Here is a 54,425-nt window from a genome sequence, read left to right as displayed (position 1 = left end):
CCTGGCCAAATTGCGCCACCTGATCGAGGCCGAGCAGCGGCTGCTGCGGGGCCGGAGCCTGGATCAGCTCTCGGCGGCGGATCTGCTGGAGCTCAAGCAACTGGGTTTCTCCGACCGCCAGATCGCCTGGGCATGCGGCAGCGAGGAGCTGAGCGTGCGCCGCTGCCGCCAGGGCCTCGGCGTCAACGTCCTGTTCAAGACCGTGGACACCTGCGCGGCGGAATTCGCCTCCACCACCCCCTACCACTACGCCACCTACGAGCGCCCCCTGGAGCAGCTGGCGGCCGACGGCTCCCTGGCCCCCCTGCCGCCGCAAGACGAGGTGCAGCCCGAAACCCGCCGCAAGGTGATGATCCTCGGCGGCGGGCCCAACCGCATCGGCCAGGGCATCGAGTTCGACTACTGCTGCTGCCACGCCTCCTTCGCCCTGCGGGCCGATGGTTTCGCCACCGTGATGGTGAACAGCAACCCAGAAACCGTCTCCACCGACTACGACACCTCCGACCGCCTCTACTTCGAGCCGCTCACCCTCGAGGACGTGCTCAACGTGATCGAGGCGGAGAAGCCCGAAGGGGTGATCGTGCAGTTCGGTGGCCAGACCCCGCTCAAGCTGGCCCTGCCGCTGCTGCGCTGGCTGGCTGGGCCGGAGGGGCAGGCCACCGGCACCAAGCTCTGGGGCACCTCACCGGAGTCGATCGATCAGGCCGAGGACCGGGAGCAATTCGAAGCGATTCTGCGTCAGCTGGACATCCGCCAACCCCGCAACGGTCTCGCCCGCAGCGAAGCGGAGGCCCGAGCCGTGGCTGATCGAGTGGGCTATCCGGTGGTGGTGCGCCCCAGCTACGTGCTCGGGGGTCGCGCCATGGAGGTGGTCTTCGATGAGGCGGAACTCAACCGCTACATGGTGGAGGCGGTGCAGGTGGAGCCCGACCACCCCGTCTTGATCGACAAATACCTCGAGAACGCCATCGAAGTGGATGTCGATGCCCTCGCTGATCGGCAGGGCTCGGTGGTGATCGGTGGCCTAATGGAGCACATCGAGCCCGCCGGCATCCACTCGGGCGATTCAGCCTGCGCCCTGCCGGCGGTGTCGCTCTCCAAGCAGGCCCTGGCCACGATCCGGCAGTGGACCAGAGCCCTGGCCCTGGCCCTGGATGTGAGCGGCCTGATCAACCTCCAGTTCGCCGTGCAGTCGCACCCAGAGGAGGGGGATCGGGTGTTCATCATCGAGGCCAATCCCCGCGCCTCGCGCACGGTGCCGTTCGTGGCCAAGGCCACAGGTGTGCCCCTGGCCAAGATCGCTAGCCTGCTGATGGCCGGCCACAGCCTCAGCGAACTGGGCCTGACCAGCGAGCCCACACCGCCCCTGCAGAACGTCAAGGAAGCGGTGCTGCCCTTCAAGCGCTTCCCCGGGTCCGACACCCTGCTGGGACCAGAGATGCGCTCCACCGGCGAGGTCATGGGCAGTGGCGCCAGCTTCGGCATGGCCTACGCCAAGGCCGAGATCGCCGCCGGCGAAGGCCTGCCCATCAGCGGCAGCGTCTTCCTCTCGACCCACGATCGTGACAAGCCTGCGCTGGTGCCCGTCGCCCAGCGCCTCTGCCAGCTGGGCCTGGCCCTGATCGCCACCAGTGGCACCGCGGCGGTGCTGCGGGAGGCGGGCCTGGAGGTGGAGTCGATCCTGAAGGTTCACGAAGGCCGCCCCAACATCGAGGACGCCATTCGCTCCGGCCGCATCCAGCTGATCGTGAACACGCCGATCGGCCGTCAGGCCACCCACGACGACAAGTACCTGCGCCGCGCCGCCCTCGACTACGCCGTCCCCACCGTGACCACCGTGGCCGGTGCCCGCGCGGCGGTGGAAGCGATCGCCACGCTCCAGAGCCAGGAACTCACCGTGGCCGCCCTCCAGGACATCCACCCCGGGGCTGCTCGTTAGGGTTGGGGGCCTCCGCCCCTGGATCCTTGACCGGTACCGCCACCCCCCCCATCAGCGCCAGCACCAGCGCCTCAATCACTCCGGGCAGCGACATCCGCGAGCTGTTCCGTGCCGCCTATGAGAACCGCTACACCTGGGAGCCGGGCTTCGGCGGCTACCGGGGCCGTTGCCTCTGGGAGCAGGGAGCACAGCGGGCGGAGGGCCAGTTCCATGTGGGCGCCGATCTCAAGGCCAGCGTGGAGGGCATCGAGGATGAGGAGATCACCAAGGCGGTCGGCTCCCAGCTCTGGGAGGTGTGCATCCACCGGGTGCGCCGCAGCTTCGAGCAGACCCATGGTGCCAACACATTCAACGCCGGCGACAGCGACGCCGTGGGCCTCGAGGTGATCGTGGGCGGCAAGAACGCCGGAGATCGCTACCGCATCAAGGATTCGGTGGTGACCATGGTGCACCGCCAGATCCACGGCACCGTGGTGACGATCTTCACCGGCAGCACCACCGACACCGGCGCCGGCTACCTCAGCCACACCTACAGCAGCCAATACAGCGATCCGGCCACGGGCGAGGCTCGCGGCGGCAAAAGCACCTTCACCGACACCTTCGTGCCCCTGGCGGGCGTGGGCCCCTGGGTGCTGAGCGAGCGGGTGATCAGCAGCGAGGATCCCGAAGCTTCCGGTGGCAGCAGCGTGCAGACCTTCCGCTTCGAGGCCCTCGAGCCGCTGCCCCAGGCTTCCCAGGAGACCCCCGCCTCCTGATCAAAACCACCTGACGAGCCGTTCTCTCAGACCCCGTCCGGCAGGGCGGGGATCTGCTTGAGTCGCTCGTTCAGTTGAAAGGCCATCGACTGGCGGCCCACCGCCAGCACCTTGAGGGTGTCCTCGTAGAGACGCAACTGGGCATCGGCCACCTGCATCCCTCGCACCAGTTCCTTGACGTCGTCGGGGAGAACGTTGAGTTCGTAGCGCTTGCCCTCGAAGGTGAGCACGGGGGGCTGGTTGGAAGAGGCCGTCAAAGGTCACCACTGTGTCGTCTGGGGCAGGTTAAGCCGCCCCCGGCGGGCCCTCGGCGGCTGGAGCGGCCAGCGCCGGACCTGCCGGGGGCAGCTTGGCCGGGGCGGGACGGCGAATGCGCTTGAAGAAGAACATCAGCAGCGGACCCACCTGGGCAGCCTCCACCATCTCCCAGCCCTCCTTGCCCAGCAGGTTCATGAAGAACTGCAGTTGCTCGGCAGGGTGGCGGGGGGTCTGGGAGGCGCCGTAGAACTCGGGAAATTCCCGGGCAATGAACTCCGGGCTGAGGATCCCCTGCAGCTTCTGGCTGGCGGCCTGGGGATCCGGCGGTTGGGGCGGGGAGGTGTTCTCCACATTGATGTGGATCACCCGGTACTCCCACTGGGGCATTTCAGCCATGGTCGCTCGAGCGTGGAAGGGAACGGCGGAACCTGGAGGGTGGCCTCAGGAGTGGTCTCAACGGTGGTCTCAACGGTGGCAGCTCAGGCCGCCACGCGGATCAGCTGACGGTCGCACAGCTCGCGGTAGCGGCCGGGACGTGCCATCAGCTGATCATGGCTGCCGCGCTCGATGATGCCGCCACCCTCGAGCACCAGGATCTGGTCGGCGCCCTGCACCGTGGAGAGGCGGTGGGCGATCACCAGCACGGTGCGGCCAGCCATGGCCTGCTTGAGGCCCTGCTGCACCGCCTCTTCCGCTTCGGCATCGAGGGCGCTGGTGGCCTCATCCAGCAGCAGCACGGCGGGATCACCGAGCACCGCTCGGGCGATGGCGATGCGCTGGAGCTGGCCGCCGGAGAAATTGCTGCCCCGCTCCTCGATGCGCGAGTGGTACCCCTCAGGCAGGGCCTCGATGAAACCGGCCGCATTGGCCAGGCGCGCCGCCTCAGCCACCTGCTCGTCGCTGGCGGGCCGCCCGAAACGGATCGCCTCAGCCACGCTGCCGGAGAACACCCGACTCTGCTGGGGCACCAGCGCAACGGCCCGGCGCAGGTCGGCGGCGCGCAGGCCCGCCAGATCCTGGCCATCCAGCAGCACCCGCCCGCTCTGGGCGGTGTTGAAGCGCAGCAACAGCGAAAACAGGGTGCTCTTGCCCGCTCCAGAGGGTCCCACCAGGGCCACCAGCTGGCCGGGCTGGGCGCAAAGATCGAGGTCGCGCAGCACCGGCTGGTCGGAGTCATAGCCAAACCAGACATGCTCCAGCCGCAGCTCTCCGCGCACCGCTCCCAGGGGCTGGGCGGTGGGGCTGTCGGGGATCTCCACCGGCTCGCGCTCGATCTCGCGCAGGCGATTCAAGGAGGCCTGCCCCTGCTGTAACTCGTTGTAATTGGTGGTGAGGTGGGAGATCGGATCGATCAGCATCAATAGCGCCGCTACGTAGGAGCTGAAGCCCTGGCTGTCGAGCCCTCCGGCCTGGATGCGGGCCGCTCCGATCAGCAGCACCGAGAGGATGCCGGCAGCCTCGATGAAGCCCACCACCGGATGCTGCAGGGCCAGCAGGCGCAGGGTGCGGTATTTGGCGCGCCGATGCAGATCGATCTCCTGCTCAAAGCGGTGCTGCAGCCAGTCCTCAGCGGCGAAGGCGCGCACCAGTGACAGTCCGCCGATGGCCTCCGCCAGCAGCCCCGCCAGCTCGCTCACCTGCTTCTGGCTGCGCTCGGCCGCGCCCATCACCCGGGCACCGAAGCCACTGACCATCAGCGCCACCAGCGGCGCCAGCAGCAGGGTCGCCAGGGACAGCTTCCAATCAAGGAACACCATGTAGCCGAACACCACAACCAGCTGCAGCAGGCTGGGGGTGGTGTCCTGGATCGTTTTATAAATCACCTCGCCGACCCGGTCGGCGTCTTCGGTGAGGCGGTAGGTGAGGTCGCCGGCCGAGAGCTTTTCCAGAGCCGAGAACTCCAGCCGCTGCAGCCGCGCGAACAGCTGGCTACGCAACGCCTGACTCACCTGCAGCGCCGGTGAGGCCAGCAGGGTGTCCTGACCGAACTGGGCCAGCTTCTGCACCAGAAATACCAGCAGGGCCAGGGAGATCGCCCGCAGCACCCGAGGGAAATCTCCCGAGCCGATGGCGGGGATCAGCTGGCCGGCCAGGGCCGCCAGCAGGGGCCAGCAGGCCACGAACACGAGCATGCACAGGCCGCCGGCCACCAGCCTGCGGCGGTGGGGCTTCAGCAGCGGCAGCAGCCCGCGAAAGCCGGCCGGTGGGGGTGCGAGCATCGAGGAACCTTATCAGCGCCGATCCGGCCCCCCTTCCCTTGCGGCTTGATCAATTCCTTAAGTACCAGGGCCTGGTGGCCACCGGCGGTGAAGCCAAGGTGCGGGTGCAGGCCGGTGAGGTGCGGGTCAACGGAGCGGTGGAGCGGCGCCGCGGCCGTCAGCTGCTGCCCGGAGACAGGGTGGAGCTGGGGCGGACAAGTGAGGTGGTCCCCACAGGCACCTAAGTTGTGGGGCAATTCTGGGCGAGGACAATCCTGTGCGTCAAGCCGTGATTGCAGGCAACTGGAAGATGCACATGACCTGCGCCGAGGCGCGGGCCTATGCCGCCGCCTTCCTGCCGCTGTTGGGGGAGCTTCCCGGCGATCGGGAGGTGGTGCTGGCCCCTCCGTTCACCGCCATCTCCGCCCTCAGTGAAGCCCTCGCGGGCAGCGCCGTGCGCATCGCCTCCCAGAACGTGCACTGGGACGACGTGGGGGCCTACACCGGCATGATCTCAGCTCCGATGCTGCTGGAGCACGGCGTCAGCCACACGATCGTGGGCCACAGCGAGCCGCGCAAGTACTACAGCGAAACTGACGAGCAGATCAACCTGCGGGCACGCACGGCCCAGAAGTCGGGGATGATCCCGATCCTGTGCGTGGGCGAGAGCGATTCCCAGCGGGAGGCCGGCGAGGCCGAGCGGGTGATCCGCCGCCAGGTGGACCAGGGTCTGGAAGGGCTCGACCCCACCCAGCTGGTGGTGGCCTACGAACCGATCTGGGCGATCGGTACCGGCAAGACCTGCGGCGCTGAAGAGGCCAACCGCCTCTGCGGCCTGATCCGGGGTTGGGTGGGCTACGACGACGTGATCATCCAGTACGGCGGCTCGGTCAAGGCGGAGAACATCGACCTGCTGATGGCCCAACCCGACATCGACGGCGTGCTGGTGGGCGGCGCTTCGCTGGATCCCGCGGGCTTTGCTCGCATCGCCCGCTATCAGGTGCCCGTGGCCGCCTGAGGCAGCCTCAGAACACCTCGATCGCTTCGCTGCTCAGAGACGCTTCCGGCAGAGACGGATCGAGGCCTGCAGCGGCAGGGACTCCAGGGGTGACGTCTTCCATGCCATTCACCTGCACGCGCACGCTGCGGGCACGGCGGGCCGATTCTCCGCAGCTGCGGGGGGTGGGAAAGAGCTTGCCAGGGTTAGCGCGGCCTTCGGGATCAAAGGCGTTGCGCACCAGCTGCATCGTGCCCAGATCCTCCGGGGAGAACATCCAATCCATGTAGCAGCGCTTGTCGGCGCCTACGCCGTGCTCGCCGGTGATGCTGCCGCCGGCGTCGATGCAGAGGCGCAGGATATCGGCGCCGAGGGCCTGCACCCTCTCCTGCACATCCACGTCGCTGGCGTTGTAGAGGATCAGCGGGTGGAGATTGCCGTCGCCGGCATGGAAGACGTTGGCCACCGGCAAGCCATAGCGGCGGCTGAGCTCCTCGATCGCCGCCAGCACCCGTGGCAGGGCGCTGCGGGGCACCACCCCATCCTGGACGTAGTAGGTGGGAGTGATCCGGCCCACCGCCGCGAAGGCTGACTTGCGGCCCTTCCAGAGCAGGGCGCGATCAGCCTCCGATTCAGCCCGGCGAAGGGAGCGGGCACCGGCCAGGTGGCAGAGCTCCATGGCGCGCTCCGCCGCGGCACTCACCTCCTCCAGGCGGCCGTCGAGCTCGATCAGCAGCACCGCCGCCGCGTCGCGTGGATACTCATCGCAGCCGAAGAGGTCATCGACGGCGTTGATCGTGAAGTTGTCCATGATCTCCATCCCCGCCGGCAGCACCCCGGCTTCGGTGACCAGGCGCACCGCCTCCCCGGCCGCCTCCATCGAGGGGAAGTCCGCCAGCAGCACCTGAACCGTCTGGGGCTGGGGCAGCAGTCGCAGGGTGATGGCGGTGGCGATGCCGAGGGTGCCCTCACTGCCGATGAAGACCCCGCGCAGGTCAAGGCCGGGCATTTCCGCCAGGCTTCCGCCCAGGCGGGTGATGCGGCCATCGGGGAGCACCACCTCCAGCTCCAGCACGTGGTTGCTGGTGACGCCGTACTTGAGGCAATGCACCCCACCGGCGTTCTCGGCCACGTTGCCGCCGATGCTGCAGACCACCTGGCTGGAGGGGTCGGGAGCGTAATAGAAGCCATCGCCGGCCACGGCGCGGGTGACCCAACTGTTGATCACCCCCGGTTGCACGGTGATGCGCTGGTTCTCCAGATCCAGGGCCAGCACCGAGCGCATGCGGCTGGTCACCACCAGCAGCGACTCCTGCTCCGCCACGGCACCCCCGGACAGACCGGTGCCGCTGCCCCGCGCCACGAAGGGCACTCCCTCGTCCTGGCAGAGGCGCAGCACAGCGGCCACCTGGTCGGTCGTTTCGGGCAGCACCACCAGGGGGGGCTCATGGCGATGCAGGGTCAGACCATCGCTGTCGTAGGTGAGCAGCTCCGGGCGACGGGCCACAACCGCCCTCGCGGGCAGCAACTGACGCAGTCGCCGCTCGATCCGCCCCCAGGGCAGGGTCAGGGCAGGCGGCTCGGCCAAGGGGTCAGCCAATCACAACAGGCAGCTCCGTGACGATAGCGAGCGTGGCGAGTGCGCACCTGCTTGGAGCCCGGGGGTGGGAAAAGTCGTTGCGAAATCTTGCGCCAATGGCAGGATCTGCGCGCGCTGAAGGGGAAATCCGCCGGACCTGGGGCCTTCGGCGGAGGGAGCGGCAGCGTGTTGGGCGAGGATGCACCATGGTCTGGTGGTGCCAGGGCAGTTCTCAGGTTCGCCCTCAGCCCCTCACCCCCCTTCAACGTTCGCGGATCACGCCTTGACTTCGGCCCCTGTTTCGGTTCCTGCCCTGAACACCTCCCGTTCCCAGGACCTCTTCAGAGCCGCCCAGACCTTGATGCCCGGTGGGGTCAGCTCACCGGTGCGGGCCTTCCGTTCCGTGGGCGGTGATCCGATCGTCTTCGACCGGGTCAAGGGCGCCTACGCCTGGGACGTGGACGGCAACCGCTACATCGATTACATCGGCAGCTGGGGGCCGGCGATCTGTGGTCACGCCCGGCCCGAAGTGATCGCGGCCCTGCATGAGGCCCTCGACAAGGGCACCAGCTTCGGTGCCCCCTGCGCCCTGGAGAACACCCTGGCGGAGATGGTGATCGAGGCGGTCCCCAGCGTCGAGATGGTCCGCTTCGTGAATTCCGGCACCGAAGCCTGCATGTCGGTGCTGCGGCTGATGCGGGCCTTCACCGGTCGCGACAAGCTGATCAAGTTCGAGGGCTGCTACCACGGCCACGCCGACATGTTCCTGGTGAAGGCCGGCTCGGGAGTGGCCACGCTCGGACTACCGGATTCTCCCGGGGTGCCGCGCACAACCACCGCCAACACCCTCACCGCCCCCTACAACGACCTGGAAGCGGTGAAGCAGCTCTTCGCCGACAACCCTGGCGAAATCGCCGGCGTGATCCTGGAGCCGGTGGTGGGCAACGCCGGCTTCATCACCCCCGAGCCGGGCTTCCTTGAGGGTCTGCGGGAACTCACCACGGAGCACGGCGCCCTGCTCACCTTCGATGAGGTGATGACCGGCTTCCGCATCAGCTACGGAGGCGCCCAGGCCCGCTTCGGCATCACCCCCGACCTCACCACCCTGGGCAAGGTGATCGGTGGCGGCCTGCCCGTGGGCGCCTACGGCGGCAGGGCCGAGATCATGGCGATGGTGGCCCCGGCCGGGCCCATGTACCAGGCCGGCACCCTCAGCGGCAATCCCCTGGCGATGACCGCCGGCATCAAAACCCTGGAGCTGCTGAAGCAGCCCGGCAGCTACGAGCGGCTTGAGGCGATCACCAAGCGTCTCAGCGACGGCATCCTGGCGGCGGGTCGCGAGGCCGGCCTGCCCATCTGCGGGGGCTCCATCAGCGCCATGTTCGGCTTCTTCTTCTGTGAAGGGCCCGTGCGCAACTTCGAGGAGGCCAAGGCCACCGACAGTGAACGCTTCGGCCGCCTGCACCGGGCCATGCTCGAGCGCGGCATCTACCTGGCCCCCAGCGCCTTCGAGGCCGGGTTCACGTCCCTGGCCCACAGCGACGCCGACATCGACGCCACCCTCAGGGCCTTCCGCGACTGTTTCGCCGCCATCGCCTGATGCAGCTGGGCAGGCGCTCACGGATCACGGCCTCCCTGGGAGCGGGGGCCGCAGTGGCCCTTCTAGCCGCTCTTGTGGGCTGCGGTCCCAGCGCTGATGACCAACCGCTGCAGTTCAAGGGCGGCGTCCCGGTGGGGGCGGTGCTCTCGCTCACCAGCAATGCCAATGCCTACGGGCAGGACCAGCAGATCGGGCTCAAACTGGCGCAGAGCTGGTTCCGCCAGCGCCAGACAGCCAACCCCCAGGGCGCCCTGAAGCTGAACCTGCGCCTGGAGGACGGCGGCGGCGATGAGGCCACCGCCAGCCAGGCCTTCAACCTGCTGATCGATGCCGGCATGGTGGCCCTGATCGGCCCCACCCTCTCCCAGCAGGCCTTCGCCGCCGACCCGATCGCCCAGCGCCGCGGCGTGCCGGTGGTGGCCCCCTCCAACACCGCCACCGGGATTCCCCAGATCGGTCACTTCATCAGCCGGGTTTCTGCCCCCAGCACCGAGATTGCGCCGCTGTCGATCGCCAAGGCCCTTCAGCTGACCCCTTCGATCCGGCGGGCGGCGGTGTTCTATGCCCAGGACGACGCCTACAGCACGTCAGAGACCGCCATCTTCCAGAAGGCTCTCACCGACAAGGGGCTCAAGCCCGTGACGGTACAGCGCACCCAGCTCAATGACCAGGACTTTCAAAACCAGATCACGGCCGCCCTGCGCGAGACCCCCGATCTGGTGGTGATCTCGGCCCAGGCCGTGGATGGCGGCAACCTGATCCGTCAGCTGCGGGAGCTGGGCTACAGGGGCGCGATCGTGGTGGGCAACGGCATGAACACGCCGAACATCTATCCGATCTGTCAGGCCTACTGCGACGCCATCCTGATCGCCCAGGCCTACAGCCCCGAGCTCGACACCCCCGTGAACCGCGAGTTCGTGGCTCTGTATCAAAAGGCCAAAGGCGGAGCGATCCCCCCCCAGCTCACGGCCCAGGCCTTCACAGCCTTCCAGGTGGTGGGCGAAGCCCTGCAAAGGCTGAACCAACGCCAGCCACTGGCCCAGCTTTCCCTGCAAGAGGCGCGCAAGGCGCTGATGGCCGAACTGCTGGGCGGCCGCTACGACACTCCCCTGGGCCCCATCAGCTTCAGCCCCGATGGAGAGGTGGTGCAGCAGCAGTTCCACGTGGCCCAGGTGCGGATGCAACCGGGTGGGCGCAGCGGCCGTTTCGCGCTGCTGCCCTGAACCTGACGTGGTTCATCTCCTGCAGATTCTGATCAACGGACTGGCCTCAGGGGCGGTCTATGCCCTCTTCGCCCTCGGTTACACCCTGGTGTTCTCGGTGCTGGGGGTGATCAACTTCGCCCATGGAGCGGTGTTCACGATCGGCGGTTACCTCACCTACCTGCTGATCGGTGGCGCCGTGGGGGCCAATGGGCTGCTGGCGGGATGGCAACTGCCCATGGCCCTGCCGTTCTGGCTGGCCCTGTCCGTCGCCGGAGCCGGCTCCGCCCTGGTGGGGCTGGCGGTGGAGGCGGTGGCGTTCCGCCCCCTGCGCCAACGCAACGCCGAACCGTTGCTTTACCTGATCTCCAGCCTGGGGGCCGGGGTGGTGCTGGTGAACCTGGTGCAGCTGCTGATGGGGGCCGAGAGCTACTCGATTCCCGCCTCCACTCTGGCGGCCCTGCCGCCGGCCCTGAGCCTGGGCGGCGCCCAGATCCGCAGCGTGCAGCTGCTGCTGCTGCTGGTGGCCGCCCTGGTGCTGGTGCTGCTCACCCTCTGGCTGGAGCGCAGCCGCAGCGGCAAGGCCCTGCAGGCGGTGGCGGAGGATCCGATCACCGCCCGCCTGCTGGGCATTGATTCCGGCGCCATGATCCGCCTGGCCTTCGCGCTCAGCGGCTTCCTGGCGGGGGTGGCCGGTGGACTGGTGGGGCTCAGCGTGAGCATCGCCGGCCCCTACTTCGGCATCGGCTACGGGCTCAAGGGTCTGGGGGTGCTGGTACTGGGGGGGCTGGGCAGCGTGCCCGGGGCGGTGCTCGGTGGCCTGATCGTGGGGCTGGCCGAAGCGCTGGTGCCGCCGGATCTCTCCGGCTACAAGGACGGGGTGGCCTTCGCGATCCTCTTTCTGGTGCTGCTGCTGCGCCCCCAGGGACTGCTCGGCAAACCGCTGGCCAACAAGGTGTGAGCGATCTCTCCCTGCTGGTGCAGATGGGCTTCGGCGCCCTGTTGGCCCTCTCCGTCTATTTGCCGCTGCGCTGCGGTCAGCTCTCACTGGCCACCCCGGGCTTCTATGTGATCGGCGGTTATGTGGCGGCCCTGCTCTCCACCCGTTGGCCCGCCCTGGCGGGCGATGGCGCCGGCTACCCCCTCACCTCCCTGGCCCTGGAGCTGCTGCTGGCGGCCCTGGTGGCGGCGGCTGTGGCCCTGGCGATCGGGCGACCCGTGCTGCAGCTGCGCGGCATCTACCTGGCCATTGCCACCATTGCCCTGGTGGAGATCCTCAGGGTGCTGAACCTGAACCTGGAGTGGAGCGGCGGCGCCGTGGGGATCTTCGGCATTCCCCAGCCCTTCGCCGGCCCCGGGGGCTATGCCCTGGCCACCGGTCTGCTGCTGGCCCTGGTCTGCTGGCTCTGCGCCCGGCTGGAGTCCATGCGCCTGGGGCGGGCGATGGCGGCCATCCGCGATGACGAACTGGCGGCCCGCTGCATGGGCATCCCCACCGCCGACGTGAAACTCACCGCCTTCGTGCTCAGCGCTGTGATCGCCGCCCTCACCGGCGTGCTGGCCGCCCACTTTCTCAACACCTGGAATGCCCGTCAGGGCAGCTTCGACACCAGTGTCACCAGCCTGGCCTTTGTGGTGTTCGGGGGCTCGCGCCTCTGGCTGGGGCCGGTGCTGGGGGGGCTGGTGATCACCGCCCTGCCCGAACTGCTGCGGCCGGTGGGCGATCTGCGCCTGATCCTCTACGGCCTGGTGATCCTGGTGGGGCCGATCTTCTTTCCCCAGGGACTGATCACCCCGGAGCGCTTCGCCAGGCTGCGGAAGCTGCTGCGCCGATCCTGATGCCAGCCGCCCCCCTGCTGGTGTTGGAGGAGGTGAGCTGCCGCTTCGGCGGCCTGCTGGCCCTTGATCGGGTGTCGCTGCAGGTGCAGCCAGGGGAGATCTTCGGGCTGATCGGCCCCAACGGAGCCGGCAAGACCACCCTGTTCAACCTGATCTCTGGGCTGGGCAGGCCCACGGGGGGGTCGATCCGCTGGGGGGATGGGGCGATTGACGGCCTGCCCCCCGATCGGATCAACCGGCTGGGGATCGGCCGCACCTTCCAGAACCTGCGCCTGTTCCAGCGGCTGAGCTGCCTGGAGAACGTGCTGATCGGCCTGCATCAGCGGGCACGCTCCCCCCTGCTGGCCTCCCTGCTGGGGGGACGTTCGTTTCGTCAGCGCCAGGGGGAGTTGCGGCAGCAGGCCCTGGAGCTGCTGGATCTGCTGGATCTGGGTGCCTCGGCCCAGCTGCCGGCCGGCAGCCTGGCCTATGGGTCACAACGGCGGCTGGAGATCGCCCGCGCCCTGGCCACCGACCCGCGCCTGCTGCTGCTGGATGAACCGGCCGCCGGTATGAACCCGATCGAGAAGGAGGAACTCTCGGCCCTGATCCGCAGACTGCGCTCCCGTTTTGATCTCACCGTCCTAGTGATTGAGCACCATGTGCCGCTGATGATGCAGCTCTGCGACCGTCTGGCGGTCTTGAATTTCGGCCGGCGAATCGCCCTGGGCAGCCCTGAGAGCGTGCGCCACGACCCGGCGGTGATCGAGGCCTATCTCGGGGTGAGCCCATGAGCGTCAGCCTCAGCAGCCCTGGCCCACCGTTGCTGGCCCTGCGGGGGATCTCGGTGCGCTACGGAGCGATCAGCGCCCTCAGCGGGGTTGACCTGGAGATCCACGAGGGGGAACTGTTGGCCCTGCTGGGCTCCAACGGCGCCGGCAAGAGCACCACCCTGCGGGCGATTTCGCGTCTGGTGAAGCCCCAGCTGGGGCGGATCGAGTGGCAGGGCCGCTCCCTGACCAAGACCGCCACCGAGGGAACGGTGCGGCTCGGCATCGCCCACTGCCCGGAGGGGCGGCGGGTGCTGGCCCGCCAGACCGTGGCGGTAAACCTGGAGCTCGGGGCCTATCTGCGCCGTGACCGCCGCGGGATCGAGCAGGATCTGCAGCGCTGCTACGAGCGCTTCCCCCGCCTGCGGGAGCGCCAGTCGCAGCCGGCCGGCAGCCTCTCGGGCGGTGAGCAGCAGATGCTGGCGATCGCCCGCTCGCTGATGGGGCGTCCACGGCTGCTGCTGCTGGATGAACCCAGCCTGGGGCTGGCGCCGAGGCTGGTGGCCGAAGTGATGGCGATCCTGCAGCAGCTGCATCGCGAGGGGCTGACGATCCTGCTGGTGGAGCAGAACGCCCAGGCGGCCCTGGCGATCGCCGATCGGGGGGTGGTGCTCCAGGCGGGCAGCGTCAGCCTCAGCGGCAGCGCCACTGAGCTGCTGGCCCATGACGACCTCCGCAGCAGCTACCTGGGGGCAGAGGATGCCGCTCCATGAGTGGCGCCTTCATCGTCATCACCCCAGCATCAGCCCCCCCTCCTGGCTCAGACTCTCCTGGGTGCTGCGCAGGTCGTAGAGCAGGTCCTCGAGGCTGAGCCGGGCCAGCTCCCGCTCCAGGGCCAGCTGCAGGCGCCGCTCCAGGGCGACGGCCACCTGGGCTCCCGCCGGCTCAGCCGCCTGGGACGCCCCCGCCGCGGCCGCCGGCTGGGAGGGGTCCGCCTCCACCGCCCGCAGCACCGCCAGCAGGGGAATGGCGGCGGCGGCGCACTGAAGCCGATAGCCGCCATGGCGACCCCGACGGGCGTCCACCAGCCCAGCGCGGCGCAGCTGCAGCAACAGCTGCTCCAGCATCGGCTCGGGAATCGCCTGGCTGGCGGCCAGATCGGGCCCCGAGCGCCAGCGCCCGGGCTCCAGGGCCAGTTCCAGCAACGCCTGGATCGCCTGCAGGCCCCGGCGCTTGAGCATCACCGCCCCAGGGAGTGCATCGGCCTAGGCGCCGCGGGCGGCCAGGCGCTCCAGCACGTGCTCCAGGGTGTAGCCGAACAGCGCCGGATCGGGATCGCTGGCGTCGATGTCGGCAAGGCCCAGCTCCGCCCAGCGGCGGTCCACCGCAGCCTCCTGCTCCGCCGTGCGCCGCAGCGGTTCGCCCCAGTCGTGGCGTTTCTCGGGGCCAATCTTGGTGGTGGCGTCGATCGCCAGACGACCGCCGAGCCCCAGCCGCTCACTGGCGAAATCAAGGGTGTCGAAGGGGGTGTCCTCGAGCACGAACAGATCCCGCTGGGGATCCACCTGGGCGCTGATCGCCCAGATCACCTGGCGTGGATCGCGGATGCTGATCGTCTTGTCGACCACCACCACAAATTTGGTGTAGGTGAACTGGGGAAGAGCACTCCAGAAGGCCATCGCCGCCCGCTTGGCCTGGCCCGGATAGGCCTTGTCGATGGCGATCACCGCCAGCTTGTAGCTGAGGCCCTCCATCGGCAGGAAGAAATCAACGATCTCCGGCACCTGCTGGCGAAGAATCGGCGTGTACATGCGGTTGAGGGCGATGGCCAGCATCGCCTCCTCCTTGGGAGGCCTGCCGCTGAAGGTGGTGAGGAAGACCGGATCGCGCCGCTGGGTGACGCAGTGGAAGCGCACCAGGGGGGAGTCTTCAAGGCCGCCATAGAAGCCCATGTGATCGCCGAAGGGGCCATCGGGGAGCACCTCCCCCGGCGCGATCGTGCCCTCCAGCACCACCTCGCTGTGGCTGGGCACCTCCAGGTTGAGCGTTTTGCACTTCGCCAGGCGCACTCCCTCTCCGGCATAGATGCCGGCGAACAGCCACTCGGAGAGCTGCACGGGAATCGGGGTGGCGGCGGCCATCACCAGCAGGGGGTGCACGCCGATCGCCACCGCCACCTCCAGGGGCTTGCCCAGGGCGGCGGCTTTGCGCAGGTGGCGGGCGCCACCGCGCACGCTCAGCCAGTGCACGGTCATGGTGTTCACCGACTGGCGCTGCAGGCGATAAACGCCCACGTTGGGCACCCCTGTGTCCGGGTCCTTGGTGATCACCAGGCCCAGGGTGACCACGCCGCCGGCGTCACCGGGCCAGGGGCGCAGCAGCGGCAGGGCATCGAGGTTCACCTGATCCCCTTTGAACACCTGCTGGTGGCAGGGGGGCAGCAGGTCGAGGTCGGGGCGGGCCTTGACCACATCCCAGAGCACGCCGCCGAAACGGACCGCCTCGCGCAGGCCCTTGGGGGGGCGGGGTTGCTGCAGCAAGGCCAGGCGCTCCCCAAGGTCTTCCAGCTGCTCGGCCCGCTCCAGGCCCATGCTCCAGACCACCCGCTCCACCGTGCCCAGCAGGTTGACTGCCACCGGCATCGAACTGCCGATCACGTTCTCGAACAGGAGGCCAGGTCCACCGCGGGCCAGTACCCGGTCGGCGATGGTCGCCAGCTCCAGGTCGGGATCCACCGGCACGGTGATTCGCCGCAGCTGGCCGCGCTGTTCCAGCAGCGCCAGAAAACCGCGCAGGTCTCGGGTGGTGCTCCGCGGCAACACTGCCTGCATTCGGTTCAGATCCGTTGCTGCCTACTGTGGCGCACCCTCCCCGCCCGCCGCGCCGTGCTGATCCACACCTTCCACACCTCCGAATGCGTGCCGGAGGCGGAGCGTGCCGAAGGCGGCAGCCCGGATGCGGCGGTGGTGATCGATGTGCTGCGGGCCACCACCACCATGGCCTGGGCCCTGGAGAACGGCGCCGAGGCGATCCAGGCCTTCGCCGACCTCGAAACCCTCAAGACCAGTGCCGCCGCCTGGCCGGCCGAGCAGCGTCTCACCGCCGGTGAGCGTGGCGGGGCCCGGGTGGAGGGCTTCGATCTGGGCAACTCGCCTCTGGGGGTGACCCCGGAGCTGGTGGCGGGCAAGCGCATCTTCATGAGCACCACCAATGGCACCCGCTCCCTCGACCGGGTGCGGGATCTGCCCTTGCTGCTCACCGCCTGTCTGCCGAACCGCAGCGCCGTGGCGAAGCGGTTGATCGAGCGGGGTGTGCAGAACGTCTGGATCGTGGGCAGCGGCTGGGAGGGGGCCTATTCGCTGGAGGACAGCCTGGCGGCGGGCGCCGTCGGCGCCGCCCTGATGGAGTTGGCCCCTGCCGCGGGAATCAGTGTGGCGGCCGGCAACGATGAGATGGTGGCAGCCCTGGCCCTCTGGCAGCAATGGCGGCACGACCCCGAGGCCTGCCTGCGCACCGCCAGCCATGGCCAGCGCCTGGAGCGGCTGGGCAACCACGACGCCGATTTCCACTGCTGCGCTGCCCTCGACACCCTCACAATCGTGCCGATGCAGGCCGAGCCCGGGGTGCTCAAGGCCAGCTGAGGCCAGCCCAAAAGGGGGCCGTGACGGCCAGCCCCCCCGGCGGACCTCCCCCTAAAGTTCCGCCGACCTGGCACTTCCTTCTGGTGACGAGCTTTCTGGCTGCCGCAGCGCAACTCACCAGCACCCCCGATCCGGACGCCAACTTCGCCGCCGCCGAGGAGCAGATCGAGCTGGCCGCCCGCCGTGGGGCCGAGCTGGTGGGCCTGCCCGAGAATTTCGCCTTCATGGGCGACGACAGCCGCCGCCTGGAGCTGGCCCCCAGCTTGGCGGACCGCTGCAGCCGCTTCCTGGTCACCATGGCGCGGCGCTATCAGGTGACCCTGCTGGGGGGTGGTTTCCCCGTGCCCGCCGGCGAGCGGGTCACCTACAACCGCGCGGAGCTGGTGGGGCGCGACGGCCAGCTACTGGCCCGCTACGACAAAATCCACCTTTTCGATGTCGATCTGCCCGACGGCAACACCTATCGGGAATCGGAGACCGTTCAATCCGGCACGGCGCTGCCGCCGGTGGTCGATGCCCCGGGCCTCTGCCGGATCGGCCTTTCGATCTGCTACGACGTGCGCTTCCCGGAGCTCTACCGTCACCTGGCCGGCGCCGGCGCCGAGTTGATCATGATCCCGGCGGCCTTCACCGCCTTCACCGGCAAGGACCACTGGCAGGTGCTGCTGCAGGCGAGGGCGATCGAGAACACCGCCTACGTGCTGGCTCCGGCCCAGACCGGCCTGCACTACGGCCGCCGCCAGAGCCACGGCCATGCCCTGGTGATTGATCCCTGGGGAACCGTGCTCGCTGATGCCGGCGTTGGTGTGGGGCTTGCGATGGCCCCCGTCGACCCTGACCATGGCCAGCGGGTCCGCGCCCAGATGCCGAGCCTCAACCACCGTCACCCGTCGCTGTTCTGATCCTGAGGAAGCCACGCCTAACCCGTCTCGGCCCACTGAGCACCCTTGTTCTGGGCGCGGCTCTGCAGGGCGCCCTGCTGCTGGCCGCCCTGCCGGCACGGGCCGCCAGTGCCCTGGCGGCCTGGCGCATCAACAGTGAGGGGGTGCTGGAGCTACGCACCGCCCCGTCGATTTCCCTGCAGGCCTTTTTTGAGGCGGGCCAGGGCAACGCCGGGCCCAGGGTCTGGATCGATCTGCCGGGAGCTCCCGGCCGCACCCGCAGCATCCGTGGCAATGGCATCCTGCGCGAGGTGCGCATCGGCAAGCCCGATTCCGAAACCACCCGACTGGTGTTGGAGTTCCAGCCCGGCACCCAGCTCGATCCCAGGCGCCTGAGGCTGGTGGGCACCTCACGGGACCGCTGGAAGCTGGAGTTCGAGGGTCTTCCCACTCGCAGCCTGCGCACGCTCGGTGAAGGGGATATCAATGCCGCCTCGGTCCCCTGGCGCTCCAATCCAGGTTTCACCCCCGGCATCAACCGCACGCCTTTCTCCACCGCCGGCCTTCCGGATGTGCCCCGCGGGCGCTTTCGGGTGGTGATCGATCCAGGCCATGGCGGCCCGGACCCAGGCGCGGTGGGCATCGGCGGCCTGCGCGAAACCGATGTGGTGCTCGACATCAGCCTCCAGGTGGCGCGATTGCTCCAGGCCAAGGGGGTTCAGGTGATCTTGACGCGCACCTCGGAAATCGATGTGGATCTGCCGCCGCGGGTGTCCCTGGCCAACAGCAGTCGCGCTGATGCCTTCCTCAGCATCCATGCCAATGCCCTGAGCATGGCCCGGCCTGATGTCAACGGCATCGAGACCTTCTACTTCCAGAGCTCCCTTTCGCGGGCTCTGGCGGCGGCCGTCCAGTCGGAGGTAGTGGCGGTGTCACCGGGCAGTCCGGACCGGGGGGTGCGCACCGGGCGCTTCTTCGTGATCCGCCGCACGGTGATGCCCGCCGCCCTGGTGGAGACCGGCTTCGTCACCGGCGACATCGACTCCCCCCGCCTGGCCACCGCGTCCCACCGGCAGCGAGTGGCCCAGGCGATCACGAGCGGTATCCTCCGGTATCTGGCAGGGGGCTGATGGAGCAGCGGATCGGCCTGCTGGACAGCGGCTTGGGCGGGCTCACGGTGCTGCGCCGGATGCTTGAGCATCACCCCGAGATCCCCTTTGTGTACTTAGGCGACACCGCCCGGGTGCCCTATGGCCATCGCTCCCCCAACGAGATCCGCCGCATCGCCGCGGAGGTGGTGGGCTGGTTGCGGCGGCAGCAGGTGGATGCGGTGCTGATGGCCTGCAACACCACCAACGCCCTGGCCTTCGACATCGCCGAGGCCGAGGCCGGCAGCGGCCTACCTGTCTTCGGGCTGATCGACTGCGTCGCCAGCCAGCTGAGCTGCACGCGGGTGGGCGTGCTCGCCACCCCCGCCACGGCCTCCAGCGGCGCCTACGGCCGGGCCCTGCGCCTGGTTGATCCCTCCTGTCAGGTGATCGAAATCGGTTGTCCCGCCTTCGTGCCGTTGATCGAAGCCGGTGATTTCAGCGATCCACGCCTGCGCGCCGCGGCGATCGCCTACCTCGAGCCGCTGCTGGCCGAGCGGGTGGAGGCGATCGTGCTGGGCTGCACCCACTACCCCCTGCTGGAGGACCTGCTGAGGGAGCTGCTGCCCCCCGAGGTGCTGCTGGTGGATCCGGCCCAGGCGGCGGTGGCCCAGCTGGGCCAGCGGCTGGGCAAGGCACCCCTGCACCAGGCCCGTTCCTGCGGCCTGCACCCCCGGGAGGTGCCGGTGGAGCGGGGCCGGTTCTGCGTCACAGGTGATGCCGAGGCCTTTGCCCTGGCCGCGGCCCCCTGGCTGGGCTGGCAACCCCAGGTGGAGCGGGTCTGCCTGCGTTCGTCGGTGGGAGCCTTCTAGGATCGCGGCACAAGGCGGGTGACATGGCCACCGTTGCAGAGCTGCTCCAGCCGGTCGAGAACGACCTCGAAACCCTGCTGAGCGATCTGCGCTCTTTGATTGGAGCTGGGCATCCAATTCTCCAGGCTGCCGCTGAGCACCTGTTCAGCGCCGGCGGCAAGCGCATCCGCCCCGGCATCGTGCTGCTACTATCTCGCGCCCTCTCCCCGGACGGCGAGCTCTCTAGTCGCCACCGGCGCCTGGCGGAGATCACCGAGATGATCCATACCGCCTCGCTCGTCCACGATGACGTGGTGGATGAGGCCTCCACCCGCCGTGGGGTGGACACGGTGCACAGTCGCTTCAACAACCGCCTGGCGGTGCTCGCCGGTGATTTTCTCTTTGCCCAGGCCAGCTGGCACCTGGCCAACCTCGACGATCTCGCCGTGGTCAAGCTGCTCTCGCGCGTGATCATGGATCTGGCCGATGGCGAGGTGCGCCAAGGCCTCTACCGCTACGACACCGGCCAGAGCTTCGAGACCTACCTCGACAAGAGCTACTGCAAAACAGCCTCCCTGATCGCCAACAGCGCCAAGGCCTCGGGTGTGCTCAGCGGCCTCGACAACGATCGCCTCGAAGACCTCTACCACTTCGGCCGCCAGCTCGGCCTCGCCTTCCAGGTGGTCGATGACATCCTCGATTTCACCGGCAGCGACCAGCAGCTGGGCAAACCCGCCGCCAGCGACCTCGCCACCGGCTATCTCACCGCACCTGTGCTCTATGCCCTGGAGGAGCGTCCGGCCCTGGCGGGGCTGATCGAGCGGGAACTCTGTGAACCCGATGATCTGGCGCAAGCGCTGGCACTGGTGCGGGGCTGCGAGGCGATCCCCCGCTCCAGGTCCCTGGCTGAAGGGTTTGCGCGCGAAGCCGGTGAATCCTTGCAGTGGCTCAACCCCTCCGACTCCCGCACGGCCCTGCTGAGCCTGCCCGAGTTCGTGCTCAGCCGGCTCTACTGACTCCGGCTCGACTTACTCCGAAGCCTCGGCCGGCCCTCGCTGGGCTGATTGAACACCAGCAGCAGGCCACCCATGATCGCCAGGTTCTTCATCAGCTGAATGCGATCAGCGGTATCGCCCAGAGTGCTGTGGAAGATCAAGCTGGTGGGCACCAGAAAGATCAGCAGCAGCACCGCGCCGAGGCGCTGACGCCAGCCCAGGATCAGCAACGCCGATCCCACGGCCAGCAGGCCCATGGCCAGCACCAGCAGCAGCGGGGCCAGGGGAAGTCCTTTGGCGGCGATCGTGTCGGCCACCGCGGCAAAATTCGTGAGCTTGCCCACCAGGGCATGAACGAACACCAGCGCCAGCAGCCCACGGGCCAACCCATCCAGCCAGGGGAGGGAGCGGGAGCGTTGAGCTGAGCGGGAGAGGCGCAGCTGGGGCCTGGAGCTCCTCATCGAGAACGGTGCATCGGCCTGCAGTCTGGTGGATTCAGACGGATGATCACCGCGAGTCCACAGCATCAGGGGCGTCTGACGACACCGGAGCTTCCCTCCATGATGGAAGCGTTCCTTTGAGTGCAGTCCCAGCGTGAGTGAGCGCGCCACCCAGCCAGGGGAGCCCGGCGAACCGGCCACCACAGCCGACTCGGGCTCCAGTGAGCGGCTACCGGTCCTGGTGAGCCTTGGACGGACCCTTGCTGAGGCCCGCCAGGCCCAGGGCATCCCTGTGGGCGTGCTGGCGGAGCAGAACTACCTCTCCACCGACCGGCTGAATGCCCTGGAATCAGGTGATCACACACGGCTGCCGGAGCGGATCTACCTGATCGCCCAGGCCCGACGGGTGGCCACCAGCCTCGGCCTCGACGCCGACCAGCTGACCGAGCCGCTGCTGGACATTCACCTGCCCGGAGTGGCCCGCACGGCCGCCCCCAGCGCGGTCCCCGTGGCCAGGGTGAGCCTGGCGGCTCCGGCCATGGCCCCCCGTGAGCCGGGCACGGTTCCCTTCATTCAGCCAACCCCAAAGCCCCGACGCGGCGGGAAGACCTGGCTGGTGGCGGGGGCTGCCGGGGTGCTGGCGCTGGCGGGGGGCCTGGCCTTCGGCTGGAAACAGAGCCCACCGGCTGCCAGCAACCTGGCGAGCCCACCCGTAGCGGCAGGGACCAGCGAAGCCCCCAGCCCCGGCAAGCAACCCGCTGCGCCCACCAAACCCGCCAAACCCAGCCAGGGGAGCCTTCAGCTCAGCAGCCGGGAACCCAGCTGGCTGGAGGTGCGCAACGGCGAGGGCAAGGAGCTGTTCCGTGGTCTGTTCAGTGGCACCAGCACCTTTGCTCTGGCGACGGGTCTGCAGGTGATGGCGGGCCGCCCGGATCTGATTACGGTGACCACCGCCTCAGGTCAGGCCCAGCCCCTGGGCACCATCGAGCAGATCCGCTGGCAGCGCTTCTCCAGCAGCGGGGAGAGCCAACCGACCACCAGCAGCACGAGCCGCTGAAGCAACCGCAGGGAGAATGGCGTTTGCCCCCTGGAGCCGAGCGATCGAGCGCGTTTGCGAACCTGAGCTGATGGAGGGGGCCGAGCAGGCCCTGGCCTACGCCGAAGCTGATTTCAGTGCCACCGACCAGGCCATGGTGGAGCGCATCGCCTGCTGCTTCGGTGCCCAGCTGGGGGAGCGCATCGTCGATCTGGGTTGCGGGCCGGGCAACATCACCTTCCGCCTGGCCGATCACCATCCCTCCAGCTTGGTGGTGGGGGTGGATGGCTCGGGGGCGATGCTGGCGATCGCCTTGGCCCGCCTCGATCAGCTGCGGCTGCGACACCTTCAGCAGGGTGAACGGCCCCGCGCATCCGTGAGCTTCCAGCAGGCCCGGCTCCCCTGCCCTCAGCTGCAGGGGGGCTACAGCGCCGTTGTGAGCAACAGCCTGCTGCATCACCTCCATGATCCCCAGGTGCTCTGGAGCACGGTGCGGCAGATGGCGGCCCCCGGGGCTGCGATCTGCATCAGGGATCTGCGGCGTCCCGCCGATCAGATCGCCCTGGAGCGGCTGGTGGCCACCCATGCCGCCGGTGCCCCGCCCGTGCTGCAGCACGACTACCGCCAGTCGCTGCGGGCTGCCTTCACGGTGGAGGAGGTGGAGGCCCAGCTGGTTGAGGCCGGCCTGAGCCAGCTGGATGTGGGAGCCGTGGAGGATCGCTATCTGGAGATCATCGGCCGGCATCCGATCTGAAGCCGCCGCCGCTGAGCCTGTCTGTGGATCCACACGGGCGGAGCTTCAGGCCACTCCTTCCCTGGCCGCACCGCTGTTCACTCCGAAGCCGTTGCGCCGTACTGTTATCGCCCTGCAGGTCCAGCAGCCTCAGAGCGCTCTGCTGTTCGCCCTGACGGCTGTGATCCCGGCCCTGATGGCCCCGGGAGCCGCCATCGCCGAGGAGCAGGAGACCACGAACCACCAGCCCCCTCCCCCTGGAACGCCACTGTGGAGGTCTATGGCTTCCTGCCCCTGCGCACCACGGTCAGCACCTCCGTCAGGGGTCTCACGGCCGATCTGGATCTGGACCAGGTGCTGCGTCCGCTGACCATGGCCGCCGATGTGCGGGGTCAGGAAGGCAGAACGTCCCCTGATGGGATCCGGCGGCTGGACTCCTCGCTCAACAACATCCAGGGCATCAACAACCTGGCCGCCCGCTACCGCTTCGGTGACCGGGAAGAGGCCATCGCCAAGGCCGGCAGCTTCAGTGTGATCCCCTATGCCGGCGTGCGCTTCGTCGACATGCGCTACGACCTGGACGTTCAGTTCGAGGGGCCAAGGCTGACGCCTCGCGTTCCAGTCCTGGCGCTACGTGCACCTGGGCGGCACGAATGACCAGTCCCCCGAAAATGCCTACAGCTATAACTAGAACGGCGTGGAGTTGGGGGCGAAATTCTTTTTCAGCCTCCGGCCATGGCCTGGCTGACCCTGGCGCTGTATGTCCTGCTGAAGGGGCTCAACGCCACGGCCCTGAAAGGGCTACAGAACTTCGGAGCGGCCCATCCGATCGGCGGTGAGAATCCGATCAGCTTCTGCAACGTTTTCTTTGTGGCCCAGCTGATTGTTGGCCTCATGGCGCTACTACCCGGCCGCCGGCAACTGCCCGTGCTGCTGAAGCAACTGAACGGGGGTGATCAACGCCTGCTGGCGCTCGACACCCTGCTGGGACTGCTGTTGGGGCCGGTGGCCTTCTACTTCGTCTTGGAATCCCTCACGGTGATCAGCCAAAACCTGCTCTTTGCCCTGGTGCTGCCCTTCTCGGCTGTGCTGGCCCAGCTGGAAATGGCTGGCCTGGGCGATCGGATGGATCAACTGTCGGGGGTGATCTGGGCGCTGCTGGGGGTGCTGGGCACCAGGATGGGCACCGCCGTCGGTGGGGCATGACATGAGCAAACGCAATGCAGGAACCTGGGCTTCCCTGGCGCTGGCCCTAGGGGGCCTGCTAGCGATGGCAGCCAACCCACTGCTGGCCCAGACCCGGCCGGCGGGGGAGCCTGCGGTGGCGCAGCGGCGACCACCCTCGCCCCTGGAGGGCAGTGCCTGGCTACTGGAATCGATCCCGGGACGCAGAGCGGTGGTTCCGCCCACTCCGACCCTGCGCCTGGAGCAGGGTCGCGTCAGCGGCAGCGACGGCTGCAACCGTTACTCCGCCACGGTTCAGGTGCGGGACACGATCTTTCGGGTGAGCGAACAGGGTCCCTCCACCCAGATGGCCTGTCCTGATCAGCAGATGCGCCAGGCAGAAGCCTTCAGGGCAGCCCTGACGGCGGCCAGGGGCTACGCCCTGCGCAACGGCCAGTTGGAGCTGATGGCCGCCAATGGCAAGCCCGTGGCCCGCTTCCGGCCCCAGCCCCAGGAGATCGCCGGCGCCCTCTGGATCGTCACCGGGCTGAACAACGGCAAGCAGGCGGTGGTGAGCACCTTGACCGGTACCACCCTCAGCCTGGAGCTCAGCTCCAGGGGCCGCCTGGCTGGAGCGGCTGGCTGCAACCGTTACAACGCCTCGGCGGTGGTGGGCCAGGGAACGATCCAGGTGAGTCCGCCGGCGGCAACCCGCAGGATCTGCGTGCGGCCCCGGGGCGTGATGGAGCAGGAGATTCAGTTCCTGAGCGCCCTTGAATCCGCCAGCCAGTGGCAGATCGAAGCGAACCGGCTGGAGTTGCGCCGGCCCGATGGGGCCCTGGCGATCACCCTGCGCCGCGCCGACGGCCGATGAGCCACAGAGCCGCCGCCGTGGGTCTGTGGCTGGGGCTCATTGGCCTGCTTCTCGCGGGTTCGGCCCCCAGCTCTGTGGCGACAGCCATCACCACAGCAGCCTTGATACAGCTGGGGGGGCCACCCCTGGCGCCCGGTCGGAGCAGCGGCCAGGTGGGCGTGCCCCTGGAGCGGGCCAGCGGCGGAGACACACCCGTGCTCAGCCTCCAGAGCAGCGGCGGTCCGGTGCGGTTGCTGCTCGACACCGGCGCCTCCACAACCCTGGTGACCCCCGAGCTGGTGCGCCGCCTGGCGCTCCAGAGCCGGCTGGTGGACCCCAGAACCTTCGCGCTCGCCGGTGCCGGTGCGGCCTGCCCCGAGCTGAAGCCTCGGCGGGTGCAGCTGCCCGACCTGGAGATCAGCGCGGCGGGCAATCGCTTCCAGATCAGGGGCATGGAGGCGCTGGTGCTGCCGGTGGCCGAGCTGCCAGAGGGGGTTGATGGGGTGCTGGGTGCCCCGCAGCTGCGGCAGCAGCCACTCTGGATCGACCCCCTGGGCCAGCGCCTCAGCCTGGGTCCGCTGGCCCTCGTCGATGCCGATCGCTTGCGCCGGGCAGCCCCCACCGGCGCCACCACCCTGCCGCTGCTCTGGCGCGAAGGGGTGCCGCTGATGCCCATGGCCACGCCCGCGGTGTCGGCCCTCGCCCTGGCCGACACCGGCGCCGAGGGGCTGTTCATCACAGCGGGACTGGCTACGAAGCTGCGGCCCCTGGCACCAGCCAGGGCTGTGCGGCTGGCGGGGTTCTGCGGCGAGCAGAGCGCCAGCCTCCAGAGCCTCTCCGGCCTGGCCCTGCCGGGGGGTGATCCAGGCCAGCGAGTCGAGGCCATCGTGACCGCCAACCCGATCTTCGAGAGCCTGCGGGTGGAGGCGATCGTGGGGCAGGAGTTGTTGCGCCGAAGGGCCCAGCTCTGGCGGCTGGATGCGCAGCCTGCAACGCTGAGCCTCTGGCCATAGCACCGCTCTGATGCCACAAGGAGTTCCGTTCACCTCCCGCCTGAGCCGTGCCCGCCACCGACTGGGGAGGCTGATGGGCAAGCTGCTGCAGCGCTCGGGGAGCCTCAATGGCCAGCCGCTGAACAAGGCCAGCCTGCTGGTGATCGTGCTGGTGGATCTGCTGCTGCTGCTCAACATCTTCAGCGGCATGGCCGCCATCGCCCAGTGGCCCCTGAGCCCTCAGCAGGCCTTCCCCTGTCAGGCCGAGTGGAGCCTCTACCGCGATGGCAACACGGATCAGCGTCAGCAGAACCTGGCGATCCTGCGCCGGGCCCTTCCCCGCCGCTCACCGGGGGAGAGCAAGGCATCAGCCCCTGAACCGGGATTCAGCGCCCGGGCCATCGCGGACGGCCGCGACCACCTCGGCCAGGTGGCGCCCCTCTGCCTGGAGTTCGCGGGCCATCAGGACCGCATCGCCGCCCAGCCTCAGCTGCGCCAGCGGCAGAGGGAGCTGGATGCGGCCGAAAGCGAGATCACCGCCCTGGAGCAGGGCAACGCCTCCATCCGCTCCCAGTACGACTCCAGCCTGCTGGAGCAGATCGCCAGTCAGCCGGCCTCAAAGACCATCCAGAAGGTGCCGGCCTCCCAGGCCCGGCGTGAGATCGAGGCCAACGACGCCCGCATTGCCAGCCTGCGCGATGAAGTGGTCACGCTTGGTCAGGGCCTGCTGGAGGCCCGTGACAGCCAGGCGTTCCTGGCGTTTCTGAACCGCAGCAGCAGCTATGCGGCGATGGAGCGGGGCTTCGCGCGGGCCCAGTTCTGGGCCCCCAGCCAGCGCCTGCTGCTGCAGGGCCTCTTCCTGGCGCCCCTGGTGCTGCTGAGCCTGCTGATCCATCGCCACGCCCTGCGCAGGGGGCACGGCCTGCTGGCGCTGGTGAGCTGGCACCTGCTGGTGATTTCCCTGATCCCGCTGCTGCTGAAGCTGGCTGAAGCGGCCCAGGTGGGGGTGATCTTCGAGCTGCTGCTGGCGGCGGTGCGGGCCCTGGCGGGCAACCTGCGCTTCCTGGTGAATTACCTCTACCTGTTGGCGGTGCCAGTGGTGGGTTTCGCCCTGATCAAGCTGCTGCAGGCGCTGTTGTTCAACCCCAGGCTGCAGGCGGCGGAGCGGGCCCAGCGCAGCCGCTGCCTGCACTGCGCGCGCAAGCTGCCCAACGGCGACCGCCACTGCCCCCACTGCGGCTACGCCCAGTTCCGCACCTGCGTCCACTGCCACGAGCCCACCCGCCGGCACCTGCCGTACTGCAGCCACTGCGGCGCCGCCCAGCTGGAGGTGGCGCCAGCCACCCTGAGCCCCCGGCCGTGAGATCGGGCTCTCCCCATGGGCGGCGATCAGGTCCCTGGCCCCGTGCTCGGCGGCCGCTCCTGCTGCTGCTGACCCTGGTGGTGTCGCTGCTGCTGCCGCTGCTGCTGGCTCCTTCCTTGGCCGGCCCTCCCGCCCCTGGCAGCAGTTACGCCCTGGCCCAGGCCGCCCCCTTCAACCGGCCCAGCCACTACCCGCTGGCCCAGCGCCCCGATCCGCGCCTGTATCAGCCCCACGCCGACTGGATCGGGCGGTTGATCCTGCCCAGCGCCGCTGAAACCGACCGGGATCCCGGCGACTGGGTGTGGGTCGAGATCGAGCACGCACCCACGACAGCCGTGGCGCTCCAGGGGCAGGTGCTGCGCCTGGGCTGGGCCCAGCGGCCTGTCCTGCAGGAGCTGGTGGAGCGGGTGAGCACCGATGTGCGCTTCGCGCCGGAGGCCCGGGCGATCGAGGCCCAGGGCAACGTGCTGCCAAGGCGGCTGGATGGGCGTCGGCGGGTGGGCCCACTGCAATCGCTGGCGGGGGCGCGCCCCAACGACGATCTGATCGTGCAGCTGGAGGAGGTGGAGCTGGAGCCGGCGGCGGATGGCCCCAGCCGGCTAAGCATCGGCCGACCACCGCTGCAGATCAGCGGCCGCTACGTGGGTCTGGGGCGGATTCTTGGGCCCGTTGCCAGCCAGCCGGAGCGCTTCCGCGTGCAGCACTGGAGCCCGGAGCGGGGGGACTTCAGCGGCCCCGAGGATGTGGTGCGGGTGCCCCAGCAGCCCCGCGATCGCTACGGCCGCTGGATCTCCACGCCGCGAGGGCTGAGCTCCAATCCCGTGGGGGCCCAGGGTTGGTACCTCTATGGCGCACCTGATGCCGAAGGGCTGTTCACGGTCCAGGCCATCCGGCCCAGGGCCCTGCACCTGCTGAGCCCCGATGCCGTGCTGCCCACCACCCGAGAGGGACTCCCTTACATCCTGCGCGGCAACTGGGCCAACACCCCCAGGCAGCGGGGGCGGATCAGGCGGGTGTTGCTGGGCGAAAACTGGCAGGCCGGGGATAGGGCCCTGCTGATCCACAGCTTCGGTGGCATCGGTGGGCCGGGGGGTGAACGGATCAGCGGCTTCACCGTGACCGGCCACTTCGCCTTCGGGGAAGCGCGGGTGGTGAACGATGCCATCACCGGCGAGCCCCGCTTCGACCTGCGCTACCACCAGATCTATGCCAACAACCCCAATGGGATCGTCTCGGGGACCCAAGACTGGACGGCCTTCAGCGGTGATCTCCAGCGGGGCTGGCTGGGCTCGCGGCCCATCTCCGATGTGTTGATCAAACTGCGCCCCTTCGACGACCTGACGGTGGCCGGCCAACCTCTGTCGTTGCTGCAGGAGCTGGCGAACCAGGCGGAGGTGCTGATGGCCCGCTACCGCAGTGGCGACGGCAGCGGCGTCTCCACGGTGACCCCGTCCACCTCCTGCGTGCAGGATTCGAGCCAGGCGCTGTTCATCGCCATCGATCGCCTGCGCCGCCGCACGGCCAACGAACCCGAGCTGCGCCGCTGGATCAAAGCCCACCCCCAGGAGAACTCCAGCCAGGCCTTCCGCCAGCTGGCGGGTCTCTCCTCTTCCCTTGATGAGCTGCTCAGCCCCTTCGGCATGGTGCGCTCCGATTGGCGCCACAACGCGGCGGTGGTGGCGGGTGGGAGCTTCGTGCGCGGTGAAACGGGCGTGGATGCGCTGCTGAGCTGGCGCTCGATGCTGCCCCGCCGCGCCCACGACGACATGGCACGGGTGTTTCTGCAGCACGGCGCCAGCCTCTGGTTCCTGCGCAGCAACCAGCTGGCCGGAGGCGACACCAGCCTTGAACCGCTAGCCCCCACCCTGTTGCTGGGTCAGATTCCGATCCTCTCCACCCTGCTACGGCGCCTCAGCGATGCCCTGTTCGCGCCCCTGGGAGCAGCCAGCCTGGGGAGCGCTCTGGCGGTTGTGGCGGCCTACGCGGCGCTGGCCCTGCCGCTGGGCTGGGGCTCGGGTTTTCTGAGCCCCTGGAGGCTGGAAGCACTGGGGCCGTCGCTGCGGGCCGTGCCGGGCCTGCTGCTGATGCCGGCCCTGGGGGAGGAACTTCTGTTCCGCGTAGCCCTGCTGCCCCACCCGCTTGAGGGGGAATCCCTGGCCGGTTCAGCCGCCTGGGGAGCCCTGAGCGTGGGTCTGTTCGTGCTGTACCACCCTGTGGCGGCCCGCTGCTGGTACCCGGCGGGGCGAGGGGTGTTCGGCGACGGCCGCTTCCTGGTTCAATGCACCTTGCTGGGGGCGGCCTGCGTGCTGAGCTACGGGCTGAGCGGCTCCCTCTGGCCGCCGGTGCTGCTGCATGGGCTGGCTGTAACGCTCTGGCTCTGGGGCCTGGGGGGCAGAGCGAGGATGCAAGAGCAGCCGCAGCTTTCGCCGTGACCCTCGATCGCTTCAAGCAGGCCCTTGCGGCTCTGATGGAGAAGGCTCCGTCGGACCCCCTGGAACGTGATGAGTTCTTCGAAGTCACCCCCCTGCCCGCCGAAGACGGACCGTTCGAGGTGGTGGTGGTGGATGAGGAGACGTCAATCTTTGCGGTGCTCTACCTGGATCGGCTTTTTGCCGATGAGGAGAGCGAAGGGCAGCGGGAGGTGGAAGCCCTGGTGCCCAACTACCTCAGGTCACACTTCCAGCTTGAGCAGGGGGAGTGGGCCTCCACAGCCCCCTTTGATCTGGGCTGGAGAAGCCGCGACTTCCTCTGGTTCCAGGAGTTCACGGTGCCGGGACTGAGCCCGGCCTGCCGCTACGACTGAGAGTCAGCGGCGCCCGTTGACGATCACCGGGGTGCCACCGCCGACTGTTCCCGGCAGGGCCGGCACCACGGAGGTCTGGCCGTCCCACTTGTCGAGGAAGAGCTTGAAGAGCACCTGATCATCAAGGCTGGAGTTGAGAATCTGGTAGCGCTTGGCCTCCTGTTCGGCGATCTTCACTTCGGTCTGGGCGCGCAGCAGCCGCTGATCGGCGATCTGCTTCTGCTCAATCGCTGCACGGTATTCCTCAGCGATCTGCAGGCCGGTGAGGTCAAGCCCCTGCACCTGCACGTAATCGAATTTGATCAGTTCCTGGGCCACTTTGTCCTGAACGAGCTCGGAGATGCTGTTCCATTCAGTGGCGATCGTAACCAGCTCGTATTGGGAGAACACCGACTTGAGTGCTTTGAGCAGTGACGGCTGAATGATGCGCGGATAGATCTGCTGGTTGTCTGTGGCGATCGTTTCGTAGATCCGTCCTGCTTCCTTCGGCTTGATGGCATATTTGACCGTGGCCGTCGCCTCGATCACCTGCAGATCCTTGGTGAGCGTGGAGAACTGCTCAGGACGCACCTGGGTGCGCACATCAAACAACGAAGTGGCCTGAATCAGCGGCACCTTGACGTTAGGACCGGGGCTGCGCTGGCCACCCGTGACGCGCCCCAGGGTGGTGACCACAGCCACGTTTCCGGCCGGGACGATGAAGATCGTCTGGGTGAGCAAGATCAGCAGGGCCACAGCCGCCGCCGCGATCAGCTGAAAACCAGCTCCGGGTCCATCGCCACCGGCCGGGCGCATCGAACTCTGCATCAACAAAGGCATCCAGGGGCCCAGACCCTAGGGCCACCACCACGCCCCCTGACCTGGCCAGAACGCCATCCGCCCCTGGTCCTGACAAAAGAACGGATGCATCGCCTGATGCGACCGAGGGCGAAGACAAGGAGCACTCCATCCACTCAGGGGAGAATCGCGCACAATTTATTGAGTCAATTCCCTACTGATCCAGCACTTAAAAGCCATTCAGGTGGCGATATTCAGCTCAAAAGTCTTCAACATTCATGACATACTTTAAGCAGTCTGCAGCAACTGCCTGGTTGGCATCGCTCAACCGCAGACTACACCAAAGGGAGCCCATCTACGTTGACTGACTTCAACAATGGCTAGCCTTTGGCTGAGCTCCATGTAGGTGCGTGTTTTATGAGTACCCAGCTGGGTGATTTTGTTGCCGTTTTCACAGCAGTGCTTTTCGCGATCTTCACACTGCTGACCCCACTGAGAGCTACGGCTGTCGCCTCAGACCTCATTTCCATCCCCATCGCAATCGGAACCATGTCAAACAATTTAGACGCTTCTGCCAAAGACGCAGAGGGGAAACTGGAATCGGCCTATGGCGAACTCACGGGCGACGCTGGACATCAGATCAAAGGAAAGGCCAAGCAAGTGCAGGCGTCGGCCATGCATACCGCAGACAATCTCAAGCAGGGCGCCAAAACAGTAGCCAAGAGCATCAGCAAGGCGGCAGACAACCTGACCGATGATCTGAGCTGAAGATCACAGCCGTCCCCACCTCATGGCAGGGACGGCTGCTGACTACCGGACACTATTGACAGATACAGAGAATCTAGAATCAGAGCCGTATAGCCATATCGCGATATCTTTCCACAGACGCGGACTAAATGATGCTGGGATTCATCGCGACTGCATTGGTCATACTCTGGTTGCTTGGCCTGCTGACCAGCTAAACACTGGGCGGTTTGATTCACATCTTACTGGTCCTCGCAGTGATTACGATCCTGCTCCGCTTGATTCAAGGGCGTGGCATCTGAACACCTCCGGCCGGCCATGGGGCCTGCAACAACCTCTCAACCTTGGCGACCTGCAGGTGAGCGAGTGAAGCAGACTATCAGCTCCTGAAGGTTGTCCTTGCCGTGGAACCTGAGCCGTTGATCGATCACCCTGAAGGCGGGCGTTTCCGTGAACTGTTCCGCTCCAGCCATCGTGTAAGCACAGCAGCAGGGCAAGGCCGTTGCGCACTCACCCACATTTATTTCAAGTTGCGGGCTGGTGAACGAAGCCTGTTTCATCAGGTGGCCTCCGACGAGGTCTGGAACCTCTACCAGGGCTGCGGTCTCCGTCTTTACAGCTGGGACGGAACCAGCACCTCCCCTAGCTGTGTCACGCTCTCAGCCGAGACACGCACGTTCTGCCACGTGATCCCAGCTGGCCTCTGGCAAGCCGCTGAACCGATCAGCGATGAGGTCTTGGTGGGATGCACGGTGGCCCCTGGCTTCGAGTTCGGTGATTTCCAGCTGCTGAGCCCTGATTCAGCGCAAGCTGAGGAGCTCATCAACCGGGATGCGGCGATGGTCAGATTTGTTCCCCACTGAATCTCAAGACCTCCAGATCACACCGAGGCGTTCATGCTGATCGGAACCTCACTGCTGATGGATTGGATCTTGGCTTGGTGCCTGGGCCACCGCTTGGAACAGGTGCCTCAACGATGACGACCATGAAGGATCACGGATCCTTGATCCAGGCTCGCGCCCTGAAGCTGCAGGCGAGCGTGACCATCACCAACACAGGCAACGTGGAGGCGGCGGAGGTGGTCCAGCTGTACCCGGAGCCACCCGCTCGGAAGGTGGAGCGTCCAGCTCGGACCCTGGTGGCGTTTCAGCGCCTGCTTCTGACCGCCGGTGAAGCCCGCCGCATCACCCTGGCCATCCAGCTACGCGCCTGCGCCACCTTCGATCCGGCCCAGGATGGCTTCGTGACCGAAGAAGGCTTGCACCGGCTGGTGGTGGCCAGGCTCGCCTTGCGGATGCCCCCCGGCAGGGCATCGCCGGCATCAGGAATCCAGGGCTTCCAGATCCGGATCCCCAGCCATCGCTCGTAGATCCGCAGTGGCGCCCCACCCAGGTGGTCAGGCTGATACGGATCACGCCGGCCAAGCAGCCGATCTGACAGCTGATCGGCGAGCGTCCCGATCACGACCGACCAGGGCAGCCACAGGCTGACTGAGGCGGCCACCGCACCCAAACCGCTGAGCGAAGCCATCAGCGCGTGCTGAAGGTGCGACCCTTCCAACGCACCTGGCCCCGCTTGAGGTTGAGGATCGCCATCAGGAACACCCCAAGGAAAAACAGCACCGGGATGGGGAACAGCAGGTTGATCCAGGCGAAGCGCCCCACGGGCCGGGTGATCACCAGCAGCTGAAGCACATACGCCGCGTAGACCAGCGCATTACTCAGCACGGCATGGTCCTGACCCTGATCCTGGGCGATCAGCTGCACCGCCAGTGGTTCAGCCCCTCGCCGCTGCAGCTCGCGGCCGGAAGCCGGGTGCTGATGATCGAAGACCTCGCGGTGGCCTCTACCTACCAGTACCACCAGCTGCGCCTGCTGCACACCTTCGTGGCGATGCGCAGCTTCCGCGATGCCCTGGTCGAGCGGGGGCTGGCGGTGCGCTATTTCGAACTGCCTGCTTCGGCGGGTGTTTCGTTCTGGGAGCGGCTGGCGGCGGAGCTGGGCGAAGGCCGGGAGCTGCAGGTGGCGGAGATCGCCGACCGCAGCTTCGAGCAGAGTCTGAATCGCTTCTGCCGGGAGCACCTGGTCCGGCTGACCGTTCTGCCCTCGCCCGCCTTCCTTGAATCCATCGCCGAGAGTCGGGCCTGGTTCGAAGGACGTCGCCGCCCCTTCATGAAGACCTTCTACGAGCGGCAGCGCCGGCGCCTGGGGCTGCTGCTCGAAGCCGACGGCACCCCCAGCGGTGGCCGCTGGAGCTTCGACGCCGAAAACCGCCGCCGACTGCCGAAGGGCTATCAGGAGCCGCCCCTGCCGGCTGTGACGGCCAGCCCCCATGAACCGGCGGTGCGGCAGCTGATCACCACCCACTTCGCCGCCCACCCCGGAGTGCTGGGGGAACTCTGGATTCCTTTCGATCACGCCGGGGCCGACGCCTGGCTGCAGCGGTTCCTCCAGGACCGTCTCGACGGATTCGGCCCCTACGAGGACGCTCTGAGTGCGCGCCTGGGCACCCTGCACCATTCCCTGCTCTCTCCCCTGCTCAACATCGGTCTGCTCTGTCCAGCTGGAGTGATCGAGGCCACCCTGGTCCACGTGCAGCAACGGCAGAACGGTGAACAGCCGGTGCCGATCGCCTCGCTGGAGGGGTTCCTGCGCCAGGTGATCGGCTGGCGTGAGTTCGTGCGCGGCATCGATCGCGTGCATGGCGAACGCCAGACCAGCAGCAACTTCTGGAACCACCAGCGCCGGCTCGCGCCCTGCTGGTCCGACGGCAGCACCGGCCTGCCACCGCTGGATGCGGCGATCGAGCGGCTGGAGCGCACGGGCTACAACCACCACATCGAACGGCTGATGGTGATCAGCAACCTGATGCTGCTCTGCGAGATCCACCCAGCGGAAGTGCAGCGCTGGTTCATGGAGCGCTACCTGGATTCCTATGAGTGGGTAATGGGTCCGAACGTCTACGGCATGGGCCAGATGAGCGATGGCGGCCTTTTTGCCACCAAGCCCTACATCTGCGGCTCCAACTACATCCTCAAGATGAGCGATTTCAAGAAGGGGCCCTGGTGCGAGATCTGGGACGGCCTCTACTGGCGCTTCATCGACGGCCACCGCGCCTTCTTCCAGGCCAACCCCCGCCTCTCGATGATGGTGCACCTGCTGGATCGGATGGACCCCGTTCGCCGCGGTGGCCTGTTCGTCGCGGCGGAGACGTTCCTGGAGGGCGCCACGATGGTCCTGCCTTGACCGTCGCGTTGCTTGTGCCCAGCTCCGATCTAATGAACGCCGGTCCATCGGCCACCGATCCAGCCGGCAGTGAGGCACGACCGCCTGCACCCGCTGTCCTGCTCGAGCGGCTGGCGGGGGTGGCCGGGATGGGGCATGGTCAGCGCCGACTCGTGCTGCTGCTCAGCCAGCTGGGGGATTTCGACAGCCTCGAATACGCCCAGGCCCTGGTCCCGTTCCTGCCGCAGCTGGAGTCTGCCGGCATCGCCGTGCTGTCGATCGGCATCGGCGACGAGGCGGGCCGCCAACGCTTCTGCGCCTTCACGGGGTTTCCACTCGACTACCTCGGGGTGGATGCCGAACCCCAGCTGCATCGGGCCCTGGGGCTCTACGAGGGCCTCCGGCAGATCGGCGGGCCGTGGCCGAACCTGCTGCTGATGTGCGCCGGCATCGGTTCACCCGGCACCCTGGCTGAGGTACTGCGTGGCTACACGGGCGATCGCAGCGCTCCGCAGCGGATCGCCGACGAGGAGACCATCCAGGCGGGACCCCTGCCACCGATCAAGGGGTCGTTCTTCGCCAGGGCGGGCGGAACCGGGTTCCAGCGTCCCTTCGAGCTGGCCACGGTTCGCCTGCGCAACATGAGCGAAGTGCTGGGCCACTGGCGCACCTACGTGCCGCGCGACGACTTCCTCACCCAGCGGGGCGGGACCTTCCTGCTCGAGGCCGACGACACGCTGCTTTACAGCTACCGGGACCTCGGCATCCTCGGCTTCTCGGCGACCATGGCAAGGCCACTCAGCTTCCTGGATCCATTTCTCAGTTGATGGTTCTGCTCAACGGTCCGGCCTCGCCTGTGCTGATGACCATCGACCTGTTGCACCTGCCTGGCGCACACAGGAACGGCGAAGTCATCGTGCACGTCGACTCAGCCGACGTGATTCAAGCTGGTGATGTAACGATGGGGCCTGTCCAGAAAAGCCAGTCCACCTCAGCCTGCGTTTCAGCATGGTCCACGCCGTCTGATCGTATGGAACATTCGAACCTGGCAGGGTCTGAATCATCCCAATCCCACCATTTTAGCGAAGGTGGTGCACGCACTACTGCCAGAAGGGCATGATGATCTGGACTCTCTGACTTGATCTACACCACAAGTACGGCATGTAACGGTAAAATATCGCTTCTGATGGACACGACTTCTGACGATGACACGGCATGAGCCCGATCATGGCCAAGTCGGTGGGGCGGGACAAGTTGATCGGCCGATCGAACTGGAACACGGATTTTATCGTCGATAAGCTCTTCACCGGCTTCAAGTTTTTCTTCACCGCCAACTCCTCCGACGCCGGCGCCCTCGGGTTCAGCTATCGCATCTCCGTCCAGGACTGCCTCCCCTAAAGGTGAAGACCCTGGATCTGCCGCCCGACCCCTCAGCCGCCCTGGTGGGCTTCATGGTCAACAGCCAGAGCCTGGGCAAGGCTTCCTTCACCGGTCTCGATGGCCGCTGATCGCTGATCAGCTGAGATCAGCCGGAATCAGCTCAGATACCAGGCCAGCACAGCTCCCAGCTGGCCGACGATTCCTTTGCCTGTGAGCCACTCGCCGAGGATGGCGGCGCTGAACCCAAGCATCGCCACGCGGCCGTTGAGCAGCTCCACCCCAGCCAGGGCGGTGGTGTTCCAGGGGCGGTTGGTGGTGAGCCCTTCGCCGAATTTCTCCACCGGCTCGTAGCGGAAGTTGTCGCTGCTCATAGCTGGTGGCTCATCGGTGACGCGTTGGAACTGATCGTTTTCGCCAGTGCAGATGCTGGCGAAAGGCAGCCTATGGGTTGGCCGCGGACGCCGCCGGCCTCAGCAGGCCTGCAACAGCAGCAGCAGGCGATTGTCCTCAGGATCAGCGATCCAGGCCTCGGCGCCGAAGGAGTCGAGCCGGGGGGGCTCCCGGGCCGTGGCCCCCAGAGCCAGGGCCTGCGCCACCCAGGCCTGCAGCTGCTGCAGGCAATCCTCGGCGGAGGCGGAGCTGGAGCGTTGCAGGCAGAGGGCCAGGCGACCTGGGCTGCGGGGCTGCGGCCGCTGCGATGACGGGGCATAGATCTCGAGGCGGCCGCCGCCGGGCCAGGCCAGCCTCCAGTGGCTGGAGCCAAGGCCCTGCCGGGCTTCGCTGCCGAGCAGGGCGGCGTAGAACCCGGCCAGGCGATCGGGCTGATCGGCCGCCAGCACCAGGGTGGTGTGGGTCTGGGCGGTGGACATGCCGGTCATGGTGTCTGGGGGGGCCACTCTGGGCGGGCAGAGGCAGCATGGGGACACAGCGGAGTGATCCAGCCATGGCCCCATCCCTCACCCGACGTCAGCTGCTCGGCCTCGGGGGCCTGGCCCTGGGGGGGGCGGCCCTGGGCAGATGGCAGCGGGCTCAGGCGGCCCCAGCGGCGGCGCTGGCCGCGGGCACGGTCGCAGGCGCAGGCGCAGGCGCAGGCGGTCTGAGGCTTCCGGACCGCGGCGACCGGCGGCTGGTGTTGATCAGTGATCTCAATGCCAGCTACGGCTCCACCAGCTACATCCCCGAGGTGGGCCAGGGGATCGCGCTGATCCCCTCCCTGCACCCGGATCTGGTGGTCTGCGCCGGCGACATGGTGGCCGGCCAGAAGACCAGCCTGAGCACCGCCCAGCTGCAGGCCATGTGGGCCGGCTTCGATCGCCAGGTGCTCAGGCCCCTGCGCCGCGCGGGCCTGCCTTTCGCTCCAGCGATGGGCAACCACGACGCCTCCAGCAGCAGGGCGGGCGGCGGCTATGTCTTCGAACGGGAGCGGCAGGAAGCCAGCCGCTACTGGCGCCGCCAGCAGGCTGACCTCGGCCTCAGCTTCGTCGACGCCTCCGGCTTTCCCTTCTTCTATTCCGTGCTGCAGGACGAGATGTTTCTGCTGGTGCTCGATGCCTCCTCCGCTCAGATCCCAGCGGACCAGCTGCGCTGGGCCGAGCGAAGCCTGGCGAGCGCTGGGGCCCAGGGCGCCCAGCGGCGTCTGGTGGTGGGCCACCTGCCGCTGCTGGGGGTGGCCCAGGGGCGCGACACCGCCGGCAATGTGCTGGCCCAGAGCCAGGAGCTGCGTCAACTGCTGGAGCGCCAGAGGGTGGAGGCCTACATCAGCGGCCACCAGCACGCCTACTACCCCGGACGGCTTGGCCAACTCGATCTTATCCAGCTGGGTGCCCTCGGCAGCGGACCCCGGAAGCTGCTGGGGCAAAGCGCGGCACCGTTCCAGACCCTCACCGTGCTGGATTACGACTGGAGCAGCGGCCGTCGCCGGGACAGCACGGTCAACATGCGCAGCAAACAACTGCTGGATCCAGCAGGGCTGCCGCAGAGCCTTAGCGACAGCCGCGGCCGCACCCAGGTGCGCCGCTCCGCCGTTACAAGAGGTTGATGCGGTAGAGCACCTCTTCGAGGGCATCGGCCGCCAGCACCCCGACCTGGCGCTGGGGATGTTCCGGGGTGCAGCAGCTGGCCAGGGGCGTCAGCAGCGTGGAGGGTCGGGCGTGGCAGAACTGCACCACGCTCAGCCGCTCCTGGATGGAATCGGGCGGCGCCACCACCCGGTGCAGGCCGGCGGGGATCTGGCCGTTGCTGAGCCTCTCCAGCATCAGGCCGCTGTTGATGATCACCTGGCCCTCGGGCGGCAGCGCCGGCACCCAGCTGCCGTCCACCTCCACCTCCAGGCCGGCGCCGGTGGCCCTGGGCAGGGCGGTGATCAGGTTGATGTCGCCGTGGGCGGCGGCCCAGAGGTGGCCGGGGCCAGGGGCCGCCGCCATGGGCGGGTAGCGGATGGCGCGGCTGAGGGTGGGGGCCTCGCTGACCATCTCCTCAAAGAACCCCTCGGCCGCCCCCAGGCCCAGGGCGATCACCCGCAGGACGCGCCGCTGCAGATCAGCCAGCGCCGCATGGAAGCTCAGCAGCACCTCGGTGATGCCGGGCACCACCGCTTCGGGCAGCAGCGGCTCGGGGTAGAGCAGCGGAAAGCGGCGGCGCAGGGGGTGGGCGGCCGGGATCGGCGACGACCAATTGAGCATCTCCTTCCAGTCGGCCCTCTCGCTGCCGGCGGCGGTTTCCACCAGCAGGCCGGTGTAGCCCGTCTGGCCGGAGGCCCCGGTGGCCGTGAAGCGACCTTTGCTCTCGGCCTCGAGGGCAAAGAAGCGCGCCAGCAGCGCGTAGGCCGAATCGAGCAGATCAGTGGAGAGATCGCTGCTGGTGTAAAGGAAGCCGGTGGCCAGGCTGCGCCTCACCCCATCCACTACCGCCCGTCGGCGCCGTTCGTCACCCCGCTCGAAGGCCAGCAGATCGACATCGAGGATCGAGGGCTCCATCGGCGCAAGCTACGCCTCACCGCTCGGATCCTGCAGGAACAGCTCGGCGCTGGAAGCCACGGCCGGCGCGGCCTCGCCGCGGCTGAAGGCCAGCCAGCGGAAATCGCCGAGGGCGGCGGGATCCACCAGGCGCAGCAGGGCCTCGCGCCGGGCCAGCCGATCGGCCAACGGGCCCGGCTGCTGTAGGCCGTGCAGGCGCTGGGCCAGCCCCAGGGCCAGCAGGGCTTCCCCCTGGCGGCGCTGGCCCAGGAAGCTCCAGCCCGCCGCCTCGGCGGCCTCCAGCACGCTCTCGATGCAGAGGTGGGCGGTGAGGTCCCACTGGCCGGGCTCCTGCAGCGGATCGGCGCTGGCCCGCTGGGCGCGGTAGGCCATCAAGGTGCCATTGCTGCGCTGGGGGGCGTAGTAGCGCCAGGCCTCGTGGGCGTAGTCGATCACCAGCAGGCGGCCGTGTGCCACAGCGGCGGCGCAGGCCGCCAGCCAGGGGGCCAGCCCGGGGTGGAGTTCGCTGCACCAGCCCTCGGGGCGCCGTGGATGGAGGGGCAGCAGCCCGAGGGGCTCCAGTCGCGCCTGATCCTCCGGCTCCAGAAGTTCGCCGGGCTCCAGCCGCAACGCCCCCTGCTGGAGCGTCACCTGCTGGCGGCGCCAGTGCTCCCCACAGCGCTCAATCCGCTCCACCGCCAGGGCATCGAGCACCTCATGGGCCAGCACCACACCGTTGAGCGGAGCGGCGGCCATCTCCTCAAAGCTGCTCCAGCGCAGCGGCAGCGGGCAGCCCTGGAGGCGCTGGCGCTGGCGAGCCGCCATGCCGGCGTTGGGCTCCACCAGCACCAGCTCCAGCCGCTGGGCCAGCCGGGGCCAGCCGGCGGCCAGGTCCTCGGCCAGCTGGGCCGCCAGGCTGCCCTCTCCGGGGCCGGTCTCTACCAGGCTGAGGCGGCCGCCCGGCAGATCCTCCAGCCAGCGGGCGAGCTGGGGGGCCAGCAGGGCCGCGAACTCCGGGCCCAGCGATGGGGCGGTGGCGAAATCACCGCCGGGACCGATGCTGAGGCGGCCGGCGCCGTAGGCGCCGTGATGGGGGTCGTGAAGCACCCACTCCATGTAGGTGCGAAAGGGCACGCTGCCACCGAACTGGAGCAGGCGCTCATGGAGCCAGGCGGGCAGGGACACGGCCGGGCGGCAGCTCAGGGAGAATGCAGGGCCACTGAAGCAGCCGCATGGCCCCTGGCGCCAGATCTCTCCTCCGCTCCATCCTTGCCGGTCTGGTCGCTCTGGTGCTACTGCTGGCGCCGCTGGGGGGAGCAGCGGGCGGGATGGCCCAGGCCGCCGACAATCCCTCGCTGCTGCCGGATCACCCCACCCCCGTGATCGATTTGGCCCGGGCGCTCACCGATGGCCAGCGCGCCAGCCTGGAGGAGCACCTGGAGGCGTTCGAGGCCAGCAGTGGCTGGAAGCTGCGGGTGCTCACCCAGTACGAGCGCACCCCTGGCCTGGCGGTGAAGCAGTTCTGGGGTCTGGATGAGCGCAGCCTGCTGCTGGTGGCCGATCCCCGCGGCGGCAACCTGCTTAATTTCAATGTGGGCGATGCGCTCTTCGCACTGATGCCGCGCACCTTCTGGGTGGAGCTGCAGACCCGCTTCGGCAACCAGTACTACGTGCGAGACCACGGCGAGGACGGCGCAATTGTCGATGCGCTCGCGGCGGTGGAAACCTGCCTGGAGCGCGGCGGCTGCCAGGTGGTGCCGGGCCTGCCCCAGGAGCAGTGGCTGCTTACCTTCTGCACCTCGCTGCTGGGGGGCCTAATCGTGGGTTTCGCCGGCTATCCGCGCAAACAGGGCGATGTTGTGGCCTGGAGCTGGATCCTGCTGCTCTCGCCGCTGTGGGTGATGCTCTTCGTGGTGTTCGGACTGGGGCCGGTGGTGACCCGCACCTCCGATCTGTTGCCGGTGCTGCGTAATGCACTGGGCTTCCTGGGCGGGGCCGTTGGGGCCTACCTCATTGCCCAGAAAACCCTGGGGATTCCCGGCGCCACTGAGGGTTCCGGCGGCGGGTGAACGACACAGCGCCTGGGATCAGCGTCCGGCGCTGGCCTCCTGAAGGGCGCAGCTGAGGCTATCGCCGGTGCAGGCCGGCTTCACCGGAGGGGCGGCCTGGGCGATATCCGTGCGCACGTTGTCGATGGAGCGCAGGCTGGCCAGGTTCGCCTCGTAGAAGGCCCTGAGCTGGCCGTAGCGCTTGACGGGCTGTCCGTAGAAGCTGCTGCCGGCCAGGGTTGGGAAGGAGGCCCATTCCGGCGCCAGCTTGGCGGCCAGTTCAGGGGTGAGCATGCCGCGATCGGCCATGGCCAGGGCGCCACGGCGCTGGATCAGGAAGATGGCGGCCTGATCCTGAACCTGGGGGCCGAAGCCACTGATGCCCAGGACACGGGTGGCCATCGACCAAGTGAAGGGCATGAACTGGTAGGCACCAGCGGCGGCGCTGGCATAGCCCACGGTGCGGTTGACCTGATTGGGGTGGCGATCCAGCGAGGGCATCAGGCTGCCGCCGAACATGATCCGGTAGCCCACGTCTTCGCCGTTGGCCCAAGTGCCCTCGGCAAAGCGGATGGTGTTGAGCAGGGCCCGCCGCTCAGGGGTGATCTCGAAGACAGCGCGCATCCCCGGCAGACCCTGGGGAGTGGCGATCGCCAGCGACTGGGGCTGGCTGGTTGGCGCCGCACCGGGCAGACGAATCTCCTCCCAGGCCGTGGCGTGGGCTGGGGCGCTGAGGGCGAGCACCAGAGCTGGCAGGCAGAAGCGGCTGAGGCGGGAAGCGGTGGCGGGCAACTGATTGATTGGGGGAGAGGACTGGTTGCAGCCACGTTTAAGCCAGGTGGATTCCATTGAGAATCGGCCTGGAGAAACGCTGCTGTGCTGGAGAAAGATTTGAGGGGAAAGTCTTGATCAGTTCGTGACTGCTGATCGGAGCAAGGACTGTGGGTGCTTAGATGAGCTTATAAAGCTGATCAGAAACCCTGATGTATGCAATCAGGCTCGTTGATCAGGGTAGAACTCAAGGGAAACCGTCGAAGCGATGGAAGAATACATCGTGGCGGGATCGGGTTGCACGCCAATGTGTCGAACGAGCCCTTCGTCGGGGATCGTGTTAGTGACAGTCGCACGACCGTCCACCCGTTATCAGAATTGGCCTCGGGGTTCACATCACTGTTCAGGACAGGGATTATTGATGCGAAATCATTGATCGCGCTGATCATCAGTTCTGCTGATTGAGCCCCAGGGCGTGGTAGCCACCGACACCAGATCTCTTGCACTGCAATGCTCCCCAGCGATCTCAGCTGTAGGCGAGCGCCCGGTCTTCCAGCCAGCTGGCCGCCTGCTGGGCCCCGTCCAGCGCCAGGGGGCCCACGCCGGCCGGCCGCAGAGGCTGATCCAGTTGCCAGTCGCCGCAGCGCAGTTGCTCCTGGCTGAGCAACCGGTGGCGGCCATGGCGGCGCAGCGCCTCCTCCAGCACCGGCGCCTCGGCAAAGCCCTGGCGGTGAACCAGATGAATGCCCACATCGTGCGCCAGGGCCTCACAGAAGCTGCTGTATCCAGGCTTGGTGATCAATCGCTCCACCAGCGGCATGAACTCCAGCAGGCGCAATCCCTGGGGCAACTGGCGCACATGGGCTGCCCCCGCGGCCGAGGGATCGGTGCTCACAAACACCCGATCGGGCCAGCGGCGGAAGGGCTCCTCCCCCAACTCGAAGCCCAGCCCACCGAAACTCACCAGCACGCAGCGGCTGCGCTCGGGCAACTCCAGCCGCCGGCGCAGGTCTTCGGCCCGCTGCCGCAGTGGGGCCACGGTGAGGCCCACCCGGATCTCCGGCAGGCCCCAGTTCATGGACATCGAGAAGGGGCAGTGGATCAGGCCCTGGCCCTGGCGGTAAAGCAAGCGGCAGCGCTCAGCCCAGGCCAGGAAGGGGCCGCCCATGGGGCTGTAGATGGCATCCCAACCGAAATTACCCACCCAGATCAGCGGCCAGCCGCCGGCCTGCGCCAGCCGCGCCAGGGCCGGTGGCACATCACCCAGCAGCAGCACCGGTCCGGCCTGGGCCCTGAGCCAGCGGGCCTCTGCGGCGATCTGATCGGGCAGGCGGCGCTCCAGCGCATCGAGGGCCGTGAGGGTGGCGGCGGGGTCAGCGCCGAGGGCATCGGCCTGCACCACCCCCACATCCCAGCCGCAGGGGCGCAGCTCAAAGGACACCTCTCCGAAAACCGTGCGCAGGAATGCCGCCGGCAGGGAGGTGGAGAGCACCAGCCGCCAGCCGGGCTGACGCTGGGCCAGGGCCAGCAGGATGGCGCCGCTGCGGGAGCCGTGGCCATAGCCGTGGCCACTGATGGCGGCGTAGATCAGCACGGCAGCGCTTCGGGTTGATCACCCACCGGCTGGGGCTGGGCCAGGGGCTGCTGGTGCAGCCGCTGCTCGTAGAGCAACCGCCCTGTGTCCGGCTCGTACCAACGGTGGCTGGCGTGGATCAGCTGGCCCTGGTCCAGCTCCACCCAGGAGAGATGGCAGAGCTGCCGCCCCTCCCCATCGACGGCATGGCGCGGCACGAAGGCGGCATTGAGATAGGCGGTGCCGCGGCGATCGATCAGGAAGCTGCGCCGCTCCCCCCGCCCGCGCTTGAGGGCGTGGTGCATGTGCCCGAAGACCACCAGCGGCAGTGGCCGCACGACGCGGATCTGCTCGATCGCCTGGGCGAGGTCCTGGTCGCCCCAGTCACAGGCGGGCGATTTCCAGTCGCGGCCGCAGGGATCGCTGGCGGTGCTGCCCAGCCCACTGGGACCGCAATGGGCGAGGAGCACCAGGGGCAGGCGCGGGTCGGCCGAGAGGGCCGCTGCCGCGATCCGCCCGGCCGACTCCACCAGCTCGACGGGACCCCAGAGGGCCTGCACCGCCCTGGAGAGGTGGTGGCCACCGCCGGCACTGCCGGGCCTGCCACCCACCACCGAAAGGCCGGGGGGATCGAGCTGGCGCAGGGCCCAGCCGCAGTGGCGCTCACCGAGGCAATCGATCTGGCGCTGCAGCTTGTGGCCGCTGTGGTCCTTGCCGGTGTCGTGATTGCCGAGGATGCAGGCCACCGGCAGTGACAGGTCGGCGAGGCTGGCGGCGATGCGCTGCTGACCGTCGCTGAGATCGCCCACCACCAGCAGGGCATCGGGGGCGATCCGGCTGAGCAGGTCCACATCCCGCCGGTCCCATTGGCCGTGCAGATCCCCGGCAATGGCAAGGCGTATGTGGGCCGTGACGACTTCTCCCTTCCCTAGGCTGGAGTCATCCTGCCCCAGTTGAGGTCAAGGTTGGTTTTTGCCGCCCTTGAAGCCCCCACCGTCCCCCACGACCTGCCGGCCGCGATCGACGAGCTGCGCCTGACGCGCAAAGCCGTGATCCTTGCTCACTATTACCAGAGCCCTGAGATCCAGGACGTGGCCGATTTCATCGGCGACTCACTGGAGCTCTCCCGCCAGGCCGCCGGCACTGACGCCGAGGTGATCGTCTTCTGCGGCGTGCACTTCATGGCCGAGACCGCCAAGATCCTCAGCCCCGGCAAAACGGTGCTGCTGCCGGATCTGGAGGCGGGCTGCTCCCTGGCCGATGCCTGCCCCGCCGATGGCTTCGCCGCCTTCCGCGCCGAGCACCCGGAGCACCTGGTGGTGAGCTACATCAACTGCTCGGCGGCGGTGAAGGCCCAGAGCGACCTGATCTGCACCAGCAGCAACGCCGTGCGCCTGGTGCAGCAGCTGCCGCCCGATCGACCGATTCTGTTTGCGCCGGATCAGAACCTGGGCCGCTGGGTGGCACGAGAGAGCGGCCGGGAGCTCACCCTCTGGCCGGGGGGCTGCATCGTCCATGAAACCTTCAGCGAGCAGGCGCTGCTGCGGCTGAAGCTGGAGCACCCGCAGGCCGAGGTGATCGCCCACCCGGAGTGCCTGCCCAACCTGCTGGATCTGGCCGACTTCATCGGCTCCACCAGCCAGCTGCTGGCCCGCGCCGCTAGCAGCGAGGCCCAAAGCTTCCTGGTGCTCACCGAGCCCGGCATCCTCCACCAGATGCGCCTGAAGCTGCCCCACAAAACCTTCCATGAGGTGCCCGGACAGGACGGCTGCAGCTGCAACGCCTGTCCCTACATGCGCCTGAACACCCTGGAGAAGCTGTGGCAGTGCCTGAGCACAATGAGTCCGGCGATCGAGCTCGATGAGGAGCTGCGGGTCAGGGCCCTGGCACCGATCCAGCGGATGCTGGAGTTGAGCCGGTAGGGGAAGCAACGCCCCTTTCGCCACAGTCACGCTGATCTGGATACGGCCATCTCCTGACCCCGTCAGCGCTTCACATCTCCATTCCGCTGAATGTCCAGCAGCTCAGAGAGGAAGGAGGAGAGGCGAAAGGCCGGCTCACCGGGGTAGGTGATGTCGGCGATCCTCCAGGCACCGGAGGGGCCGGCCACCAGCCGGTAGCGCAGGAGCACCGGCGCATCGGCGGGGCGTTTGCCCAGACCCACCTGCACGGCCACCCTGGCCTCAAGGCCGCCCTGATCGGCCGGAGCGCAACCCAGCACCCGTGCCCCGAAGGTACGCACCTGGGTGCCGCTGAAGACATCGAAGTCCACGAAGCGCCCATCGGCAGGGTTGAGCTGGTGGGCCGCCCGCAGCTGTTGATCGAGCCCCGGGGTGAAGCGGCCGCGCTGACTCGAGAGATCGATCGGCCCCCGCTCGTCCTGACGGGCGACCTGCCAGCGGTAGAGGCCATCGAGCTGGTCCACCACGGACGCGGGGCAGGGGGCCGATGCGGCACCAGCATGGTCGGGCAGCAACACCAGCAAAGGCAGCAGGCACAGGGCGCAAGCAGTGAGCCAGCGCGGCAACGAGCTGATGTCCTGCTTTCGCACGGCCATGCAGTCGGAGGTTGGCTGAGTCACGACGGGTGGTGAAGGCCCACGCGCCACACACCGATTCCCTGACGGGGAACGTAAGCGGCCAAGGTGCTGCCATCGCCACTCAGAGCGGAGAGACCCAGTGGTAGGTCGAGAGTGTCCTGGGGCAAGGGCGCAGCCGGCTGAATTCGGAGGGTGTGCAGGACATCTCCGCTCCTGGGGTTTAGAACCTTGAAGGCGCCCCCGGAGCCCACGCCCCCGGAGCCCACGAGGAGGCCCTTGTCCGTCCAGTGAAGCTGCTGCGCCCGGTCCACCGCGTCGAAGGCGTGCGTCTGGCGGGCCGAGGCCAGATCCCAGAGGGAGAGAGGAGGACCCTGGCCGAGAGCGACGGCCAGCTGCCCGCCGTCCGGAGAAAAGGCCAGGGAGAGAATGCCGGCTGGGCTGCCCAGAGCCAGAGTGCTGCTCAGTTTGTTGTCGACGATGTTCCAGACCTGGATCTGATTGTCGTAGAGGCGGCGGGGAAAGGCCAGAAGGCGTCGATCGGCGCTCACGGCGATCGGAAGTTCCCTCCAGTCAAGGGTGGACAGATCAGCTGGAATCGTTCGCAGCAGATGGCCCGTGGCAAGCGCCCAGACCTTGAGACTCTGCGGCTGCGAACTGGGCGCCAGGGCGTCCACCGCGGCCAGGGTGACGAGCCTGCGGTCGGCCATCGGATAGGCCACGGTCGCGCCGTCCAGTCGCAGCCGTGTCTTCCCCTCGGGCAGCGTTCGTACCTGCACCTGCTGCACAGCGGCCGTGATCAACTCCTGTCCATCGGCACTGAAGGCCACGGAGCTCAGAACATCCTGAAGGGTTCGTTGCTCCTCCGGTTTTCCATAGAGGTTGCGGATTCGGCGCCGCTTCTGTGTGGACAACTCCAGGATGTCCAGCTGTTGCTCGCTGTTGCGCACCTGCAGCACGGCCAGCTGATCACCATCCTCGTTGAGGGCCAGATCCAGGGGAGGGCCGTCCTCGCCGCCCGTGAGCCTGGCCACCAGCGGGAACGGACCCGTCGCTGGAGCAGTGCTGAATCCGATGGTCGGCGGCGCCAGGAGAAGAGTGAGCACGAGGGTGCTGATCAGGTAGGCCAGCACGGTGCTGAAAGCCATCACCCGGGGCAGGTTCGGGCGGAGGCGCGCAGCTCCGGCAGCGATCAGTCCAAAAACAGCACCCGTGATGGCACCGGCCGGCACGAAGACCAGGAGCATGAAGCCGAACCAGATGGCCCCGTAGGGCCCGCCGATCAGGGAAGCCGGGTTGGCCTCGATCGGCAGGAGGCCAAACATCAAGGTGCCCAGGAACGATCCCCAGAGGGACGCCCACAACAGACTTCCCCGCGAAGCGCCGTCCTCCTGAGGCTGGAATCCGGATCGCCTCAGCCGTGATCGCCGGATCAGGGCGGCGATCGCGGCGACCACCGCTCCCACGACACTGCCCACCACGAAGCTGACGAGCGTCATGCGCAGCAGCTTCGGCAGCACGATCTGCAGAAGCTTGTCGGCGTCGAACAACGGAGACATCCCAGGAAAGCCGTACTGACGCGCGGTGAATCAATTCTGCTCAAACGTCAGGCCCCTGCTTCTCACGCGCCGACAACTGCAACAGACAACTGCAGCAGACGCTGAGCCGGAGGCCTGGCGAGTATGCGTTTACCACTTCTCTTGGATGGCTCCATCCTTGATGGTCTTGTTCTCCTCCCGAGTGTTCCGCTGCTACTGCTTCGCAGAAGCCTTGAGGCTAGGGAACAGGGACCAGCGTGGCTCGATGATCTGCCGACCACGGGCCTCCAGCCCATGGGATCGCAGGTGCACCTCAAACCGTTCAAAATGCTCATCGATGACACCTGCCTTGCGGAGCCGCTTGCGAAAGAAGGCAATGGTGATGGCATCAGAAATGGTATTCATCACTCCCAGACCAATCCATTGAGCACCAAGGTGGTCTCCATGGCGGTATGGCCGATGCGCTTGTTCCCGTCCACGAAGGGGTGCTGGATCAGGGAAAAGCCCAGGGCTGCTGCTTTCGCCATCAATCCGGGGAAAAGATCAACACCGGCAACGCTCTGGCGGGGCTGGGCCAGAGAGGCTTCCAGCAAGCCCAGATCGCGTAGGCACGCCCTGACTCCACTCTGCTGAATCAGGCAACAGTGCAGCTCCAGTACCTCGGTCAGGTGCGGCCAACGCATCAAGCCAGGCGTCGATAGAGCTCCTGGTTCTTGTCCCGCACGCGTTGCGCGGCAGCATCAAAATCGGCGGACTGGTGAGCCAGCAGATCCCACACAGCTGCAGCGGCCAACACAGCCTCTGGAACCTGGAGCAGTGCAGCAACTTCGCTCAGCGCCTGGGCCTGGTGGTCGCTGAGTTCGATCGCGATCGCCATGGAAGCTTCCACTCACGTTCCAACGATGGCTCCTTCATCTGCTGATGGTGGCTCGCGAAGGTCCAGTAGGACCATGGGGGGTCCGCCCTGCCCATGGCAAGAGAGACGATCGCCGCTTCGTTGATCGAGCTGACGGAGGAAGCGTGGATCCATCAGCGCTGAACGAAAAGCGCAAGCAAGCCAGATACCAGGCCAAGGAGATGCAGGGCGAGCGGAATGGGCTCGCCAGGGGGATAGGACTTAAGCAGGAGCGTGCGGCCCACAGCTCCTGCTGGGAAAAGAACAGGGCTCCCCCTTGCCGCACGAGGCGGTCGATCTGCACGGGTGACGTGTGCGCCATCATTCCGTTCCAGGGCCAGCGGAAGTCTGAACCTTGCCCCAGGCAGCGGCCCAGCAGCGGCAATCGGCGCACAATGGGAGCGAACGTTTTTCGGTGGACACGCCCGAAAGGCAACGAGGAAAGCCCGATGGGAGTCCGGCGCTGTCCCGCAGCTGGGATGGAGCCCCACCCTCCGGTGTGGTTCCTGAGTCAGAACGCTCGCCGTTTCCTGTTCCCCTCAACCCCGGCGTGGACCGGGATGTTCGATGACTTCACCCTCCAATCCGACCGCCAGGTCCCTGGCCCCGATCGTCTGTTTCTCGCCCCTGGCTGTGGTCCTGGCGGCCCAGCCGCCGGTTCCCTCCATCCCCTGCTTGGCACCGACCATCTGCTGCTATTGATCGCCATGGGGGCTGCCGCCTCCTACATCTCGGGCCAGCTGTAGCTCTGGGCCCTGGCCTGCGTCATCGGCGATGAACACCTTGCTCCACGGCCAGGAGGCGCCCGGTGATCTCACGGCTGCCAGCTGGCGGCTGGGGGCGTTCGCCGGCTCGCTGGTGGTGAGTGGCGGGGCGGCACCTATCTCGTGCTCAGACGCCTGCCGGCCCACTGGACCGCCAAGCTTGCCCGGTGCTTGCTCTGTTCGGCGGCTTCCTGGCGCTCGGACCGATCGGTCTGCTGGTGCGCTGAAGGCGCTGGGTCACGGCTGTGGATGCTCCTGGCAGGGCATCCACAGCGACCCCATGGCATGGACGCCCTCGCAGCCCAGCTCTGTCGCCTTTTGGAGTGCCATCTGCTTGCTCGGGTAGGCGTAGAGATTCGGGCTGCCCCCCTGCTGCCCGTGCTGGTGATGCACCTGCCCGGCTGATCCCCCCAGCCGGTAGGGGCCCATCCCCTCCAGGCCGACCCACCAGACACCCATCACATTGACGCCGGCGATCAGCACGCCCATCCCCACCACGGAGGCGTTGATCACCCCCATGGCCACGGCACCGATGCTGATTACACCCATCGGCACGATGCCGATGCTCACCACGCCCATCGGCACGATGCCGATCGAGATGATCCCGAGGGGGGCGATGCCGATCGAGATGAGCTTGGGTTTGGTACCACAGGCTGAATTGGCCATCAGTGCGCCATCGGGCTGGTGTGAGTGCCGGAGGCATCGCCGTGGCTGGCACAGGGCATCCACATCTCACCCATCTTGTGGGCGCCCTTGCAGTTGAAGTGTTTCGCGGCAGCTTCCGCCTCGGCTTTGGTGGCGAATATCGCCTTGGTGCCACCCTGGGCGGCCGGATCCGGGGCCGCCATCACAGCAGGGGCACCGCAGAGGAAAGGACCGACGGCTGCAGCAAGGGCCAGCAGAGGGGCAAGGCAACGCATGGGCTCAAAACGAGATCGGCATTGCAGGGATCCTGACCCACACCCACACCCAGTCGGATGCCAACGGGGAACGGATCACTGCGGGGCCAGCGGTCGTAGTCCGGTTTGTAGAGCCACAACCAATCCACCGTCGTGTCGTAGTGGATCGCCAGTTGCTTGAGCGTGTCGCCGCCTGCCGTGGTGATCGGCCCCTGCTGAGCCAGATCCGAATTCACCGCCCGCAACGTCTGCACGGTGGGTGGTGCCGTAGCGCTCGGCGATGAGGTTCAAGCTGTCGCCAGCCTCCAGCACCAGCAACCGGTTGGGCTTGAGCGCAAAATCGATCACCTGACGGCAGACCGTCACCGGGTTCTTGGCGCCCGGGTGTTGCTGCTGCTGGAGCATCAGGCTCAATCCGGCCCTTGGACAGCTCAGAACTGCAGGCGGCCACCATGGCGTTGCGGTGATCACCCGGGGCCGCCGGAGCCTCCATGCCCCAGCCATCAGCAACTGGCCCTCAACGACGGAAGCGCTTCCGGTCTACAGCGCGATCCCTGCTCCGCGGTAGGGCCGCCATTTCCCTTCAGCCTTCTCCGCCACCAGCGGCGTGAGCGTCAGCTTCAGCGGGGTGCCGGCCGCCACGTCGACCCGCAGGGCGGAATAGGCGCGACGCAGGGCGGAGCCCCGGCCGCTGCGGCCGAGGAACAGGCGAGAGCGGGCCACGACACGTTGGCTGCCCGGTGGACCCTCCAGCAGCTCGGACCCCTCCGGCCGCTGGCGGCGCAGGCTGTGGCCGCTGCCGCCGCAGATGGCCCAGGGGATGTGTGCATCGCCGTGGCCGGTGTCGCCGGTGCTGAGGAGCTCCAGGCAGTGGGCGTGGCCGCTGAAGGCGAGATCCAGCAGGGGGCGGCCGGCCGGCCGATCACCGAGGGCGGCGGCGACCCGATCGAGGGCCCGGCGCAGCTGGGCGCGCACCGCCAGGGTCTGGCCCTGGTCCCACTTGCTCACCTCGGTGACGTAGGGGGGATGGTGCAGCACCAGCAGCCGGCCCCGCACCGCCGGGTTGCGCCAGGAGGCGATCAGGGCGTCGGCGAACCAGTCGAGCTGGGCCTCATCGACTGCCCGTGGCCCGCTGGTCAGTTGCTTGTCGATGTCACGGATCTGTTCATCGAGCTGCTCGGCCTTGGTGGCCCGATCGTCGCGGGCATCCTCGTCGCCGCTGAGGGGGCCCAGGGACAGCAGCAGGGCCGCGCGTTCGGCGTCGAGCCGTTGGCGGCGCTCCCGCAGGTCCCCGTTGTCGGTGCCGGCCGGCAGGGGCTGGTTGAAGGTATTGGAGTCGAGGGCGAACACATCGACGCCGGCCCAGCGGAAGGTGTAGTGGCGGTGGGGCAGGCGGGTGAACTGGCCGGGGCGGTAGAGCAGGCAGCGGACCCCGTCGACCGTGGCGCTGCGGGTGCGGGCGAGGTGCTCGCCGAGGTCCGCCTCCGGCACAGCGCCAAGACCATCAAGGAAGGCGCGGGCCCACGCCTGGCCCACGTAGGAACCGTGCCAGCCCACACCCAGATCCAGCCAGGCCCTCAGCAGGCGCCGTGGCGGCGCCGTCAGACCGGCAAGCAGCCCCAGCGGCGCCGGCAGGTCGTAGTAGTCGTGGTTGCCGAGCACCGGTAGGAACGGCACCCGGAAGACAAGCCGGTCGTAGTGCAGCCGCCGCCAGTCCTCGCCGCCCATGATCCACTCGCGGTAGGGGCGGATGAAGTTGTCCGGGTACTGCTCGCTGGAGCCCACCTGGTAGACGACATCACCGGTGTGGAGCAGGAAGCGGGCATCGGCGCCATGGGAGATCAGTTGCTCGGCCACCTGCCGCTGGGGGCTGTCGCGGCGGTGCAGCCCGGTGCCGCTGTCCCCCAGCACAAGGAAGGAGAAAGCCTCGGGCGAATCCGGATTCGCCTCGATCGCCAGGAGGCAGGGATCGATGCCACAGCGGACGATCTCGGGATGGCCCCAGCGAACCCGTTCGGCCATGCGGCTGACCTTGGTGGCGATGCCCGCTTCGGAGGCGAGATTCACGGTGGCGGCAGCGGCGCGAACACGGTGAGGGCGCTGGGCAGGCAGGTGAAGGTCACCGGGTCGGCATCGAGCATTTCGCCGTCGATCACCAGTCGCTGGGGAGGGTCGGTGGTGATCGTGATGTGACTCGCCCGCAGACACAGAAGATCAGGGTGGTTGCTGGGCGACTGCACCACGGCGGAGGTGAGCAGGGAGGCGAGGGCGTTGAGTCCCTGCAGGCGGGTGCTGGGCGAGGCGATCGTGACCTCCAGCAGGCCGTCGTCGGGGATCACCCGCCCGAAGCCCTGGGCCAGCACGGAGGTGGCGGGGGCCACGTTGGCCACGGTGATGGCGACGGCCTGCATTTCGGTGACGGTGCCGTCGATCTCGACGCGGGCTTGGAACGGCTGCTGGCTCACCAGCTGCTGGGCGCCGGCGAGCACGTAGGCGAGCGGACCCAGCATCGTTTTGAGTTCACGGGTGGCGCGATCCACCATCCCGGCCTCGAAGCCGACCCCGGCCAGCAGGGTCATCGGCAGGCCGTTGCAGCGGGCGGCGTCCACGACGTGGGTGTGGCCGGCCAGGATCGTCTCGCAGGCGGCCACCAGGTCGGTGGGGATGTCGAGGGCCGCGGCGAAGGCATTGGCGGTGCCACGGGGGATCACGCCAAGGGGAATGCCGGTGCCGGCCACCGCCCCCGCCACGACCGAGACGGTGCCGTCGCCGCCGCAGGCCACGATCATCACATTGCCGACCTCTCCGGCCGGCCGGGCCTGGAGCAACTCGACAAGTTCCCGGCACTGGTCGCCCGGATCGGTGCCGGGCCCGGTGAGAAGCACCGTCACCAGGAGCTGGGGCTCGAGGATCGAACGGATCAGGGCCAGATCTGCGTTGGCATCCCCCTGGCCGGCCACGGGGTTGAACAGCAGGTAGGCCGAGCGGCCGTGGGCCAGGCCCCGCAGGGCCAGCTCGGCAGTGGCGGCATTGAGGGCCAGGGGCACGGCGGCCAGATCGCAGGCGCGGATCAGCAGCCGGCCATCGGGCGGGGTGCCCGGTGGCGCCTCCGGATCGAGGAAGGCGATCACCGCCGCCACCTCACCCGCCAGCAAACGGGCGGCCAATTGGATGTCGCCCCCCTCGGCGAGCGCCTCGAGCGCCATCACCGGCAGCTGGGCGGTGCGGGGATCGCTGCGGAGCCGCTGGGCCAGTTCGGCGGTGGCGAGCAACGGAAAACCGGAGACGGCCAGGGCCTGGCGGTCGAGCCAGTCGAGCAGCACAGCTTCCCGCGACGGGCTCGCCAGGAGCACCAGGGCGTGGGCCATAGATGGTCATGTCAGGAGGAGCGTTGTCGTCAATAGTCCGTGCACCACCCACCAGCAGCACCTGCTGAAAGCCACCTTGAGGCCAGGCTAATCGACCCACCGCGCTGGAGCGGAGGGGTGTACTGAAGGAGGCGTCGCGTTGGTCGCATGGATGAGGCTCCTGCACCACAGCCGATGGATCGTTAATGGGAGGTATTGCAAGCGCGGCGCTGTCACGGGATGTGGCATCCCAGGTAGATGGACGAGACGGAGATCAATGCCTTCCTGTCCCATCTGTCCACAGTGGGGCAGGTGAGTACTTCCACCAAGAGTCAGGCGCTTTCTGCCCATCTTTATTCTTTGCAGAGAGGTGCTTGGGGGTGATGTGGGCAACCTTGAAGGAGTTGTGCGCGCCTGGTGGCTGATCGTTCGCAGCGGCAATGGCGACAAGGGGCGATTCACCATCGTCCTGCCAGCCTTGTGGAGTTCTGGCGTGAGCACCTCTTTGATGTTCGGGAGCTCCACCGTGCTGACCTGACAGCCGGCCGGGTCGCGTACTGCTGCGCATGGCACTGGCAAGACAGTTTCCGACCCCTGCATCAGAACGAGGCTAGCAAGGAAAGGATATTGCCGCGGGCTCATCGCTGCCCAGCAAGGAAAGATATTATATTTAGTGACTAAACTAAATCGGCGTAGATAACTTTAAGAGGCTGTTGAAAAAGCCTGCGGACGACGGACGATTCTGGGTGAACCCTTCAAATCCATGCAGTTCTGCTCCCCGGAATGACCCGCGGGGAGCTGAGATACTGCTGGAACTGTCTCTCTTTTGAGCCTCACCGCTCTGCGATTGGAGGTCCGAAACGTTTTTCAGCGAACTCTTAAGGGCACCTCGAAAAATCTACGCCGCTCCCTGACAGACTATGAAATATGCTATAGAATTGGTTCAGTTCAACACAGCTGAATGGGACAGCGTGGATTCTGGGATGAGGAGAAGCGCATCCACAGGCTTCGGCAGAAGA

Annotated in this window: 62 protein-coding genes and 1 riboswitch (1 of these 63 running past the window's edge); of the genes, 36 read left to right on the top strand and 26 right to left on the bottom strand. The window is 67.7% G+C overall.

The genetic code is table 11. From position 1 onward, the window contains the following. Positions 1 to 1,939 carry the 3' portion of a carbamoyl-phosphate synthase large subunit gene (gene carB, locus KBY67_RS07680; RefSeq protein ID WP_255110425.1) on the top strand. Its footprint begins 1,382 nt before the window's first position, so 1,939 of the gene's 3,321 nt are visible here — the last part of the coding sequence; its start codon lies beyond the left edge, outside the window; the stop codon is at positions 1,937 to 1,939. A gap of 50 nt (positions 1,940 to 1,989) precedes the next feature. Beyond that, positions 1,990 to 2,694: a DUF3386 domain-containing protein gene (locus tag KBY67_RS07675; RefSeq protein ID WP_399214134.1), complete on the top strand. Its 705-nt coding sequence runs from the start codon at positions 1,990 to 1,992 to the stop codon at positions 2,692 to 2,694. A 26-nt stretch (positions 2,695 to 2,720) separates the two neighbouring features. Here KBY67_RS07675 and KBY67_RS07670 read toward each other — a convergent pair whose 3' ends face one another. From KBY67_RS07670 to KBY67_RS07660, 3 genes are all read right to left on the bottom strand, one after another. After that, positions 2,721 to 2,951: a DUF6447 family protein gene (locus tag KBY67_RS07670; protein WP_255110422.1), complete on the bottom strand. Its 231-nt coding sequence runs from the start codon at positions 2,949 to 2,951 to the stop codon at positions 2,721 to 2,723. A 28-nt stretch (positions 2,952 to 2,979) separates the two neighbouring features. Further along, entirely contained in the window at positions 2,980 to 3,348 is a 369-nt protein-coding gene (locus tag KBY67_RS07665; RefSeq protein ID WP_255110421.1) for a hypothetical protein, read from the bottom strand. A gap of 83 nt (positions 3,349 to 3,431) precedes the next feature. Beyond that, positions 3,432 to 5,171 carry an ABC transporter ATP-binding protein gene (locus tag KBY67_RS07660; RefSeq protein ID WP_255110420.1) on the bottom strand — a complete coding sequence of 580 codons (1,740 nt, stop codon included), beginning with the start codon at positions 5,169 to 5,171 and terminating at the stop codon, positions 3,432 to 3,434. Between the two features lie 38 nt (positions 5,172 to 5,209). On the opposite strand from KBY67_RS07660, the gene KBY67_RS07655 reads away from it, so the two are divergent. Together KBY67_RS07655 and tpiA are read left to right on the top strand one after the other, a co-directional pair. Beyond that, positions 5,210 to 5,395 (top strand): RNA-binding S4 domain-containing protein, encoded by a 186-nt coding sequence (locus tag KBY67_RS07655; RefSeq protein ID WP_255110418.1) that lies wholly within the window; start codon positions 5,210 to 5,212, stop codon positions 5,393 to 5,395. A gap of 32 nt (positions 5,396 to 5,427) precedes the next feature. Then, on the top strand, positions 5,428 to 6,168 hold the full coding sequence (gene tpiA, locus KBY67_RS07650; RefSeq protein ID WP_255110416.1) for a triose-phosphate isomerase: 741 nt from the start codon (positions 5,428 to 5,430) through the stop codon (positions 6,166 to 6,168). 7 nt (positions 6,169 to 6,175) lie between these two features. On the opposite strand, the gene KBY67_RS07645 is transcribed toward tpiA, so the two are convergent. After that, positions 6,176 to 7,735: an FAD-linked oxidase C-terminal domain-containing protein gene (locus tag KBY67_RS07645; protein WP_255110415.1), complete on the bottom strand. Its 1,560-nt coding sequence runs from the start codon at positions 7,733 to 7,735 to the stop codon at positions 6,176 to 6,178. Positions 7,736 to 8,009: 274 nt separating this feature from the next. On the opposite strand from KBY67_RS07645, the gene hemL reads away from it, so the two are divergent. Genes hemL through KBY67_RS07615 form a run of 6 tightly spaced genes read left to right on the top strand, consistent with a single transcriptional unit; the run spans position 8,010 to position 13,889 of the window. Beyond that, complete coding sequence (gene hemL, locus KBY67_RS07640) at positions 8,010 to 9,326, top strand: glutamate-1-semialdehyde 2,1-aminomutase (protein WP_255110413.1); 1,317 nt, start codon at positions 8,010 to 8,012, stop codon at positions 9,324 to 9,326. Further along, on the top strand, positions 9,326 to 10,549 hold the full coding sequence (locus KBY67_RS07635) for an ABC transporter substrate-binding protein (protein WP_255110412.1): 1,224 nt from the start codon (positions 9,326 to 9,328) through the stop codon (positions 10,547 to 10,549). The genes hemL and KBY67_RS07635 overlap by 1 nt, the downstream gene beginning before the upstream one ends. Positions 10,550 to 10,556: 7 nt before the next feature. Continuing rightward, the gene (locus KBY67_RS07630) at positions 10,557 to 11,489 is read left to right on the top strand and encodes a branched-chain amino acid ABC transporter permease (protein WP_255110411.1); all 933 of its coding nucleotides are present in this window, start codon (positions 10,557 to 10,559) and stop codon (positions 11,487 to 11,489) included. Further along, positions 11,486 to 12,367, top strand: coding sequence for a branched-chain amino acid ABC transporter permease (locus tag KBY67_RS07625; protein WP_255110410.1), 882 nt, complete (start codon positions 11,486 to 11,488; stop codon positions 12,365 to 12,367). The genes KBY67_RS07630 and KBY67_RS07625 overlap by 4 nt, the downstream gene beginning before the upstream one ends. After that, positions 12,367 to 13,140 carry an ABC transporter ATP-binding protein gene (locus KBY67_RS07620; RefSeq protein WP_255110409.1) on the top strand — a complete coding sequence of 258 codons (774 nt, stop codon included), beginning with the start codon at positions 12,367 to 12,369 and terminating at the stop codon, positions 13,138 to 13,140. Before KBY67_RS07625 ends, KBY67_RS07620 begins: the two co-directional genes overlap by 1 nt. Continuing rightward, on the top strand, positions 13,137 to 13,889 hold the full coding sequence (locus KBY67_RS07615; protein ID WP_255110408.1) for an ABC transporter ATP-binding protein: 753 nt from the start codon (positions 13,137 to 13,139) through the stop codon (positions 13,887 to 13,889). The genes KBY67_RS07620 and KBY67_RS07615 overlap by 4 nt, the downstream gene beginning before the upstream one ends. Before the next feature lie 18 nt (positions 13,890 to 13,907). Here KBY67_RS07615 and KBY67_RS07610 read toward each other — a convergent pair whose 3' ends face one another. Together KBY67_RS07610 and KBY67_RS07605 are read right to left on the bottom strand one after the other, a co-directional pair. After that, a complete protein-coding gene (locus tag KBY67_RS07610) occupies positions 13,908 to 14,357 on the bottom strand; it encodes an Rrf2 family transcriptional regulator (protein ID WP_255110407.1) in 450 nt (149 codons plus the stop codon). A 24-nt stretch (positions 14,358 to 14,381) separates the two neighbouring features. Continuing rightward, positions 14,382 to 15,947 (bottom strand): UbiD family decarboxylase, encoded by a 1,566-nt coding sequence (locus KBY67_RS07605; protein WP_255110406.1) that lies wholly within the window; start codon positions 15,945 to 15,947, stop codon positions 14,382 to 14,384. A 54-nt stretch (positions 15,948 to 16,001) separates the two neighbouring features. Here KBY67_RS07605 and KBY67_RS07600 point away from each other — a divergent pair, with 54 nt between their 5' ends. From KBY67_RS07600 to sds, 5 genes are all read left to right on the top strand, one after another. Further along, positions 16,002 to 16,757, top strand: coding sequence for a 2-phosphosulfolactate phosphatase family protein (locus KBY67_RS07600; protein ID WP_255110405.1), 756 nt, complete (start codon positions 16,002 to 16,004; stop codon positions 16,755 to 16,757). 83 nt (positions 16,758 to 16,840) lie between these two features. Further along, positions 16,841 to 17,659 carry a carbon-nitrogen hydrolase family protein gene (locus KBY67_RS07595; protein WP_255110404.1) on the top strand — a complete coding sequence of 273 codons (819 nt, stop codon included), beginning with the start codon at positions 16,841 to 16,843 and terminating at the stop codon, positions 17,657 to 17,659. A 35-nt stretch (positions 17,660 to 17,694) separates the two neighbouring features. Then, complete coding sequence (locus KBY67_RS07590) at positions 17,695 to 18,768, top strand: N-acetylmuramoyl-L-alanine amidase (RefSeq protein WP_255110448.1); 1,074 nt, start codon at positions 17,695 to 17,697, stop codon at positions 18,766 to 18,768. After that, on the top strand, positions 18,768 to 19,598 hold the full coding sequence (gene murI / locus KBY67_RS07585) for a glutamate racemase (RefSeq protein WP_255110403.1): 831 nt from the start codon (positions 18,768 to 18,770) through the stop codon (positions 19,596 to 19,598). The genes KBY67_RS07590 and murI overlap by 1 nt, the downstream gene beginning before the upstream one ends. A gap of 23 nt (positions 19,599 to 19,621) precedes the next feature. After that, a complete protein-coding gene (sds, locus tag KBY67_RS07580) occupies positions 19,622 to 20,593 on the top strand; it encodes a solanesyl diphosphate synthase (RefSeq protein WP_255110402.1) in 972 nt (323 codons plus the stop codon). Here sds and KBY67_RS07575 read toward each other — a convergent pair. After that, positions 20,587 to 21,033, bottom strand: a complete 447-nt coding sequence (locus KBY67_RS07575; RefSeq protein WP_255110400.1) for a DoxX family protein — start codon at positions 21,031 to 21,033, stop codon at positions 20,587 to 20,589. The genes sds and KBY67_RS07575 overlap by 7 nt on opposite strands. A 133-nt stretch (positions 21,034 to 21,166) precedes the next feature. On the opposite strand from KBY67_RS07575, the gene KBY67_RS07570 reads away from it, so the two are divergent. The 9 genes from KBY67_RS07570 (at position 21,167) to KBY67_RS07530 (ending at position 29,956) form a co-directional block, all read left to right on the top strand. Then, complete coding sequence (locus tag KBY67_RS07570; RefSeq protein WP_255110397.1) at positions 21,167 to 22,069, top strand: RodZ domain-containing protein; 903 nt, start codon at positions 21,167 to 21,169, stop codon at positions 22,067 to 22,069. Between the two features lie 16 nt (positions 22,070 to 22,085). Continuing rightward, on the top strand, positions 22,086 to 22,802 hold the full coding sequence (locus KBY67_RS07565) for a trans-aconitate 2-methyltransferase (RefSeq protein WP_255110395.1): 717 nt from the start codon (positions 22,086 to 22,088) through the stop codon (positions 22,800 to 22,802). A 249-nt stretch (positions 22,803 to 23,051) separates the two neighbouring features. Next, entirely contained in the window at positions 23,052 to 23,438 is a 387-nt protein-coding gene (locus tag KBY67_RS07560; RefSeq protein ID WP_255110393.1) for a hypothetical protein, read from the top strand. Between the two features lie 78 nt (positions 23,439 to 23,516). Then, complete coding sequence (locus tag KBY67_RS07555; RefSeq protein WP_255110391.1) at positions 23,517 to 23,987, top strand: hypothetical protein; 471 nt, start codon at positions 23,517 to 23,519, stop codon at positions 23,985 to 23,987. Between the two features lies 1 nt (position 23,988). Further along, entirely contained in the window at positions 23,989 to 24,819 is an 831-nt protein-coding gene (locus tag KBY67_RS07550) for an META domain-containing protein (protein WP_255110389.1), read from the top strand. Continuing rightward, positions 24,816 to 25,811 (top strand): retropepsin-like aspartic protease, encoded by a 996-nt coding sequence (locus tag KBY67_RS07545; protein WP_255110386.1) that lies wholly within the window; start codon positions 24,816 to 24,818, stop codon positions 25,809 to 25,811. Before KBY67_RS07550 ends, KBY67_RS07545 begins: the two co-directional genes overlap by 4 nt. A 10-nt stretch (positions 25,812 to 25,821) precedes the next feature. Then, a complete protein-coding gene (locus KBY67_RS07540) occupies positions 25,822 to 27,153 on the top strand; it encodes a hypothetical protein (RefSeq protein ID WP_255110384.1) in 1,332 nt (443 codons plus the stop codon). Next, complete coding sequence (locus KBY67_RS07535) at positions 27,150 to 29,585, top strand: type II CAAX prenyl endopeptidase Rce1 family protein (RefSeq protein WP_255110382.1); 2,436 nt, start codon at positions 27,150 to 27,152, stop codon at positions 29,583 to 29,585. Before KBY67_RS07540 ends, KBY67_RS07535 begins: the two co-directional genes overlap by 4 nt. After that, a complete protein-coding gene (locus KBY67_RS07530; RefSeq protein ID WP_255110380.1) occupies positions 29,582 to 29,956 on the top strand; it encodes a hypothetical protein in 375 nt (124 codons plus the stop codon). Before KBY67_RS07535 ends, KBY67_RS07530 begins: the two co-directional genes overlap by 4 nt. A 3-nt stretch (positions 29,957 to 29,959) precedes the next feature. On the opposite strand, the gene KBY67_RS07525 is transcribed toward KBY67_RS07530, so the two are convergent. After that, positions 29,960 to 30,763 carry a prohibitin family protein gene (locus tag KBY67_RS07525; RefSeq protein ID WP_255110378.1) on the bottom strand — a complete coding sequence of 268 codons (804 nt, stop codon included), beginning with the start codon at positions 30,761 to 30,763 and terminating at the stop codon, positions 29,960 to 29,962. Positions 30,764 to 31,150: 387 nt separating this feature from the next. On the opposite strand from KBY67_RS07525, the gene KBY67_RS07520 reads away from it, so the two are divergent. The 4 genes from KBY67_RS07520 to KBY67_RS07505 all read left to right on the top strand — a co-directional run bounded on the left by KBY67_RS07520 (position 31,151) and on the right by KBY67_RS07505 (position 32,846). After that, positions 31,151 to 31,501, top strand: a complete 351-nt coding sequence (locus tag KBY67_RS07520) for a CsbD family protein (RefSeq protein WP_255110376.1) — start codon at positions 31,151 to 31,153, stop codon at positions 31,499 to 31,501. A 197-nt stretch (positions 31,502 to 31,698) separates the two neighbouring features. Beyond that, a complete protein-coding gene (locus KBY67_RS14930; protein ID WP_255110446.1) occupies positions 31,699 to 31,779 on the top strand; it encodes a lmo0937 family membrane protein in 81 nt (26 codons plus the stop codon). Between the two features lie 102 nt (positions 31,780 to 31,881). Continuing rightward, complete coding sequence (locus KBY67_RS07510; RefSeq protein WP_255110374.1) at positions 31,882 to 32,340, top strand: cupin domain-containing protein; 459 nt, start codon at positions 31,882 to 31,884, stop codon at positions 32,338 to 32,340. 140 nt (positions 32,341 to 32,480) lie between these two features. Further along, positions 32,481 to 32,846, top strand: a complete 366-nt coding sequence (locus KBY67_RS07505; protein ID WP_255110372.1) for a fibronectin type III-like domain-contianing protein — start codon at positions 32,481 to 32,483, stop codon at positions 32,844 to 32,846. A gap of 160 nt (positions 32,847 to 33,006) precedes the next feature. Here KBY67_RS07505 and KBY67_RS07500 read toward each other — a convergent pair whose 3' ends face one another. Beyond that, positions 33,007 to 33,204, bottom strand: a complete 198-nt coding sequence (locus KBY67_RS07500) for a hypothetical protein (protein WP_255110370.1) — start codon at positions 33,202 to 33,204, stop codon at positions 33,007 to 33,009. 3 nt (positions 33,205 to 33,207) lie between these two features. On the opposite strand from KBY67_RS07500, the gene KBY67_RS07495 reads away from it, so the two are divergent. The 4 genes from KBY67_RS07495 to KBY67_RS07480 all read left to right on the top strand — a co-directional run bounded on the left by KBY67_RS07495 (position 33,208) and on the right by KBY67_RS07480 (position 36,099). After that, positions 33,208 to 34,722: a cryptochrome/photolyase family protein gene (locus KBY67_RS07495; protein WP_255110368.1), complete on the top strand. Its 1,515-nt coding sequence runs from the start codon at positions 33,208 to 33,210 to the stop codon at positions 34,720 to 34,722. 128 nt (positions 34,723 to 34,850) lie between these two features. Beyond that, positions 34,851 to 35,528: an AhpC/TSA family protein gene (locus KBY67_RS07490; protein ID WP_255110445.1), complete on the top strand. Its 678-nt coding sequence runs from the start codon at positions 34,851 to 34,853 to the stop codon at positions 35,526 to 35,528. Then, complete coding sequence (locus tag KBY67_RS07485) at positions 35,528 to 35,821, top strand: hypothetical protein (protein ID WP_255110366.1); 294 nt, start codon at positions 35,528 to 35,530, stop codon at positions 35,819 to 35,821. Before KBY67_RS07490 ends, KBY67_RS07485 begins: the two co-directional genes overlap by 1 nt. A gap of 107 nt (positions 35,822 to 35,928) precedes the next feature. Continuing rightward, positions 35,929 to 36,099 carry a hypothetical protein gene (locus KBY67_RS07480; protein WP_255110364.1) on the top strand — a complete coding sequence of 57 codons (171 nt, stop codon included), beginning with the start codon at positions 35,929 to 35,931 and terminating at the stop codon, positions 36,097 to 36,099. 137 nt (positions 36,100 to 36,236) lie between these two features. Here KBY67_RS07480 and KBY67_RS07475 read toward each other — a convergent pair whose 3' ends face one another. Next, positions 36,237 to 36,452 (bottom strand): chlorophyll a/b-binding protein, encoded by a 216-nt coding sequence (locus KBY67_RS07475; RefSeq protein WP_255110362.1) that lies wholly within the window; start codon positions 36,450 to 36,452, stop codon positions 36,237 to 36,239. 99 nt (positions 36,453 to 36,551) lie between these two features. Then, positions 36,552 to 36,959, bottom strand: a complete 408-nt coding sequence (locus KBY67_RS07470) for a VOC family protein (protein WP_315855565.1) — start codon at positions 36,957 to 36,959, stop codon at positions 36,552 to 36,554. A 65-nt stretch (positions 36,960 to 37,024) separates the two neighbouring features. Between KBY67_RS07470 and KBY67_RS07465 the strand changes: the two genes are divergently transcribed. Continuing rightward, positions 37,025 to 38,119: a metallophosphoesterase gene (locus tag KBY67_RS07465; RefSeq protein WP_255110360.1), complete on the top strand. Its 1,095-nt coding sequence runs from the start codon at positions 37,025 to 37,027 to the stop codon at positions 38,117 to 38,119. Here KBY67_RS07465 and KBY67_RS07460 read toward each other — a convergent pair. Further along, a complete protein-coding gene (locus KBY67_RS07460; RefSeq protein ID WP_255110358.1) occupies positions 38,106 to 39,056 on the bottom strand; it encodes an isopenicillin N synthase family oxygenase in 951 nt (316 codons plus the stop codon). The genes KBY67_RS07465 and KBY67_RS07460 overlap by 14 nt on opposite strands. 9 nt (positions 39,057 to 39,065) lie before the next feature. Beyond that, positions 39,066 to 40,220 (bottom strand): SAM-dependent methyltransferase, encoded by a 1,155-nt coding sequence (locus tag KBY67_RS07455; RefSeq protein WP_255110356.1) that lies wholly within the window; start codon positions 40,218 to 40,220, stop codon positions 39,066 to 39,068. Positions 40,221 to 40,267: 47 nt separating this feature from the next. Here KBY67_RS07455 and KBY67_RS07450 point away from each other — a divergent pair, with 47 nt between their 5' ends. Beyond that, the gene (locus KBY67_RS07450) at positions 40,268 to 41,104 is read left to right on the top strand and encodes a TPM domain-containing protein (protein ID WP_255110354.1); all 837 of its coding nucleotides are present in this window, start codon (positions 40,268 to 40,270) and stop codon (positions 41,102 to 41,104) included. Positions 41,105 to 41,122: 18 nt separating this feature from the next. Here KBY67_RS07450 and KBY67_RS07445 read toward each other — a convergent pair whose 3' ends face one another. The 3 genes from KBY67_RS07445 to KBY67_RS07435 all read right to left on the bottom strand — a co-directional run bounded on the left by KBY67_RS07445 (position 41,123) and on the right by KBY67_RS07435 (position 44,329). Next, on the bottom strand, positions 41,123 to 41,875 hold the full coding sequence (locus KBY67_RS07445; protein WP_255110352.1) for a glycoside hydrolase family 104 protein: 753 nt from the start codon (positions 41,873 to 41,875) through the stop codon (positions 41,123 to 41,125). A 505-nt stretch (positions 41,876 to 42,380) separates the two neighbouring features. Next, entirely contained in the window at positions 42,381 to 43,448 is a 1,068-nt protein-coding gene (locus tag KBY67_RS07440) for a hypothetical protein (RefSeq protein WP_255110350.1), read from the bottom strand. Beyond that, complete coding sequence (locus tag KBY67_RS07435) at positions 43,442 to 44,329, bottom strand: TIGR04168 family protein (RefSeq protein WP_255110442.1); 888 nt, start codon at positions 44,327 to 44,329, stop codon at positions 43,442 to 43,444. The genes KBY67_RS07440 and KBY67_RS07435 overlap by 7 nt, the downstream gene beginning before the upstream one ends. A gap of 63 nt (positions 44,330 to 44,392) precedes the next feature. Between KBY67_RS07435 and nadA the strand changes: the two genes are divergently transcribed. Further along, on the top strand, positions 44,393 to 45,349 hold the full coding sequence (gene nadA / locus KBY67_RS07430) for a quinolinate synthase NadA (RefSeq protein WP_255110348.1): 957 nt from the start codon (positions 44,393 to 44,395) through the stop codon (positions 45,347 to 45,349). Positions 45,350 to 45,411: 62 nt separating this feature from the next. Here nadA and KBY67_RS07425 read toward each other — a convergent pair whose 3' ends face one another. The 5 genes from KBY67_RS07425 to KBY67_RS07405 all read right to left on the bottom strand — a co-directional run bounded on the left by KBY67_RS07425 (position 45,412) and on the right by KBY67_RS07405 (position 48,378). Further along, the gene (locus KBY67_RS07425) at positions 45,412 to 46,008 is read right to left on the bottom strand and encodes a hypothetical protein (protein WP_255110346.1); all 597 of its coding nucleotides are present in this window, start codon (positions 46,006 to 46,008) and stop codon (positions 45,412 to 45,414) included. Beyond that, positions 46,005 to 47,522, bottom strand: a complete 1,518-nt coding sequence (locus KBY67_RS07420) for a WD40 repeat domain-containing protein (RefSeq protein ID WP_255110344.1) — start codon at positions 47,520 to 47,522, stop codon at positions 46,005 to 46,007. Before KBY67_RS07420 ends, KBY67_RS07425 begins: the two co-directional genes overlap by 4 nt. A 192-nt stretch (positions 47,523 to 47,714) precedes the next feature. Next, complete coding sequence (locus KBY67_RS07415) at positions 47,715 to 47,906, bottom strand: hypothetical protein (RefSeq protein WP_255110342.1); 192 nt, start codon at positions 47,904 to 47,906, stop codon at positions 47,715 to 47,717. Next, positions 47,906 to 48,184, bottom strand: coding sequence for a type II toxin-antitoxin system death-on-curing family toxin (locus KBY67_RS07410; RefSeq protein ID WP_255110340.1), 279 nt, complete (start codon positions 48,182 to 48,184; stop codon positions 47,906 to 47,908). Before KBY67_RS07410 ends, KBY67_RS07415 begins: the two co-directional genes overlap by 1 nt. Next, positions 48,184 to 48,378 (bottom strand): hypothetical protein, encoded by a 195-nt coding sequence (locus KBY67_RS07405; protein ID WP_255110338.1) that lies wholly within the window; start codon positions 48,376 to 48,378, stop codon positions 48,184 to 48,186. Before KBY67_RS07405 ends, KBY67_RS07410 begins: the two co-directional genes overlap by 1 nt. 414 nt (positions 48,379 to 48,792) lie before the next feature. Continuing rightward, a riboswitch (cobalamin riboswitch) is annotated at positions 48,793 to 48,939 on the top strand. A gap of 17 nt (positions 48,940 to 48,956) precedes the next feature. Here KBY67_RS07405 and KBY67_RS07400 point away from each other — a divergent pair. After that, complete coding sequence (locus KBY67_RS07400; protein WP_255110336.1) at positions 48,957 to 49,142, top strand: HupE/UreJ family protein; 186 nt, start codon at positions 48,957 to 48,959, stop codon at positions 49,140 to 49,142. Positions 49,143 to 49,397: 255 nt separating this feature from the next. Here the strand turns inward: KBY67_RS07400 and KBY67_RS07395 are convergent, their stop codons facing one another. The 5 genes from KBY67_RS07395 to KBY67_RS07375 form a co-directional block, all read right to left on the bottom strand. Then, the gene (locus KBY67_RS07395; protein ID WP_255110333.1) at positions 49,398 to 49,826 is read right to left on the bottom strand and encodes a hypothetical protein; all 429 of its coding nucleotides are present in this window, start codon (positions 49,824 to 49,826) and stop codon (positions 49,398 to 49,400) included. After that, positions 49,826 to 50,008, bottom strand: coding sequence for a DUF3721 domain-containing protein (locus tag KBY67_RS07390; RefSeq protein WP_255110331.1), 183 nt, complete (start codon positions 50,006 to 50,008; stop codon positions 49,826 to 49,828). The genes KBY67_RS07395 and KBY67_RS07390 overlap by 1 nt, the downstream gene beginning before the upstream one ends. Beyond that, entirely contained in the window at positions 50,008 to 50,313 is a 306-nt protein-coding gene (locus KBY67_RS07385; RefSeq protein ID WP_255110329.1) for a hypothetical protein, read from the bottom strand. The genes KBY67_RS07390 and KBY67_RS07385 overlap by 1 nt, the downstream gene beginning before the upstream one ends. Positions 50,314 to 50,599: 286 nt before the next feature. Then, positions 50,600 to 52,126 carry a metallophosphoesterase gene (locus KBY67_RS07380; RefSeq protein WP_255110327.1) on the bottom strand — a complete coding sequence of 509 codons (1,527 nt, stop codon included), beginning with the start codon at positions 52,124 to 52,126 and terminating at the stop codon, positions 50,600 to 50,602. After that, the gene (locus KBY67_RS07375; RefSeq protein WP_255110324.1) at positions 52,123 to 53,427 is read right to left on the bottom strand and encodes a diacylglycerol kinase family protein; all 1,305 of its coding nucleotides are present in this window, start codon (positions 53,425 to 53,427) and stop codon (positions 52,123 to 52,125) included. Before KBY67_RS07375 ends, KBY67_RS07380 begins: the two co-directional genes overlap by 4 nt. Between the last annotated feature and the right edge of the window lie 998 nt (positions 53,428 to 54,425).

The sequence above is a fragment of the Synechococcus sp. RedBA-s genome, assembly GCF_024345495.1.
GTDB lineage: Bacteria > Cyanobacteriota > Cyanobacteriia > PCC-6307 > Cyanobiaceae > Regnicoccus_A.
Note: the sequence above shows the minus strand (reverse complement) of the source record. Positions and strands in the feature narration are given on the sequence as shown.

Coding starts and splice junctions, on each gene's coding strand:
- KBY67_RS07665 (WP_255110421.1), bottom strand. CDS start 3,348: ATGGCTGAAATGCCCCAGTGGGAGTACCGGGTGATCCACATCAATGTG.
- KBY67_RS07660 (WP_255110420.1), bottom strand. CDS start 5,171: ATGCTCGCACCCCCACCGGCCGGCTTTCGCGGGCTGCTGCCGCTGCTG.
- KBY67_RS07635 (WP_255110412.1), top strand. CDS start 9,326: ATGCAGCTGGGCAGGCGCTCACGGATCACGGCCTCCCTGGGAGCGGGG.
- KBY67_RS07620 (WP_255110409.1), top strand. CDS start 12,367: ATGCCAGCCGCCCCCCTGCTGGTGTTGGAGGAGGTGAGCTGCCGCTTC.
- KBY67_RS07615 (WP_255110408.1), top strand. CDS start 13,137: ATGAGCGTCAGCCTCAGCAGCCCTGGCCCACCGTTGCTGGCCCTGCGG.
- KBY67_RS07610 (WP_255110407.1), bottom strand. CDS start 14,357: ATGCTCAAGCGCCGGGGCCTGCAGGCGATCCAGGCGTTGCTGGAACTG.
- KBY67_RS07605 (WP_255110406.1), bottom strand. CDS start 15,947: ATGCAGGCAGTGTTGCCGCGGAGCACCACCCGAGACCTGCGCGGTTTT.
- murI (WP_255110403.1), top strand. CDS start 18,768: ATGGAGCAGCGGATCGGCCTGCTGGACAGCGGCTTGGGCGGGCTCACG.
- sds (WP_255110402.1), top strand. CDS start 19,622: ATGGCCACCGTTGCAGAGCTGCTCCAGCCGGTCGAGAACGACCTCGAA.
- KBY67_RS07575 (WP_255110400.1), bottom strand. CDS start 21,033: ATGAGGAGCTCCAGGCCCCAGCTGCGCCTCTCCCGCTCAGCTCAACGC.
- KBY67_RS07565 (WP_255110395.1), top strand. CDS start 22,086: ATGGCGTTTGCCCCCTGGAGCCGAGCGATCGAGCGCGTTTGCGAACCT.
- KBY67_RS07555 (WP_255110391.1), top strand. CDS start 23,517: ATGGCCTGGCTGACCCTGGCGCTGTATGTCCTGCTGAAGGGGCTCAAC.
- KBY67_RS07550 (WP_255110389.1), top strand. CDS start 23,989: ATGAGCAAACGCAATGCAGGAACCTGGGCTTCCCTGGCGCTGGCCCTA.
- KBY67_RS07545 (WP_255110386.1), top strand. CDS start 24,816: ATGAGCCACAGAGCCGCCGCCGTGGGTCTGTGGCTGGGGCTCATTGGC.
- KBY67_RS07540 (WP_255110384.1), top strand. CDS start 25,822: ATGCCACAAGGAGTTCCGTTCACCTCCCGCCTGAGCCGTGCCCGCCAC.
- KBY67_RS07525 (WP_255110378.1), bottom strand. CDS start 30,763: ATGCAGAGTTCGATGCGCCCGGCCGGTGGCGATGGACCCGGAGCTGGT.
- KBY67_RS07520 (WP_255110376.1), top strand. CDS start 31,151: ATGAGTACCCAGCTGGGTGATTTTGTTGCCGTTTTCACAGCAGTGCTT.
- KBY67_RS07495 (WP_255110368.1), top strand. CDS start 33,208: ATGGTCCTGACCCTGATCCTGGGCGATCAGCTGCACCGCCAGTGGTTC.
- KBY67_RS07490 (WP_255110445.1), top strand. CDS start 34,851: ATGGGGCATGGTCAGCGCCGACTCGTGCTGCTGCTCAGCCAGCTGGGG.
- KBY67_RS07485 (WP_255110366.1), top strand. CDS start 35,528: ATGGTTCTGCTCAACGGTCCGGCCTCGCCTGTGCTGATGACCATCGAC.
- KBY67_RS07480 (WP_255110364.1), top strand. CDS start 35,929: ATGGCCAAGTCGGTGGGGCGGGACAAGTTGATCGGCCGATCGAACTGG.
- KBY67_RS07475 (WP_255110362.1), bottom strand. CDS start 36,452: ATGAGCAGCGACAACTTCCGCTACGAGCCGGTGGAGAAATTCGGCGAA.
- KBY67_RS07470 (WP_315855565.1), bottom strand. CDS start 36,959: ATGACCGGCATGTCCACCGCCCAGACCCACACCACCCTGGTGCTGGCG.
- KBY67_RS07465 (WP_255110360.1), top strand. CDS start 37,025: ATGGCCCCATCCCTCACCCGACGTCAGCTGCTCGGCCTCGGGGGCCTG.
- KBY67_RS07460 (WP_255110358.1), bottom strand. CDS start 39,056: ATGGAGCCCTCGATCCTCGATGTCGATCTGCTGGCCTTCGAGCGGGGT.
- KBY67_RS07450 (WP_255110354.1), top strand. CDS start 40,268: ATGGCCCCTGGCGCCAGATCTCTCCTCCGCTCCATCCTTGCCGGTCTG.
- KBY67_RS07420 (WP_255110344.1), bottom strand. CDS start 47,522: ATGTCTCCGTTGTTCGACGCCGACAAGCTTCTGCAGATCGTGCTGCCG.
- KBY67_RS07415 (WP_255110342.1), bottom strand. CDS start 47,906: ATGAATACCATTTCTGATGCCATCACCATTGCCTTCTTTCGCAAGCGG.
- KBY67_RS07410 (WP_255110340.1), bottom strand. CDS start 48,184: ATGCGTTGGCCGCACCTGACCGAGGTACTGGAGCTGCACTGTTGCCTG.
- KBY67_RS07405 (WP_255110338.1), bottom strand. CDS start 48,378: ATGGCGATCGCGATCGAACTCAGCGACCACCAGGCCCAGGCGCTGAGC.
- KBY67_RS07400 (WP_255110336.1), top strand. CDS start 48,957: ATGTTCGATGACTTCACCCTCCAATCCGACCGCCAGGTCCCTGGCCCC.
- KBY67_RS07395 (WP_255110333.1), bottom strand. CDS start 49,826: ATGGCCAATTCAGCCTGTGGTACCAAACCCAAGCTCATCTCGATCGGC.
- KBY67_RS07390 (WP_255110331.1), bottom strand. CDS start 50,008: ATGGCGGCCCCGGATCCGGCCGCCCAGGGTGGCACCAAGGCGATATTC.
- KBY67_RS07375 (WP_255110324.1), bottom strand. CDS start 53,427: ATGGCCCACGCCCTGGTGCTCCTGGCGAGCCCGTCGCGGGAAGCTGTG.